The sequence below is a fragment of the Virgibacillus siamensis genome (assembly GCF_039522605.1).
Taxonomy (GTDB): domain Bacteria; phylum Bacillota; class Bacilli; order Bacillales; family Amphibacillaceae; genus Lentibacillus; species Lentibacillus siamensis.
This window is the reverse complement of sequence record NZ_BAAADS010000018.1, coordinates 57,672-109,027: the sequence shown is the minus strand read 5'-3', so window position 1 is coordinate 109,027 and position 51,356 is coordinate 57,672. Positions and strand designations below refer to the sequence as shown.

The window sequence follows — 51,356 nt, the reverse complement described above, 5'->3', positions numbered from 1 at the left end:
TGTTTCCTTTATCTCATTTAAGGAAGATCGGCTAAAACCGCCGCTTTGCGCGGCAACGCCGACCTACCCGCGATGCGCGGGCACAGTTTGTACGTCGCTAAACGGGCGCTTCCGCTTTTGTTCTTTTCCATTGACCTCCAAAATGAGGGTGTTTTTAAGCGTCAGCTCTTTAAAAGTTGTCAGCATGTTAGATGAATCACCTGCATAAGCTTTATTAACCGCATCCTAGTTGGAGGGAAGTTAATGGATATACTCAATAAAGTGAGGGGCCACAGAGAAGAAGAAAATCGTTTAAAATGGGAAGGCACCTTTGCGGAATATCTGGAGATTGTGAAGGAACGTCCGGAAGTTGCCCAGACGGCTCATTCGCGGGTTTATAATATGATTAAAAACTCTGGTATTACCGAAAGAGACGGCCAAAAAATGTATGACTTCTTTGGGGAAGGTATTTTTGGACTGGAAGATTCAATTGAACGGCTCGTGGAAGAATATTTTCATCCCGCTGCCAAGCGGCTTGATGTACGAAAACGGATCCTGCTTTTGATGGGCCCGGTCAGCGGCGGGAAATCAACCATTGTAACAATGCTTAAGCGCGGACTCGAAAAGTATTCCAGAACAGACGAAGGGGCAGTTTATGCGATCAAGGATTGTCCGATGCATGAGGACCCCCTGCATCTGATTCCCAAACATCTTCGGGAAGATTTTTATAAGGAATACGGCATTCGCATCGAAGGAAGTCTTTCCCCGTTAAATTCTATGAAACTGGAAAAAGAATATGGCGGCCGGATTGAGGATGTTAAGGTTGAGCGCATCTTTCTGTCCGAGGATAAACGGACAGGTATTGGCACCTTCAGTCCGTCCGATCCGAAGTCACAGGATATTGCTGATTTAACCGGGAGTATTGATTTTTCAACGATTGCTGAATATGGTTCTGAGTCTGATCCTCGTGCATATCGCTTTGACGGCGAATTAAACAAGGCAAACCGCGGCATGATGGAGTTCCAGGAGATGCTGAAATGTGACGAGAAGTTTTTATGGCATCTGTTATCCCTGACCCAGGAAGGAAATTTCAAAGCAGGCAGATTTGCGCTTATTTCAGCAGATGAATTAATTGTCGCACATACGAACGAGGCAGAATATCGGTCATTCATTTCCAATAAAAAGAATGAAGCACTCCATTCCCGGATTATTGTAATGCCAATTCCATATAACTTGCGTGTGAGCCAAGAGGAACGGATTTATCAAAAAATGATTAAGGAAAGTGACATGTCACATGTCCATATCGCGCCGCATGCACTGCGAGTTGCTGCGATATTCTCTGTTTTAACACGGCTGGAGGACTCCGGTAAGCAGGGTGTTGATGTGGTCAAAAAAATGCGTCTGTACGACGGTGACAGTGTGGAAGGCTATGACCAGCTTGATGTTGATGAGTTGCGCAAGGAGTTTCCGGAAGAGGGGATGAATGGAATCGACCCGCGTTACGTCATCAATCGGATTTCTTCCACGATTATTCGCAAGGAAGTTCCATCGATCAATGCACTCGATGTGCTTCGCTCCCTGAAAGATGGTCTGGATCAGCATCCGTCCATTTCCGATGAGGATCGGGAAGACTACATGAACTATATTGCTGTTGCCAGAAAAGAGTATGACGAAATTGCCAAGAAGGAAGTACAGAAGGCGTTTGTCTATTCGTATGAAGAATCAGCTAAAACACTGATGGATAACTATCTTGATAATGTGGAAGCATTCTGTAATAAAACCAAGCTGCAGGACCCGCTTACAGGGGAAGAAATGCAGCCGGATGAAAAATTGATGCGTTCGATTGAAGAGCAGATTGGCATCTCGGAAAATGCCAAAAAAGCATTCCGCGAAGAGATTCTTATCCGTATTTCTGCATATGCCCGAAAAGGAAAGCGTTTTGACTATAATTCACATGAACGGCTGAGAGAAGCAATTCAGAAAAAGCTGTTTGCGGATCTGAAGGATGTTGTGAAAATAACCACTACCTCCCAGACACCGGATGAATCACAACTGAAGAAAATAAATGAAGTGATTGCCAGGCTGATCGACGAATATGGCTACAATTCAACGTCCGCCAATGAATTGCTGCGTTACGTCGGCAGTCTGCTGAATCGCTGATTAATGATCTTAAAAGCATCGAATAACAAGACTGATGAAATATCCGGTCTTGTTATTTTTTTACTCGACAGGTGACAGGCATCACCCGAACTTTGTCGAATTCTATTTAATGTGCATGCGCGCATATACACGTTTGCTGCCGGCTGCATATGCTATGTATTAAAATAATAGAGGAGGGGAAGACATGCGGGAAGAGAAGGAAAATTTTGTTGTCTCTAAGGAAGATTGGTCCCTCCATCGCAAGGGGTTTCAAGATCAGAAACGCCATATGGATAAAGTAAAAGACGCCATTCGCGATAATTTGCCTGATTTGGTCAGTGAGGAAAATATCATTATGTCCAATGGACGGGATATTATTAAAATCCCTATCCGTTCATTGGATGAATATAAAATCCGCTATAATTACAATAAATCAAAGCATGTTGGCCAGGGGGATGGAGACAGTGAAGTAGGCGATGTGATCGCACGGGACCCAAATGGTGATGAGCAGGGGAAAAGTGGATCCGGGAAAGGAAAAAAGGCAGGAGATCAGCCGGGCCAGGATTATTATGAGGCAGAGGTTTCACTGGCTGAACTGGAGGAAGTATTGTTCAGGCAAATGGAACTGCCGGATTTACGTGAAAAAGAACAGGACGAAATTACGACAGATGAAGTGGAGTTCAACGATGTCCGAAAAAAAGGGCTGATGGGCAATATTGATAAAAAACGCACGATCCTTACCGCGCTCAAACGGAACGCGACGGAAGGAGATCCGGGAATTACGCCGATCCGTAACGATGATTTGCGTTTTAAGACATGGAATGATGTAGTTAAGCCGGAGTCTAAAGCAGTTGTTCTCGCAATGATGGATACCAGTGCATCAATGGGCACGTTTGAGAAATATCTGGCGAGGAGTTTCTTTTTCTGGATGACGAAGTTTCTGCGGACGAAATATGAAATGGTGGATATTGCTTATATTGCACACCATACAGAGGCAAAAGTGGTTCCTGAAGAATCATTTTTTTCAAAAGGAGAAAGCGGTGGAACGATGTGTTCATCAGCATATCGAAAGGCATTGGAGCTGATTGACGAAAAGTACCATCCAGTGCGTTATAATATTTATCCTTTTCATTTTTCCGACGGCGAAAATATCACCTCCGACAATCCGCAATGCATGACACTCGTGAACGAATTGATGGATGTGTCCAACATGTTCGGATATGCCGAAGTGAATTCATATAATCGCCAATCAACACTGATGCGCGCCTACAAGGATTTTGACAATCCAAAGTTCCAGCATTTTATTCTTAAGGAAAAAGAGGACGTCTATCATGCACTGAAACACTTTTTCCAGAAAAAAGAAGCAGCTGGTGTGTGATCAGGCGCTGGGAATATCATAACGAACAATAAGGAAATTAGCGGAGGAAATACACGAAGACTCCTGGGGGAGCTAAGGCATAGGTGAGACTCGTAGTGCGTTAGCAATCTTTTCTGCGAGGAGTGCTGCTTCACTGAGATCACTTGCAACACGACGAGCACGGAGAGGCTCTCCAGCCGCCCCCGGAAAGCGAAGTGTATTTCCGGAGCGGCGTTATATAACACCAATTTCTTTTTTACTTCACCAATTCAATCTTATACACGCCGCGTGATGTGCTGATTAAAAACCGTGTTCCGTCAAATTCATAAAGGGAATCATCTTCAATCGGAATTTCATACAGTGATGACGGCAGGACTTGGCTGGCATCGGTGGTATCGGTTTGGATACTGCCGGTGCCATTTAATTGCAGGGCATGCAGTGGTTCATAGTCATCAAGTCGTCTTGTGTTGGCAGCATATGAAATATGATCAAGGGCAACAATCGTTTCGTCCAGATCATCCAGTTCCAGTTTAGAAATTTTAATTGTTTGCCCATTCCATTGAGTCAGCATTTCATTAAATTCTTCAATTGATAAAAACGGTTGCATGGAAATCATTCCTCCTGAAGTTAGTGTTGCCGGGGAACTGGTGGCCAATGCTGGTAAAAATTGAAAAGTCCCTGATAGACCGTAAAAGTTCCCTATAGAAGACAGACTGGTACCAATTTGTGATTGGTGGTCAAGTTTCATGCTGTAAGAACATAAACTATACCATGTTCATCGGAAACATGGCCGCGAACAATAGGGAGGGGTTATATTGGCAGATACAAAAGCACTTGACCGGGCAATTGCAGAGATAACGGAAATTGCCTCAGGGTTTGGACTTGATTTTTATCCAATGCGTTATGAAGTTTGTCCCGCTGATATTATATACACGTTTGGGGCATATGGCATGCCGACACGGTTCAGTCACTGGAGCTTCGGAAAGCAGTTTCATAAGATGAAGCTGCATTATGACCTTGGCTTAAGTCAGATTTACGAACTGGTCATCAATTCAAATCCGTGCTATGCATTTTTGCTGGATACGAACAGTCTGATCCAAAACAAACTGATCATTGCGCATGTACTGGCACATTGCGATTTTTTCAAAAATAATGTCCGGTTTGCCAACACACGGCGGGACATGGTGGAGAGCATGACTGCAACCGCTGAACGGATTTCCTATTATGAAATGACATATGGAAAGGATGAAGTGGAACAGTTTTTGGATGCTGTTTTGTCCGTTCAGGAACATATCGATCCTTCATTGGTCAAACCGAAATATGGAAACGATGAAGTCAATAACAACGTGGAAGCAGAATCAGCACCGGTCAAAACACCGTATGACGATTTATGGAACTTGGATAAGAAGCCGGAGAGCAAGCAGAAAGTAAAACGGCTGGCGAATAAAAAGTTCCCGGTTCAGCCGGAAAAAGATCTGCTTTTATTTATTGAGGAGCATAGCCGGGACCTTGAGGACTGGCAGCGTGATATTTTGACAATGATGCGTGAGGAAATGCTTTATTTCTGGCCGCAGCTCGAAACGAAAATTTTGAACGAAGGCTGGGCATCCTACTGGCATCAGCATATTTTGAGAGAAATGGACCTGACCACAGATGAGGTCGTGGAATTCTCAGCATTAAATGCAAGTGTTGTGCAGCCATCCAGACAGCAAATCAATCCATACTATCTTGGGGTCAAAATGTATGAAAATATTGAGGAGCGATACAACAATCCGACAGAAAGAATGCGGGAACTTGGCGTTGAGCCTGGATCGGGCAGAGAGAAAATTTTTGAGGCAAGGGAAATTGAATCCGATATTTCCTTTATCCGCAACTATTTAACGAAAGAAATGGTTCAGGAAGAAGATATGTATTTATTTGAAAAGCAGGGAAGAGATTACCGGATTACCGATAAGGATTACGAAAATGTCCGTGACCAGCTCATCTCGATGCGGCTTAACGGAGGATTTCCATATATTTATGTGGAAGATGGCGACTATCTCCGGAGCGGCGAATTATATTTGAAACATGGTTATGAAGGCATGGAACTTGATTTGCATTATTTGGAGCATGTGCTTCCGTATATTTATCAGTTGTGGGGACGAAACGTTCATATGGAAACGGTCGTGGAAGAAAAGCAGATTGTATATACGTATAATGGGAGCAAGGTGACGAGAAGGTATATTTAGAGTTACTGAAAAACGAAGAGGTTGGGACAAATCAGAAAGTGAAAATTAAAAGACGAACGGTTCAAAGGACTAGCGGAGGAAATATACGTAGACTCCTGCGGGAGGAAAGGCCTAGATGAGACCCCTCAGTGCGTAAGCACGAGGAGGGCTCAACAGCCGCCCGCGGAAAGCGAAGTATATTTCCGGAGCGGCTGAGCCTATCACGTTAATTCGTCTTTTCTTTTGATAAAACACTTTTTGTCCCATCCTCTTCATTTTTGTCTCAAGTATGTTAGGAATTAAATTTTTTAATAGCTGTTTTTTTAAAGTGAAGTGAAAAACGTGTATAGTCCTGAATCGTGCGAAGTTCCGCTCAAATGTGCGAAGTCCCCGTCCAAACGAGCGAACTCCGGCTAAAACGTGCGAATTCCTCATCCAAACGTACAAACTCCCTATTAAAATGCCTGTAATCACCACAATAATTCGCTCAGGAAACTGGTCTGGAGAAAATTTAGGCTGTAACCAACATCATATAAGAATGGAATAATTTCTGTAATTAATATAGAATTAATAGTAAAGACACTATCGGATCGATTATGAATCCAAGCCTAAACATAATAAGGGAGGAAATCGACATGACAAAGGAAATGAAAATTGTCTATAACGAGAAGTTGTCATCAGAACAGCGTGAGGAATTACTGCAAACATTAAAAGACCGTTTCGAAAAAAACATGAATCGTCATGAAGGTATGGAATGGGCTGATGTTCAGGCAAAGCTGGAAGCAAATGACCAAAAATTATGGTCGCTCAATGAAATGGAAGAAACCAGCGGAGAGCCGGATGTTGTCAGACATGATGAAGAGAAGGACGAGTATATTTTTTATGATTGTTCAGCGGAAAGTCCCAAAGGCAGAAGGAGTATCTGTTACGACCGTGAAGCGCTGGAATCAAGAAAAAAACATAAACCGAAAAACAGCGCCATCGATATGGCAACTGCCATGGGCATTGAGATGTTAACCGAAGAACAATACCGCGAGCTGCAGCAACTCGGAGATTTCGATAAGAAAACGTCAAGCTGGGTGAAAACACCTTCTGATATCAGAGATCGTGGTGGTGCTATCTTTTGCGATTTTCGTTTCGGTCACGTTTTCGTGTATCACAATGGGGCAGAGTCCTACTACGGTGGAAGAGGGTTCCGCGCATCGTTAAGAGTATAAGTTGTATCCAGTTTCGCTGAAGGAGCGACTTCCCGCAACGGTATAAATTTTATGCTTTCACTACTAAAGCGTTTCTGTATAAGCAGGAACGCTTTTTCCATTAATCATGCTGATGGTTCAATGTCCCGTATTTTCATTTGTTGCATAGGATAATACCGTAATCTGCTAAGGGGACGTGAAACCATATGGGATTATTCATGAATAAGGCGGAACATCCGGATGTCTTCAGAAATAATCAGTCAATTGAGGAGCCTAATCAGAGCTATTTTAAATTGGATTATTTTGATGAACTGTTAAAGGAACAGAACCGTGTGAACAGTACACTGTTTAGCTCGTTCCATAACCTTGAAAAGCTGTATGAGCAACAAAAACATACGCAGGCTGACCAGTGGAAAGAAATAAACGATCAACTGCTTTCTTTAATGGAGCGCAGTTTTCAGCATGAACAATTCGAAAGTGAAACAATGGAGTGGTTAACCGTGTTGGACCGGAATCATGCAGAGATGAAACAGCTGATGGAAAATGAGAATGTATTTAAAGCGGATGTTACGGAGCGGATTGAGCATCTCCGGCAATCCAATCAGGAGATCGTGGATAAATTAAATCATTACGGATCTTCCAATCAGGAATTAGTTGAGGAAATGGGCGAACTGGTAAATCTTCATAAAAAAATGTCAGCGGAGCTTTCCAAGCAGGACGATCATCAGCATCATGTAATGGATAAATTGGAAAATCAGGAAGCATTGATGGAGAAAACATTGAGGCAAGTCAGTCATTTTCGGTCCATTCTTTTCGAGCGAACCAATTATATTGCGGAACGGATCGAAAACAGCTATAACCTGACATCTTCCTACGTATATAAGCTTATGACCGGTTCTGATCAGCCTTTGACACTCTATCTGGAAGAGCGGAAAAAAGCTGAAAGTAATAATAAGGGCGAATAAACCAATGGCGATACACTATTCGTATCGCCATTGTGTTCATTCCATTAAAGTGAAAACCAGGAACAATTATCACGCATTTTCCTGGCTGTCGGCCATCTGATGTTTTTTCTCCGATTTGTTGATAATCGTTGTTCCGACAAGGTCTCCGGTTACATTTAACCCAGTACAGCCCATGCCGACCAGCACATCGATTGCAGTTAATAATCCAACTGCTTCCATTGGCAGACCCAACTGGGCAAATACCGTCGCAATCATGATGATACCTGCTCCCGGTACTCCTGCCGTACCTACTGATGCCAGGGTTCCAATAATAACTACTTGCAGCATGTCAGTAAAGCTGAGCGGATCTCCGATAATATTGGCTGCAAATACCGCAGAAACAGCGATACGGATAGCCGCACCATCCATATTGATGGTTGCACCTAGTGGCAGGCTGAATCCATAAAGACTGTTCGACAGCTTCATATTTTTGGCAGCCTGGAGCGTAATGGGCAGTGTGCCTGAGCTGCTTTGTGTTACGAATGCTGTAATCATTGGTGTGCGAGCTTCACGGAAAAAGTTTTTCAGATTTATTTTGGTAACCAGTAAAAACACAATATAAAATCCTATTTGTACGATAAGTGCTGCATATAAGACCAATACCATGCTGCCGAGTTCAATCAGTGTATCTGCACCTTGATTCCCGACAACTTCAGCAATGATGGCAAACACGCCAATTGGAATATAATGAATGATTATTTTCATGATGTTCATCGTAGCTTCGTTTAAGCCGTTAACGACATTAAAGACACTTTCGCCAAGCTGTGCGTGCTCGGTTGACGAGCGTAATGCCGATATGGCCATTCCGAATACAATGGCAGTGAAAATAATGCCGAGCAAATTAAGCTCACTGAATGCGGTTATAATGTTTTCCGGAACAATGTTCAGAAGCACACTTGTTACCCCGGGATTCTCGGGCGTTTTAAATTCCTCATCTGTATTTAGTGTCATCCCGGTTCCCGGATCAAACATGCTTGCCACAGTAATTCCAGTGATGATTGCCAAAGCAGATGTCAGAACATAATAGATAAAAACTTTTCCGCCCATTCGTCCGAGGCTGCTTAAATTAGTCTGGTTAATACCGACGATTAATGTGAATAATACAAGCGGGACAATCAGAAACTTCAGAAGCCGGATCAGCAAGTCTCCAAAAGGTGCCAGCACAGCCGCATCCTTGCCGAAGATCAGTCCGACTGCCACCCCAAGGATTAAAGCTATTGTTATTTTTACGATAAGTGATGATTCGATATATCCACGCCAGATTGCCTTCAATTTAGTGCCGCCTCCATTCTGTTTAGTTCGTATTCCGATATTATTAATAGGAATTATGTATAATAAACATACAGTACCATATCACGAACTGTCAAAAACAATGCAATGCAAGGGAAAGAAGGGGAATTGACCTAAAAAAATCTGCCCCAGCATTTGCTGAAGGCAGATCAAAGTGTGTTACTTATAAATTAATACGTTACTTACCGTGTTGTCCTGGCTTTGTCCAATCACACGGAAGTTCAGTCCGTATTCCGGAACATTGCGTCCCGCGTCAATCTGTCCGGAGTTGCTCCAGTCAGCATCGTCACTGAACACCGGTGTACGTTTGGTAAAGTTATCTTTCAACGTTACACCAAGCAGGTCTCTGTAATCGAGGAACATTTTATCTGTTTTGTCCAGGGTGAATGCAGCATCATGTATCTGGTAATCGGATGCCGCTGCACTTTTATCGCTCCAATACAATGTATGCTGATCAGCGTCAACTACACCAAGGAATCCCTCACCTGGGTGGATGCCTGTCCAGTTGTTGTCATAGGATTTGTCCACATACCAGACAACAAGACCCGGATCATAACTCATCAGGCTGTCGCCGCGGGCAATGTGTGCCAGTCCCTCGTCCACACCATTATGAGTTCTCCACTCAAGCAGATAATAGTGTTCTGTATAGTACTTACCATCATGTTTTTCAAAACCATTCAATTCGAATTTCGGTTCACCTTCTGCGCCGTCAGAGAAAACCTCATTTCCGTCAGCGGTTACGGATACGTTATCAGCAAAGAAACCATCAAGATTTGTAGCCCAGTCTGTCATAGAACGGAATTGAAGCTTTATTTCCTGACCGGCATATTCGCTGATATCGATGGATTCGTGCACCCAGCCGTCACTTGAGCCGGTATAACCAGGCAGGTTTTCCTTAATTGCCGGGTATCCATCCGGACTTACTTCTGAGGTAGTTCGTTCGCTTGATAACGAATTCCATGTTTCTCCACCATCAGTGGAAACTTGTACCATCGCAAAGTCCCAATTTGATTCAATGTTATACCATGCATCAAAATCAAGTGTTGCATTCATTGCATTTGTTAAGTCGATTGTTGTGACCATCTTGTGATCTGCTTCATCACCTTTGCCGCCGTAGTATTCGTATTGCCCTTCAGCAGGCTTGTTTAGTACGTTCAACTTGTCCGGCAAGTCAACACGGACAGCATCATTATTTGTACCTTTTGTTACACCTTCATCCAGAAGTACAGATACGCCATCATCTGTTACGTCATCTGCATGGATGGTTGTTCCGCTTAACCAGTTGCCGCCATGCAATGTTTGCAGCATTTCTTTCGCATATGGGCTCATTCCAGGTGGTTCTGTTCCGGGTACTTTACCGGCCCAGCTGCCGCCTGACATCAATGACCAATATCCAATTGCCTCACCGGCACCGCTGTATTGGGTGTCGTACTCATCAGGCAACCCAAGATCATGTCCGTATTCATGGGCAAAGACACCTGCTGCTCCATCTTCCGGTTCAATGGTGTAATCGTAGGCACCTAATTTCCCGTTGAAACGGTCACTGTCTGATTCTGCACCGGGAATAGCCGTCAATGCCCCAAGATTCCAGCGGTGTGACCAGATAGCGTCCCCTCCAAGTGCGCCGCCACCGGCTTCCTCACCGACACCTGCATGGATTATCATCAAGTGGTCAATAATTCCGTCCGATTCATCTTTCACACCATCACCATCATAGTCATTGCGATCCCAAACGTCATATTCGCTTAAATCAATCGACGGATCTTGTGCAGCTTTTTTCAGTGCTTCAAATACAAGTTCACGTGGACGTGCATCGCTGCCATCCGGAGCAGGGACATTATTACCGTAGTATGCAGCCGGGTGGTCAGCCGTATACCAGCCCGCAACATGTCCGCCAACTGTGTAGCTTCCGCCTGATTGTTTCTCATAGTACTGTTTCATGGAAATCAGGTTTTCACCGTTCGGGCCTTCGTAACCGCTTTCACCAAAGATCATATTCTGAAAATGGCTGAGCGGGTAATTTTCATACCACATATCGGTTTCTTCCTGTGTAATCGAACTGTGCTGATAATCAGGATATTCAATCGCAAGAACCAATACTTTGTCTTTGCGGACGTCCCCGTTATATTCTTCTCTTACAACGGAAGTAACATTGTTTTTCTTGGCAAGTCCCAATTTATTTCCTTTACCGTTTGTCAAAGGATTATTTTTCTTGTCAGGTGATGACTTCATATTTTGATTCAAATCTTTAGGAGTATTGACCTTCATTTCTTTGCTGGTTTTTGTTTTACCTTTTAAGTACTTTTTCAGCGCTTTTTGTGCTTCCTTATGTGTGGCATTCTTATCAATCGTGCCGTTTTCTTTCAGCATCTTGATTAGTTTTTCATCGTTTGCAATACCCACGTCCGTTGGTGACCCTTGTGCCGGAGTTACTTCAGATGATAGATGATTGCCTGGGTCATGCGACTGTAAAGTTTCAGCATTCACTGTACCAAGTCCCAGTGAAAGAACTGCTGCCGTGGAAATGAGTAAACTTTTCTTCAAAACCATCAAACTCCCCCTATTTTTCTAAGTTATGATCTTCAGAATTCCCGCTGTCCCTCCCCCTTTGCAAAATCTATTAATCTCACAATACTAATGATATAGCTGTGAATGAATATTGTAAATATTTTCAAAGGAATATTGCTAAAATAGTAAAAAATATCTATATATGGAATAGGCCTATAGTAGTGTCGCGTGTTTAGCTGCATAACGGAGGGGTATACGTGTGAAAATATGTATATCTGAATACTGGAAACAGATGAAACCATGACAACTGTCATACCCACTCCTTGACGTTTATGTCTACAACAGTGTTTATAACTTCTTTAAAATAAGTTATGAGATGGTATTTCGTACGTTTTGGGAGGAAATGATGAGTAAACAAAAACAGGCACAATTAAAAAAGAGTGTTGCTTCGTTTGCAACACCGGATATGAAAGCCAGTATTAAACAACTATTGAACACACTACTGCCGTTCTTTTTACTTTGGTTTCTTGCGTATCAGAGTCTATCGGTTTCGGTATGGCTGACACTGGGACTTGCCGTTGTGGCATCAGGGTTTGTCATTCGTATTTTTATTATTTTCCACGACTGTACCCACCAATCCTTTTTCAAGAATAAGAAGGCAAACAGGATTGTTGGAACGTTAACGGGGATTATTACATTGTTCGCTTTTGAAAAATGGAAACGGAGTCATGCCATTCACCACGCAACAAGCAGCAACCTGGATAAACGGGGAACCGGTGATGTGTGGGTGATGACTGTGGATGAATATGCTGAAGCATCCTTTTGGGGAAGATTGGCATACCGGCTGTACCGAAATCCGCTTGTTATGTTCGGCTTGGGTCCGCTTTACCTTTTCTTATTGTCGAATCGTTTCAATCGAAAAGGAGCAAAACCGAAAGAACGATGGAATACGTATTTGATTAACGCATCGATTGCTGTTATTTATGCAGCGCTGATTTGGGCCATCGGCTGGCAGGCTTTTTTAATCATACAGCTGCCAATCCTATTTCTGTCAGGATCACTGGGTATTTGGTTGTTTTATGTCCAGCATCAGTTTGAGGATTCCTATTTTGAGAATGAAAGTGAATGGGATTTTGTGAAAGCTGCAGTTGATGGAAGTTCCTATTATAAGCTTCCAAAGGTAATGCAATGGATGACCGGAAGTATCGGCTTTCATCATGTACACCATTTAAGCCCGCGAGTTCCTAACTATAAATTGGAAGAGGCACATGAATCAACACCACCGCTGCAAAAGGCGACAACCATCACATTGGTGTCCAGCCTGCAATCGATTCGGTTCCGATTGTACGATGAGGCAAGCAAATCATTTGTCAGCTTCAGGGAAGTAAAAGAAATTTTGCGTAAACGAAAAAACGGAATACAAATGGGAACTGGAAGAAAAGCTGTCCAGGAAAAATAAATAAAGTTTGGTAACCTGCCCTTCCATATTGTATGGGAGGGCTATCTGTTTGGTATACTTTAAGGAAGCAGAAAGGGTGGACCGCTATGCAGAACTGGTATCATATTATTCCCAAGAACACCGGCCTCAGTATTTATGCGTGGATTATCTTTTGTGTACTGCCTTTTTACTTTGTGTTCCGGTCGTCCTCCACGTTTGCCATTATTTTCGGTATTCTGATGATCGTGCTTTTTTTCACTGCATACCGGGTTTCCTTTTTATCAGAGGGATGGACGGCTTACATTTCAGTGAGTATAGAAATGGCGATCAGTGTTGTGATGACTGTACTTCTTGGCTATGTTTACTTCGGCTTGTTTTTGGCCTTTTATATCGGAAATTTACAGAATAAAACCGTGTTTATTTCACTTTATGCTGTTCATCTGGCCACCACTTTAGCAGCAGTCAGTATTGGTTTTTTTACACAAAATGATGATTTTATGTCACAACTGCCATTCATTATTATTAGTGTGATCGGAGTTATTCTTCTGCCGATAACTATCTACAACCGCAACAAGCGTGAGCGGCTGGAAAATCAGCTGAAAGATGCTAATCAACGGTTATCCCAGTTAGTGGTACTTGAGGAGCGTCAGCGCATTGCCCGTGATTTGCATGACACACTGGGTCAAAAACTTTCACTGATCGGGTTAAAAAGTGACCTGGCAAATAAAGTGATGGATGTAAAACCTGAAAAGGCAAGGAGTGAAATTACTGACATTCACCATACCGCACGAACGGCTTTAAAAGAAGTCCGTGAGCTTGTTTCCGATATGAAAGGTGCTAGTCTGCGTGATGAAACAGTTCGGGTTCAGCAAGTGTTGGACGCTGCACAGATGGATTTTCAGCTGGAGGGGAGTCCGGAATTGACGGCTGCCCCGCCATTGGTAGAAAACGTTCTGAGTATGTGTCTGAAAGAAGCTGTTACCAATGTGGTCAAACATAGCCAGGCATCGGTATGTAACGTTACGATAGTGCAATCGTCTGATGAATTGATGATGAAGGTGGAGGATAATGGAATCGGTATTTCCGAAAAGGCGGGTTCCTCGGGAGAAAATGGGCTGCAAGGGATGCGTGAGCGGCTGGAGTTTATGAATGGGACCCTTGAAATTGTTGTGAAAAACGGTACACGAATCATCATTCGCGTGCCTAATGTGATTCAGCAGACGGGACAGGAGGAGCGTTTGTGATACGAATTGTAATAGCTGAAGATCAGCGCATGCTGCTGGGAGCGCTTGGTTCACTGCTTGACTTGGAAGACGATATGGAAGTTGTAGGTACGGCGGTAAATGGTGAGGAAGCGCTGACCCTGGTGAGACGGCACCAACCGGATATTTGTATGATGGATATTGAAATGCCCCTTAAGTCAGGTCTTGATGCAGCGGAGGAATTGAAAGATGATCCATGTCATGTAATTGTTTTAACCACGTTTGCGCGGACGGGTTATTTTGCACGTGCCAGAAAAGCGAGAGTCAGCGGTTATTTGCTTAAAGACAGTCCTAGTGAGGAATTGGCAAGTTCGATTCGGACAATCATGAATGGCAGACGGATTTATGCTCCGGAACTTGTTGACATGGCATATGACAATGAAAATCCGCTGACAGATCGTGAAGAACAGGTGCTGAAGCTGATTGCTGGGGGTAAAAACACGAAAGAAATAGCAGCAGAGCTTTTTATTACAACCGGGACTGTCCGCAACTATGTTTCCGTGATTTTGGAGAAACTGGAGGTCAGTAATCGGATTGAAGCCATCTCCCGTTTTAAGGAAAAGGGCTGGATGAAGTGAATAATCGGATTTTGATTGTCAAAAGCTAGGTGTGAACCTGCAGAAAGGGGTGCACGATGGCTGAGAAAAACAATCAATTTAAAGAAAACAAAAACCACGGGGAACACCGTAATGGCAGAAAGAGCCAGTATAAAAACAGCAACTCCCGTGGCGGTGACGAACCGAATCAATTTGTCAGCAGGAAAGAAGAATAACGGATGCGAATGTGGTGTGATAAGATATAATCACACCACATTTTTGTAGGGGAACGTATATGTTTGACGGGCAGCACTATGATACAGTTGTCTTTTCATTGGCAGATAAGTATAAAACTTTCTTACTGCATAAGTGCAACGAAGGCTGTCACCTAAAGGCATGATGACAACCAAGTTTTCTAATTAAAACCGGAGTATGATGCATGCAAACATTTTAAAAAGGAGCGTATAGGGGATGAACCGAAAAATTATGATTGATTGTGATCCCGGCCAAGATGACGCGATGGCCCTGATGCTCGCCGCATCAAGCATTAGCAATTTGCGGATTGAAGCGATTACGACTGTTGCAGGGAATGTCGATGTGGACAAAAATACACGGAATGCTCTCCGGCTTTGTGATTTGCTGGAATTAAAAGATGTTCCAGTCGCAAAAGGGGCTTCGAGGCCACTTGTGCGCGAGATGCTGATTGCTGCGGATATTCACGGAAAAAGCGGGCTGGATGGCACGGCTATGCCGGAGCAGCCGGTGAAACAAACGGTCAGGGTACATGGCGCTGACCTGATTATCGAAAAACTGCTTGCATCAGAGGAAGCTATTACACTTGTACCTACGGGGCCGTTGACAAATATTGCGATGGCAATCAGAAAAGAGCCGGGGATTATTCCGAAAATCAGGGAGATTGTGCTGATGGGCGGCGGTACATATGGCAACAGAACTCCGGCAGCTGAGTTTAACATATTTGCCGATGCAGAAGCAGCTAAAATTGTCTTTGAAAGTGGTGCACCAATTGCCATGTTCGGACTCGATGTGACCCATCAGGCACGGGCAAATGCAGAAACAATCGAGGAAATCAGGGCAATTGGAAACCCGGTAGCAACGGCGGTCAGCGATATGTTGACCTTTTATTTGAATGCTTATCAGGGATTGCTTGGACGTACCAGTGCAGCTATCCATGACCCGTGCCCTGTGGCTTATCTGATCGATCCATCCATTTTTCAATTGGAGCCGGTTCATGTTGATGTGGAAACAAAAGGTGAATTTACGTATGGGATGACATGTGTGCACAAAGGGGTCGCTTCGGATCATGTAAATGCCAAATTCGCCGGCAAACTGGACCCGAAAAAATTCTGGGATCTGTTTTACCGTGCTTTAACGACGTACAGCAGCTAAGGGGGAATTGAGATGAAGCCTGTCATTACAGTGATTGGCAGTATCAATATGGATCTGATTACGATAACGGATGATTTTCCGCAGCAAGGTGAAACCGTCATCGGAAAATCGTTCGAGACAAAACCCGGCGGCAAAGGAGCGAATCAGGCAGTATCCGCTGCAAGGCTTGGGGCACAGATTCAGATGGTTGGGAAAGTCGGGATGGACGCATTTGGAACGGAAATGATGGCCATGTTTGAACGTGAGGGCATTCAGGCAGATGGCGTAGGGCAAAATCCCGATACCAGCACCGGCATTGCCTCGATTACCATCTCCAACAATGATAATCGTATTATCGTTGCTCCAGGTGCCAACCATACTGTTGATGCGGCATATATAACTGAATTTAATGAGGTGATTCGCACAAGCGATGTGGTGCTCATTCAGTTTGAACTGCCGCTTTCCGCCATCATGGATGCAATCGATCTGTGTGCTGCAGTCGGCACGCCACTTATTATAAACCCGGCACCAGCTGCTGAACTGCCGGATGAATATTGGCTTAAAGCTGCCTATATCACGCCGAATGAGACAGAAGCAACCAAATTATTTACGGATGTTGATGTTTCGGTTCTTGAACGGCTGCAATCCAAGCTGATTGTTACGAAAGGGAGTTCAGGTGTTTCTTACCAAGAACAACTCATCCCAGCTTATCCGGTGGAAACACTTGATACGACTGGTGCAGGGGACGCATTTAACGGGGCGCTTGCCGTCGCCCTGGCTGAAGGAAAGGACGTTTATGAAGCGATCCGATTCGCGAATGGAGCGGCTGCACTTGCGGTTCAAAAAGTTGGTGCACAGGAAGGAATGCCAACACGGAAAGAACTGGACGCTTTTTTGACCGGGACCTGACGCAAAATCGGAAATACTGATGCTATAGGGCAGCTGAAGTTGCTGATAGAAAGTGATTTTTCGCTGATAGAACTTTCCGCCCGAGAGTGAACAACCGCAATAGTAAAAGCAGGTATCATCCTTTCTCTGGACGATACCTGCTTTTTGCTATCTTATTTCCTTATTCAATGCGCGGAATAACGCAATTACCATTAATATCATTACAAATGAAAATGGCAGTGCGGCTATGATGATGGTATTTTGAATAGCCGCCAAACCGCCGACATACAGCAAAATCAGCGCTACCGCCGATTGTGCGATACCCCACACTACTTTAACCGTGTTTGGCGGTTCCAAGGAGCCATTCGTTGACTGCATGCCGAGTACAAATGTTGCCGAGTCGGCTGAAGTGATAAAAAAGGACCCAATCAGCAGAATGGCTACAATCGATAACACAATGGATAATGGCAGCTGATCGAACATATTGAATAAAACAAGCTCTGTTGCATATTGTGTCAGATCAACCCCGCTGTTTTGCACATTGCCGGCAGTTGTCCCGAATGCGGCAAACCAGATGGAAACGATCAGTGTCGGTAAAATCAGTACACCGGTAATAAATTGCCGAATGGTCCGGCCGCGGGAAATACGAGCGATGAACATTCCGACAAATGGTGCCCAGGAAATCCACCATGCCCAATAGAAGATGGTCCAGCTGTCGAGCCATCCCCGGTTGTCTCCTTCCAATGGAGCGGTACGGAAGCTCATCTGAATAATATGTTGAAAATAAAGGCCGAACGTTTCCGTGAACATGTTCAGAATCAGCAATGTTGGACCGACAACCAGAACGACAATCAGCAGGATTACTGCCAGCACCATGTTCGCGTTCGACAAGTACTTTATTCCTTTGCTTAAGCCGGACCATGCCGATATTAAAAACAGGATGGTCACGATGGATATAATGATAAATTGTGATGTAAAGCCAACGTCAAAACCAAATAAATGGGATAGGCCGCCATTGATTTGCACGGCACCAAAGCCAAGTGATGTTGCAACTCCGAATACCGTTGCAAAAACTGCCAGTACATCAATCAGAACACCCAGCGGTCCGTTCATCTTGTCACCAAACAACGGTTTCAATGTCGATGAAATTAATCCGGGTTCATCTTTTCGGAATTGGAAGAAAGCTAATGAAAGTGCCGTAACGCCGTACATTGCCCAAACATGGAGCCCCCAGTGGAAATATGCGTACGACAGCCCCTGTTTAAATGCCTTATTTGATCCTTCTTCTGCCAGTGGCGCATTGGACATGTAATGGAAGAGAGGTTCAGCAGCACCATAAAAAACAAGTCCGATTCCCATGCCGGCAGAAAACAGCATGGCGACCCATGACGCTGTGGAGAAATCAGGCCTTTCGTGATCTTTTCCCAATCGGATTCTGCCATATGGACTGACTGCAAAAAAGATTGCCAGTATAACCAAGGCGGATAATAAAAGCATGTAATACCACCCAAAAGAAGTTGCCACAAAAGATTTGATATTTCCGGTAATCGTTTCAAACTTTTCTGGGAATGCTACCCCCAGTGCAACCGCAATTACGACTAGAAATAATGTAATAAAAAATACTTTCGAGATTTTTTTCATGGTGCCCCCAATAAAATATTAGACATAATTACGATATTTAACATTACCAAATTTCCCATGGCAATGCAATTTTGTTCCATATTTCTTCATTCACAAAAGATTCATGAATTCAAGCGCTATTTAATTGAAAATCATTCTCATTCCAACGTATAATATAGATGTAATCATGACACAGGGGAGATGTATGCTGATGGCAAAAATTTTAGTGATATATGCAAGTATGACCGGCAGTACGGAGATGATGGCAGAAGCGATGTGTGACCATATCCGTGAACTTGGGCATGAAGCGGATCAGAGGTCATTTGATTTTGAACCGCTCGACAGTGCTCAGAACATGCTTGAATATGATGGAATTCTGATAGGCTCTTACACGTGGGACGATGACCTGCCGTTTGAGGTAGAAGATTTTTATGATGAGCTGGATAACGTTGATCTGGCAGGAAAATTGATTGGTGTTTTCGGATCCTGTGATTCGTTCTACCCCGTTTATGGTGCTGCGCTTGACACGTTAGCAACGAAGGTTTCAGAACGCGGTGCAGAATTATATGGCGAAAAGCTGAAAATTGAGCTGGAGCCGGATAAAAAAGATATTGAGACGTGCAAGCAGTATGCGGAAGGCTTACTGCAAAAATTGGCATAATGCACAAAAAGGGTCAGTTGAGCGGACTGACCCTTTTTCTGAAAAGAATGTGCTAGGGGAATACGGTCCTTCACAGGGAAAACAGTCCTTTCAACAGCCTCAGCGGACTTGCGAGTCATTACTCCCTCTTACAAATAATCCAGCAAAAAAGAGCGCCATTTATAATGGCACTCTTAATTTCGGGGTTGAATATTATTCCGCCTCCCGGAAACCTGTATTCGCCTTCACTTTTACCTTTGCGTAACGTTTTGCGTTTGCTTCTTTGGATAGAACGGTACCAAGATATCCGCCCAGGAATCCTAATGGTACTGATACCAATGCCGGATTTGACAGCGGGAAGATTGGATCACCGGTAAACAGTGCTGCCCCTTCAACCGGGGAAAAAACACTCGGGCTTAGCGAAACAAGAATCAATGCCGAGAATAAACCGGTCAGCATCGCGGTGACAGCTCCGGATGTATTGAACTTTTTCCAGTACACGGTATACAGGATAACGGGCAGGTTAGCACTTGCTGCGATACAGAAAGCCAGTGATACCAGGAAGGCGACGTTCAAATATTGTGCGAACAGTGCCAGGATGATGGCCAACACAGATACAGCAAGTGCGGCATATTTTGCAGCCATCATTTGTTCTTTATCGGTTGCCTGGCCTTTTTTGATAATCTGGCCGTACAGATCATGGGCGAATGCTGACGCTCCGGACAATACGAGTCCTGCTACAACCGCCAATATGGTCGCAAAGGCTACCGCTGATATGAACGCGAACAAAATGTCGCCGCCAAGTGCTTCCGCAAGCAGTGGTGCTGCCATGTTGCCGCCCGGGTTTGCTGCAAGAATGTTTGACTCCCCGACAAATGCTGCCGCTCCAAAGCCGAGAAATAATGTAAGAATATAGAAAATACCAATGACCCATGTTGCGGTAATAACAGAACTTCTTGCCGTTTTCGCATCTTTAACGGTGAAAAAGCGCATCAGAATATGCGGCAAACCGGCAGTTCCGAGTACAAGGGCAATCATCAGGGAAATGGTTCCCATTGGATCGGTATATTTTAATCCGGGTTTCAAGTAATCAGCGCCATGACTTGTAACTGTTTTCACTTCACTGAACATAGATCCGATATTGAAGTTGAATTTCATTAATACGAGGAACGAAATAATAACCATTCCTGCCATGAGCAGAACTGCTTTGACAATCTGTACCCAGCTTGTCGCAATCATCCCGCCGAACAGAACGTAAATGGTCATCATGACACCAACGATCAGAACAGCAATCCAATATGGTATGTCGAATAGCAGCTGAATCAGTGCGCCTGCCCCGACAAGCTGGGCAATCATGTAGAAGATGGATATCGTGATGGTGCTTAATGCGGCAGTTCCGCGGACTTTTTTAGCATCAAACCGAGCCTTCAGCATATCAGCAAGCGTATATTTTCCAAGGTTTCGCAGTGGTTCTGCAACCAGGAACAACACGACCAGATAGGCTATCAGGAACCCAATGCTGTAAAAGAATCCATCAAAGCCGTAAAGTGCAATTGCACCTGCAATACCTAGAAATGAGGCGGCCGATAAATAGTCTCCGGCGATTGCTATTCCGTTTTGCCATCCTTTCAGTCCACCGCCGGCCGTATAGAAGTCAGTTGTTGTCTGTGTTTGTTTTGCAGCCCAATACGTAATAATAAGCGTCAGTACAACAATTGCGAGAAACAGGACGACTACTGTTGTATTCATGAAGCACGCCCCTTCCGCTTAAGCTGTTCCTCAATAATATCATCCGCCTGTTTATCAAACATTGCCGCTTTTTTAACATAAAGTGTGCACAGTACCCATGTCATCACAAATTGTGCAATGGCAAACAGCCATACCCATGAAATATCACCAATCACCGGTGTGTTCAGGAATGTTGTGTAGGACGTTAAAATCGGCAGTAAAAAGTAAAAGACAAGAAAAAAGACGGTCATGGGCAAGATAAATTTCTTTCTGTCCTGCATGAGCTTTTTGAATTTGCTGCTTTGCTCCACCTTTTCAAAATCTATCTGTTCACTCGGGATGACATGCTGTTTTTCATGTGTTTCATTACTCAAGATAACCCTCTCCCTTATATGAATATGATTGCGCTTTTTCATCTGCCCAACAAAAACCCCAAATTTACATTCATTTCCCGCATAGATCACCACCTAATGAAAACGCTTTCTATTAGTATACGGGATGAATTGAACAGGCAGTGTGTTTTCGGGTAAATGGCAGTAAAATGTGTTTGAATTGTACAAATTGATGGATTAATGGTTACCTTTTAAATATTTCAAGCAAAACTTTTCTGGCAGCGCGACTGACTGGCAGGCTTGTGTGGTCCTGATCTGTAAGTGTTACGTTGCTTGTACCGTTAAACCAAGGGGTGATCTCCCGGATATAATCCAGGTTAACCAGATAGCTGCGGTGTGTTCGGAAAAAAGATCCGCCTTTAAGCTTGTTCTCCAGTTCATTTAACGTCATTTTGCTTTCGATAACCTCACCCTTGGTATGAATTTCAAGGACACGTTTTGACGGGACGGCATAATAAATGGAATCCGGGGAAAGCACAACCATGCGCTCACCATCATCAATGAGCAGTTTCTCACCTGGTGACGGTTCTTTTTCCTCCATGTCTTGCTGAACGGTTCCGTCCATTTGTGTCATCAGTTTTCGAATGCGCCTCATTGTTTTCCGGAAACGGGATTCATCATATGGCTTCAACAAGTAATCCACCGCCTCGACCTCGAAGGCATCCATGGCATACGTATCAAAAGCAGTTGTGAAAATAAATAACGGCTTCTGGATATAAGCAAGGTCAGCTATCCTTTTGGCAGCTTCAACCCCGGATATCCCGGGCATTTGTACGTCGAGGAAAATAATATCCGGTTCATGCTTCACGTACAGGTCAATTAATTGTTCACCCGTCTCTGCACTTGGACAGGTAATCACGTCCGGTTCTTTGTCCAGTAAATAGACAAGTTCTTCCCGTGCCAGTTGTTCATCCTCAGCAATCATGACATGCAAATTTTTCATTATATAATCAACCTTTCCTTAGATCCTCATTTGGAATGGTAAATGCAACTTCACTGCCGCCGCTTTTCAGATTTCGGATACGGAGTTTTGCCTGTTCGCCGAGCAGACTGATGAGCCGCTGGTTGACATTATACAAGCCCGCACCTTTATTTTTTCGGCTCTTCAATGCGGTCTGTCCGGCCAACTGCAAAATTTCTTCTGGAAAACCGCTTCCATTGTCCATGACGTTTATGTGAAGCGAATTTTCGGCTTTTTCGATGGATACCGTCACCTTTCCGCCCGCAGTAATGTTCCGGAGTCCGTGCTGAACACTATTCTCAACCAGCGGCTGAATGGTCGATGGCGGTATGTGAACGTGGGAAATGCCTTCTGCCGCCGAAAAGGAAATTTCCATTTGTTTGGAAAATCGTGTCTGGATGATGGCAATATATGCGTTGACATGCTCACATTCTTTTTCCATCGTGACGAGCGATTCGGATACGAGACCGATGTTGAAACGCATAAATTGCGCCAATTGAATCGTTATGTGCCGGGCTTTGACCGGATCTTTCCTAAATAGTGCTGCAATCAGGTGCAAGGTATTAAACAGGAAGTGCGGGTTAATTTGCGCCTGCAGGTTCCGGAGTTCGGTATCCCGCATACTCGTTCTCAGTTTTTCGGTGGCAAGTGTATTCAGCTGGTTAGAGATAAGTTGTCCAAGCCCCTGTGCCAGCATAATTTCCACCGGGCGTATATGTTGAGATTTTTTAAAGTAAAATTTGATCAATCCGGTTGCAGTATTTGCGTCCATGATTGGAATGATAATTGCAGCCTGCAATGGACAATTGTCATTTTTACACCCTACGTCTGCTTGGGAATAGGCAATCTGCATCTGCTTGGAAGTAAGCGCCTGATGGGACAGGGAGGTAATCAGCCGGTCGCCTGCACGATGGTGATCCGCTCCAAGTCCATTGTGTGCCAGCACCTCTTTTTCATTCGTTACGGAAACAGCAGCCAGTTTCAACCGGTTATAGAGCAGTTCAGTAATCCCGGCTGCCATTTCCTGCTGTGAATCTTTTTTTAGAAAGGGGAGTGCCTCTTCGGCAATTGTCAGCGCTTGTTTGGTCGCCAGGGCAGCTTCATTTTCCTGTTCACGCAATGCGATGCCAATCATTGCTGTGAAAATAGCGATCGCAATCGCATTTGACAGCACAAGCGGAAGGCCGACCGCGTTCACAATCGCAATCATATTTTCCTGGTCCGGTTCAACGATTAACAGTAGCTGCATGTGTAATACGGGAGGGAAGACACCAATAAACAAGGCCTTCAGTGGTGAGATAACCCGCTCCTGTGAAAAAAATCGTGCTGTCCATCCTGCCAAAAGGCCTGTCAGTGGATTGACGAGTGCATTTGCAATCACACCAATACCTCCAAGATAAAAAAGATGGGCACCTGCAATGATTCCTGCACCAAGCCCGACAACAGGACCTCCGAGCAGCCCGGCAATGACAATGGCAACCAGGCTCAAACTGACAACCATCTGCCCTTCCTCAACCGACCAGACGAAATCACGAATGACAGTAGAATCACCGATGATTACCACACCGGTAATTGTGCCGGTAATGCCGAATAGGCCGAACACACACATATGCACAAGTGACATCATTTTGCCGTATTCTCTGTATAATAGTGAACGAAAACCGGGAATGCGCGTCAATACAAATGCGATGACAAGCAACAGTCCAAGCCGCTCAAATAATACAATCGTCAAATATTTCATGATGCCTCATCCTTTGTGTTGATTCCGGTTTGCGCTTTGATATAAAAGCGCCGGAATTCCCGGTTGCTTTGCTCCGTATTTTTGCTGAAAAAAGATCCGAGTACTGCACCAAGAAAGCCGATTGGAATCGCAATGATGCCCGGGTTTTGCAGTGGGAAAAGCGGTTCACGAGCAATCCAGCCGCTATCCGGGTTCATAATATGCGGGCCAAACATAAGTAATATAAGGGATGCAGTCATTCCGGCAGCCATCCCGATGATCGCTCCTGTTTCGTTAAACCGCTTCCAATAAATCGTAAACAGCAGTACCGGCAGATTACTTGATGCTGCCACCGTAAACGTTAACGAAACAAGAAATGTAACATTGATATTTTTCAGCCCCAGTGCAAACAAGGTGGAGACCAGTCCAACGAAAAAAGCTGTCCATTTTGCTGCGCGCACCTGATTTTTTTCGCTCGTCTGCTTTTTTTTAATAATATGGTAGTAGAGATCATGTGAGAAGGCAGTTGTGGCTGAAATGACCAAACCAGCAACGACAGCAACAATTGTCGTGAACGATATAGCGGCAATAAACGCCATTAAGAAGTCACCACCGAGTGTTTCCGCCAGCAGAGGAGCAGCCAGGTTCCCGGTCGGATCAACTGCAATAAGTTCGTGATATCCTATTAGTGCAACCGTCCCAAGCCCGAGAATAAGTGTAATCAGGTAGAAAACGCCGATAATCCAACTCGCGGTCAATAACGACTTGCGCACTTCTTTTGTATTCCGGACAGTGAAGAAACGAATCAAAATATGCGGCAAGCCCGCGGTCCCAAGAATAAGCGCGAGCTGCAGGGAAATTACCTCCAGCGGCTTCTCCAGTAAATTGCCCGGGAGAAAAAAGCTTTCTTTGAGCGGTGTTCCTTGTTTGACCTGTTCTGTCAGTTGTGTGATATCCCAGTCAAATTGGGCGAATACCATCAGTGAGAGGAGAAACGTTCCAGATAATAGCACTACTGTTTTGACAATTTGCACCCATGACGTCGCGAACATTCCGCCAAATACAACGTAAACCGTCATCAGACTCCCAATAACAAGCACTGACGTGGAATATTCAATATCCAGCAGCAACCGAATCAGCAACCCGGCTGCCACCAGCTGCGGAATGATATACAGAATAGATATAATAAATGCTCCAACCGCCATCATCCACCGCATCCGATAACTCGGAAAACGCGAGCAGATGACATCCCCAAGTGAATAGTTGCCAAGGTGATGGATCGGCTCTGCAATGAAAAACAAAACAATCAGATAAGAAACGAGAAATCCGGCCGCATACAGCAAGCCATCAAACCCAGTGATCGCAATTGTCCCGACTATTCCCAAAAACGATGCGGCGCTGATATAGTCACCGGCAATCGCCATCCCGTTCTGAATCCCGCTCAGACTCCCCGCCGCAATATAAAACTGATTGGCCGTATTGCTCTGTTTTGCCGCCCAATAGGTAATAATCAGCGTACATACGATAATACAAAGGAAAAACAGAAAATATGTAAGATTCATCATCTCACCTTCTTCCGCTCCACTAGTCGCAATAGTGAAAATTTTATTACATAAATAGTACGCTAAACTGTGCTGTAAGTAAAGATTTGATGTGGAAAGAATGGAAAGAGTCCTGGCAAATTCACAACAGCGGGCAAATTTTGTCCGCATAAATACTTTGCTGCACAGTATTCCTATTGTGACATACCTGCCGAAGAACGAGTCGCACCCGCTGATGAAAGAGGGGATCCCGCCGATAAAAAGCCGGAACTCGCCGATGAAAGCGCCAAATCCGCCGATAAAAAGCCGAAACCCGCCGAAGAACGAGTCACCCCCCCCCCTGAATGCTGCTGGATGGCGGCCTGTTCACACGAGCGTACATACACGCTTTATGTGCGGGTTATGTTGTTTGAAAATTTTACCTTGCAATCCCGCTGAAAACCACAATAATTCCACTTTTTCAAAGAAGTATAGTATTATAGTAAAAAACATAGAAAGGTAGTGGTAGTTTTGATATTGAAACCACTGGTAAAATCTCGATATATTTTTCAGCTTGAAGCGCTGGATAGACGAGTCAGCGAGCTTCATCCACAAAAAGAAAGGATTGGAAACAAACTCAGAAACGAACTGACTGGTTTCAGGGGGGAGCAGGCGTTAACGTTTCCACTGAGTTTACTTCCCGAAGCAGATTACGGTATCATTCACAACCCGAGATTGGGAGATTCCAATGATAAGTTCTTTGAAATAGATGTATTACTCCTCGCGCAATCCAATATCCTTTTACTTGAATCCAAAAATTGGTATGGCACACTGTTGTTTGATGAAGACAAACAGGTAATCCGCATAGGTGATACAGGGGTGGAAGAAGGACTCCCAAACCCGATACCTCAAGTTAAACTGCAAGCTTACCGCCTGAGGAAATGGCTGAATAAGCATGGTTTCCCACAAATTCCAATTCTTCATTTCGTTGTCATCAGTTATCCCACCACAATTATCAAACCGATGTTTCCACACCAGTCCATCCCGGAAGAAGTAATACACAGTAACCTTCTGCACCAAAACATCCAAAGATTAAACAAACAATATCAAACTTCTATTCTAGATAAAGGCGTCATAAACAAGTTGACATCACTTATCATGGAAAAGCATACTGATCCTGAAATCGATGTATTACACAAATTCCATGTAGCGGAAAATGAGCTGATACATGGGGTGTTCTGTCCAAATTGCCATGCTGTTCCAATGGTTCTGGAAAACGGAAACTGGCATTGTGGCAGCTGCAACCATTCATCCAAAGATGCGCATCTTTCTTCGTTAACCGATCGTAAGCTGTTGATTGGAAATAGTATTACAAATCGTGAAGCTAGAGAATTTTTACTGGTAAATTCCCCGTATCAAATGAAAAGATTACTGATACGGGGACAATATCGTTTTACCGGGGATAAAAACAAGCGGATTTATATTTTATAAGTGTAACTGTACCACAGGTCAACGCTCCGTATGTAGTAGCAAAAGAACCCACCCAAAAAAAGCCAACGCGCCGTACTTTTGGTGAAACCCGCCGTACTTTCAGCAAAACCCGCCGTACTTTGGTCCGGAACCGCCGTACTTTAGTGTGCAGCCGCCGTATAAAAGCCCAAACCCGCCGTACTAAACCAAAAAACCATCAGCCGGCATCAGATCGAAACTGGAAAACTTACCGCATGACAATTATTTTTATTAAAATGCAAAATATATATTGCAAAATGCTACGGCCTGACATATAATAAACTCACACATCACGAATGGAGGATGCGATATGGGTTTTTTTCGTAAAAACAACATGAAAGATGAGCGGGTCATCAATCTTCAGAATAAAATTTACAGGGAACTGTACATTCTTGTTCTGGTCATCTGTATGATATCAGCAATCATTAAGATTTTTTTGTATGGAATGGGAACGGATGCCATTTATACAGAGATGATCATTCTTTTAGCACAGGGAGTTTATTACGCGTTTCGTTCCGCGGGCATGGGGATTTTTTCCGATGAAGTGGAAATGCACGACCGCACCAGCAAAATGCCCATGGAAAAGAAAATGCTGATAAAGGGCTTGATTTTTGGGGTTGCTATTGCACTCTTTTTCGGAACGCGCAGTGCCATTTTATATGGTGAAAACACCGGTAACCCGATTTACACCTTTTTTCTGGTCATGTTTGTTTCCCTGATCATCTATGTGCCGTTCTTCGTTTTGGTACTTGTAATCAGTCACACTGCCATGAAGAAAAAAAGTGACAAAGCAGTGGAAAAGCAGCTGGATGACATGGATGAAGACGGTGATTCCGATGAAAAACATTAAACTGAAAATGGCCCGGGCGGAGCATGATCTATCACAGCAGGAACTTGCCGAACGGACAGGGGTTTCCAGACAGACTATCGGGTTGATTGAATTGGGAAAATATAATCCGACCCTGAGTTTGTGTCTGTCGATTTGCAAGGCACTGGGCAAAACACTTGATGATCTGTTCTGGGATGAAAAATAAATGAGGGAGTGGTTGTATAGTGGAACCGGTATTATCGCTTAAAAATGTTCACAAAAAAATAGGAAGGCAACAAATTATTGATGATGTTTCATTTGATGTTTATCCGGGTGAGATATTTGGCTTTCTCGGACCGAATGGGGCCGGGAAAACAACAACAATTCGCATGATTGTCGGGCTGACGAACGTTACGAAAGGTGACATTACCATTAGCGGGCAAAGCGTTGTACATGATTTTAAAAAGGCGATTGGGCATGTTGGCACAATTGTTGAGAACCCGGAAATGTATAAATATCTGACGGCTGAAAAGAACCTGATCCACTTTGGACGCATGAGCAGCAATGTTACAAAAGAGGACATCCAAAAGCGATTGGAACTTGTCAGGTTATCTCATGTAAAAAAACAGAAGGTACGCAAGTTTTCACTGGGGATGAAGCAGCGGCTTGGAATTGCACAGGCGATGCTGCACGGTCCGGATGTCCTGATTTTGGATGAGCCGACAAATGGACTTGATCCTGCCGGGGTTAAGGAAATGCGGGATTATCTCAGAAGGGTGGCGAAAGAAGAGAATGTCGCTATTTTAATCTCCAGTCACCTGTTGTCAGAAATTGAACTGATCTGTGACCGGTTTGCCATCATTCAGGAAGGTAAAATTGCCAAGGTGGAAAACGTAAAAGGAGAATCAGAACAACCAGCTAGAACCAGCTTTTTTACACTGGAGGTCGATGAACGAGACAAGGCACAAGAACTGATCGCTGATAGATTTCCATCCATCGACGTTCAGTTTCTGGAGGGTCGGCTCCGTCTTCAGGCAACAAAAGACCAAATGGGAGAAATAATCACATACTTGGTTGGAAATGAAATTATCGTCTATCAATCTATTTTGGAAAAACAGTCACTCGAAGATCGCTTTTTTGAAGTGACGAGTGGAGGTGTATCATAATGTTTTTTAAATTGATCGGTAATGAATGGATGAAATTGTTCAACAAAATCAGCACATATGTGATGTGCGGGCTGGTAATCCTGGGGATCGCCGCCACGGCAATATTTACATTTTACAATCAGCAGGATGAAAAACTTCCGGGTGAGGAACAGTGGCGTACCGAGTTGACACAGGAGAACAAGGAATTGGCCAAGGAGGAAAAAGAAGCAAATAACCCTTACCTGGAAAGTTACGCGATTAATCAGCAGGCGATTAACGATTACCGGCTGGAGCATGGTATTTCCCCGTATGAGAAGGAAAATGCCTGGACGTATATGGACACCAACATGAGTCTCGTACAACTTATCGGTGCATTCGTCATCATCGTCGGAGCAGCTATTATTTCACAGGAATTTAAAACGGGCACAATCAAATTGTTGCTTGTCCGATCAGCATCGAGGATTCAAATACTCGCAGCCAAATTTGTGACCGCTATTCTCTTCGGGCTGTTCCTGCTGCTGCTGCTTTTCGTGGTTTCGTTTGCGGTTGGAGGCCTTCTGTTTGGCTTTGATGGAGCAGCAACACATTTATCAGCAAGCGGCGGCGAAGTTTACGAGTGGTCGCGCACACTATACTTGGGCGTAAGTTATTTGTCCAGCAGTGTAACATTGCTGATGCTCACTGCGCTGGCCTTCATGATATCAAGCATTTTCAGAAGCGAAGCCATTGCGATTGCAGTTTCTATCGTACTGTTGTTTATCGGATCGATGGCAACGAACATGCTCGCTATTGTCACTGACTGGGCAAAATATTCCCTGTTTGCCAACACCAATCTGAATTTGTATTTCGAAGGTGGTCCAATTGTGGAGGGGATGACGCTGCAATTTTCAATCATCATGCTCGTTATCTACCTGGCTCTGTTTTTATCCCTGTCCTTTATTATCTTTAAAAAGCGCGATGTGAGTATATGAGGTGGTTTTGAATGGAAACGAAAATTGTAATCGGCGCCGGGGAATATAACAACAATCCCGGTTGGAGCCATACCAATGAAGATGAACTGGACCTGCTGCAGGAACATACCTGGCAAAACCGGTTTGCGGAAAATTCCATTACAGCGATTCTTGCTGAACATGTCTGGGAGCACCTTACCTATGACGAAGGACTGGAAGCAGCCAGGCGCTGTTACCGGTATCTGCAGCCGGCAGGTTATATCCGTTGCGCAGTGCCGGATGGTTATTTTCCGGATGAGTCCTATCAACAAATCGTTCAAGTAGGCGGACCGGGGCCGGCGGATCATCCTGCCGCCAGCCATAAAATCGTCTACAATCATCGAACATTAACAAAACTGTTTGAAGATGCAGGGTTTGAGGTGAACCTGCTTGAATACTGTGATGAATATGGCCAATTTCATGAAACGGATTGGGATATAAATGACGGGGCGATCTTCCGTTCCAAAAAAATTGATCCGAGAAATCAGGGTGGCATCATCAGGGTCCCATCCTTGATTTTGGATGCGGTTAAACGGTAATGTATGAATAAAACGATTGGGGAGCGGATGTCATGCAAAACATTTTTCGCCTGCAGGAGGAATCCATATGAAACTCGTCTTGTTGTTCGGACCACAGGCAGTGGGTAAAATGACAGTGGGACAGCAGTTGGAAAAAATAACCGGATTAAAACTCCTCCATAACCACATGACGATTGATTTGCTTGAACCATTTTTCGGATTCGGCGAGGAGATGTGGCGGCTTTCAGACATGTTTCGGATGGAAATTTTTAAGGCAGTTGCCAAAAGTGATCTCGATGGCCTGATTTTCACCTTCGTCTGGGCATTAAACCGGCAAGAGGATTGGGATGCGGTTAGGGAAATGTGCGACATTTTTTCGGATGCCGGGGCTGACATTTATTTTGTTGAATTGGAAGCGGATGTTGATGAACGGCTCAAGCGGAATAATACCCCAAACAGGCTGGAACACAAGCCGACCAAAAGGAATACGGCGTTTTCCGAAAAAGAACTGCTCCAATCCATGGAAAAAGAACGGTTTAATTCATTTGATGGTGAAATGAAGCATAAGAATTATATCCGAATCCATAATACCAATCTGAGTGCTGCAAAAACGGCGGGCATGATACAGGAAAAGTTTGGTTTATAAGAACCGATAATTAAAGGGGACTCGATATGTCTGATTTTATCGTACATATATTTCAGCATAGGGGAAACGCAGGAGAGATTGGGTTTGAATTGGGGAACAAGATTGCCGGAACCCCGATCATGAAGATGTTTGACGGAATTACGAGGCAGGAAATTGATACGAAAGAAATGGAACAAATCTATCAATCAATTGCACCCCATTTATTGGAAGAATTGTATGGGGTTGCGGAAGGTGCAAAGCTGTCCAGGTTAAAAGCTGCAGCGTTATTCAGCGGATATGATGTGCCCAGACCACAGGCACTTGGGTGTACAGCGATGATGACGAACACTTTTTACGTTCGGAATTATGATTTTTCGCCTGACTTGTATGATGGGTACTTTAGTTTGATACAGCCTGATGAAGCGTTTGCCACAGCAGGATATAATCTCCAGGTGCTCGGCCGGCATGATGGCGTCAATCAGCATGGGCTGGTGATCGGACTTCATTTTGTCAGCAATACCGGTTATACAACAGGGATTTCCGCATGGATGGCAGTGCGGATGGTGCTTGACACATGTACGACCGCGGACGAAGCTATCAATCTTTTGCGTGAAATCCCACATGCAGCTTGCTATAATTTTTCCATGTCTGATACATTCGGAAACATTGTTGTTGTGGAAGCTAGCCCTGAAAAGGTGATTGTTCGGCGTCATGAAGAATTTCTGACGTGTGTAAATCATTTTCAGGATGAGTCCATGCAAAAACAGAACAGACTTGAAATCGATAATTCATTGCATCGGCAGGCACACCTGGGAGGAATGGAACGCGAATTGTTATCGCAGAGGGGAGCGTTTAATTATTTTCGAGACCAGAATTCCCCTCTGTTCTATGAAGATTATGCCGGGTTATTTGGAACGCTGCACACGTTTTCTTATGAACGAGAGAACTCCAGGATTTTGACCGCCATCGCCAAAAGTGAGCACGTACTTGATTTCCATTTTGACCGATGGATATCCGGTGAAAATATCAACAAACATAGATTGGAAGGCATCATCGAAAATGGGTAGAAAGGAACATCAACATGACTCTGGAAGGAAATAATTCAGCACTATTTTTTTATATATTCTTTATTATTATGTCATTGGCTGCCAGTTATTTTTCCGGGTACAAAATGATTAGAATGACTGGTTATTTTGGCTCGCAGGTGTTTCTGGCATGCGTAATCAATTTATTCCTCACAGCATGTGCGGTTTTTGGCTGGTTCCTGGGTGTTTGGGGAACGAGCGAGGCATTGTTTTACGGTGGCCTTGTACTGGGTGGATGCCTGTTCATTGTCAGTGAGGCAGCACTTATCACGACAATGTATCTCAGGCGGGATAAACTTGAAGGAACAGAAGAGAGGGCGGAAGAAGGGTAGTGAACAGGTTATAATGCCTGTTTTTGTGGATAATTGTTCAGCTGAGAAAAGGAGGTTACGTATGCTGACAGAAATCAACGGCAATGAATTGGAACTGATTACCGGTGACATTACCAGGCAAACGACAGAAGCCATTGTAAATGCAGCAAATGGCTCATTGATGGGCGGCGGTGGTGTGGATGGCGCTATTCACCGGGCGGCCGGAAGTGAACTGTTACAGGAATGCAAGGCGGTCCGGAATGAACAGCTTTGTAGACGCCAATTGCCTGCTGGTGAAGTGGTGATTACCGGCGGATATCATCTTCCGGCAGATTATGTGATCCATACGGTCGGTCCAATCTGGAATAATCACAATGGAAAAGAAAACGAGCTGCTTGCAAACTGCTACCGAAATTCTCTTGAACTGGCCAGAGAAAAAGGACTGCGCAGTATTTCGTTTCCTTCGATTTCAACCGGAGTCTATCGGTTTCCACTCGAGCAGGCTGCCGGGACAGCTGTCCGAACGATAAAGGAATTTCTTTCAGACTACTCATTTGGAAAAGTGGTTATGACACTGTTTTCTGATCAGGACTATGATGTGTACAAACGTGAATTGGAAAAACTTTAAAATCCATGTTAATCGGGTTCTAACCGTGCACATGTAATGGTATAATGATTCAGAATAAACAATTTTGAAGAAGAAAGGGAGTCACTGATGTTTAAAAAGTTTGCTTCAGACGCATTGGGGTTGTCCGATATCGGGAAAATTATTGACCCGCAGGATTACGATAAAACTGATGCCGATGATTATGTGAGACATGAAGATGATGAACAGATTTACTTTTTGATTAAGACAAAAATGGATGAGTATTGCTTCACCAATGTGGCACTTATTCATGTTGACGGTGAGAAAGCAACTTCTTCCAAACGCACACTAAGACGCTATCCGTATTCCCAGTATACAATTTCAGATGTTTTGCTGGAAACAGCTGGAACAATTGATATGGATATCGAGATAAAATTCACATTAGGAAATATCCCCATCACTATCGATGTGCAGAAAGACCAGATTGACAGATTGAAAGACTTGTATAAAGCCCTGCTGTTTATTTCTGAACAAACACATGAAAACAGTATTATTCTGAATAAAGCAGAGCAAAGTTTGGATAAGGCTGCAACGATTCTGCACAATTCCCGTACATCGGAAGCCAATACAGCGGATCAATACAAAGCATTGACTGAATTCAGCTTTGAATGGTTTAAAAATGCCCGTGAACAATACCATGAAAAAGACTTCGGAGCAATTTTCGAGAAATATATAAATAACTAAAAAAGCTACTTATGCCGGATGGTGCTGCTGCGCTGTCCGGTTTTTTGTTTGGCAGTTAAGAAAGTATAAAATGCTTTCTTACTGCATAAGTGCAACTAAGGCTGTCACCTAAAGGCTTGGTGACAACCAAGTTTTCTAATCCTTTTTGAAGAGGATGAGGGATAAGAATTGTGCAGTAAAAATAATCTGAATTGGGAAGGGGATTCGGCTGATTTTGTCGAAATAAATCTCATCGGCAAAAGAAAAAAGGGGGGGTAGCATCGATTACTATGGCCCGGACGCTGGGTTTTGGATAAAGCTGTTCGGAATGCTTGGCTGGCTGGTGCTGGTAATCTTCGTATTTAATACGGTAATGCGAAAGGTGCTTCATGTAGAACGGAAAAAATTCTTTTCTTCCGGTCATATCAATGAAACACATAAAAAAGCGGATTGGTCATTACGGATAGTGTACATCATTCTTGTCCTGGTTTCGATCATTGTTTTCAGCAGCAACTATCAGCTTATGAAATATTCTGCACAGGTATCAATGATTTTAACGGTAATTTTTCTTAATTTAGGAGAGGTTCTACGGGCAATTATGGAGTTTAAGTATAAAAAAGGAAAAAACGATTACCTTTTGACGATTAACCAACTTATCTTTGGGCTTGTTGTCATGTATTATACGTTGAGTTCAGATGCTTTTGGATTATTTAATCTATGGTAGAAGGATAACGGAGGAGATAATAGATGGTCCAAACAAAAGTAGGTATTGATGCTGGCGGGACACTTACTAAAATTGCGTATCAAACTAATGGATCCATACGTTATCAATCGGTGCCGTCAGCCGATATGGAATATACTGTCGAGTGGCTGTCGAGTCAACTTGATAATCCTGATGTATGTGTCACTGGGGGAAAAAGTGAGCTGCTGACGAAAAAATGGCAGGCGCCTGCTAAAACGATGGTCGAGTTTGATGCAACAACAAAAGGCATCGAGTTTCTCGCAAATCACCAGGACCAGGCGCTTGTTGAGCCATTTCTGTTCGTAAATGTCGGCACAGGCACATCGATTCATGTGGTAAATGACGGCAAACAGGAACGGACAGGCGGATCAGGCATTGGCGGCGGAACATTGATGGGTCTTGCTCAATTAACAACGGGCATCCATGACTATAAACAAATCGTGCAGCTTGCCGGGAATGGTAACAGGGGAAACGTTGATCTCAAAGTGAAGGATATCTTTGAAGGAACACTTTCGCCAATTTCAGGTGATTTGACTGCAAGTAACTTTGGTAAAACAGAAAAAATGGCGGCATACGCCCCTGAAAATGCAGATATCCTGGCTTCGATCACCGGAATGATTGGGGAAGTAATCGTGTCTATCACCATCCCGACGGCAATGCAATATAACGTGGATCAAATGGTGTATATAGGTTCATCATTCCGCATGAATCGGCTTTTGCGGGAGACTGTCAGCAAGTATACCATCATGCTGGAGAAGACCCCGATTTTTTTGGAAAAGGGTGAATACAGTGGTGCAGTCGGTGCAATGCTGTCAATTGACTGAGCGAATTTGGTCATTTCACCAAAGAATATGTGCTGATACATAACTGACAAGTACATTTTCTTCATGACCAGTAGTTAGTGAAGGCGCAATTGTGAACTTCAGTACTTTAACAAAATATGGGACAAAAGCAGTTAGATTCACTCAAGAGATTAATTGTACAGATATATTGTACACTTTCTAATTTTAAAAGCACCTTTCCAAATTAGAAAGGTGCTTCCATTCAATACCTATCTGCGTCATGTCCTTTTTCAATGGCCTGATCTGGTGCTTTTTCACTGTCTTTATTTCCGAGCGGATTTTTGCTGGAACCGGACTTTTCCGCGTGTGCCAGTCCTTCTCTAAGCCGCTTGCCATACTCATCATCTGCTTCTTCCGCAAGGGCAACCATTTTATCCTGAATTCGCTTGTCACATTCGGCAAGATCACCGATTAGATTGGATATCAGCTCATCTTTTTCCCAATCGTCAAACTGTCGGTACGTTTCTCCTGCCTGTTTTGTATTGCTTTGGCGGTCGATCTTTTCACGAACAAGGTTCCCTTCCACTTTTGGCGTATATTCCTTGCCGGTTTGTTCTGCTTCTTTCAATCCGCCAATTGTTGATGGTTCATAATTAATATGCGGGTTTTGCTTAGAAGACTGGTCTGTTTCATAACGCATCTGTCCGCCATCCTGATTGGTTGCTACCCGTTTTTTAGCCGCATTGATCGGAAGCTGTAAGTGGTTTGCTCCAACACGATATCGTTGTGTATCTGAATAGGAAAATGTTCTTCCCTGCAGCATCTTATCATCGGAGAAATCGAGCCCGTCAACCAGTACACCTGTACCGAATGTTGCCTGCTCGACTTCGTTAAAGAAGTTTTCCGGATTTTTGTTCAGCACCATTTTTCCCACCGGCAGCCATGGGAACTTATCTTCCGGCCATAGTTTTGTGTCATCCAGTGGATCAAAGTCCAGTTCCGGGTGTTCCCCATCGCTCATTATTTGAACAAACAACTCCCATTCCGGATAGTCGCCCTTCTCAATCGCATCGTACAAATCCTGTGTTGCATGATTAAAGTTGGTGGCCTGAATCTCATTGGCTTCTTTTACCGTTAAATTTTTTATTCCCTGTTTTGGTTCCCAGTGGTATTTCACCAGGACGGCTTCACCATCGCTGTTCACCCATTTATATGTGTTCACGCCGGAACCCTGCATCATCCGGTAATTTGCGGGAATTCCCCATGGTGAATACATAAATGTCACCATATGAAATGATTCAGGCGAGCTTGAGCAAAAGTCAAAAAAGCGCTGACTGTCCTGAATATTGGTAACCGGATCCGGTCTGAATGCATGAATCATGTCCGGAAATTTCATGGCATCGCGGATAAAAAAGATTTTTATGTTGTTTCCAACCAGGTCCCAATTACCATCTTCGGTATAAAATTTAATGGCGAATCCACGTGGGTCACGGACTGTTTCCGGGGAATGCCGTCCATGCACAACCGTCGAAAAACGAACAAAGAGCGGCGTTTGTTTTCCATTATCCTGAAATACTTTTGCTCTGGTATATTTGGATGCCGGGTCTTCGCCGACTGTTCCGTACGACTCAAAATAACCATGTGCGCCTGCACCGCGGGCATGTACAATTCGTTCAGGCACTTTTTCGCGGTCGAAGTGACTTATCTTTTCAATATAATCATAATTTTCCAGTGTTGCAGGGCCGCGGTTTCCTACTGTCCTTATGCTTTGATTGTTGGTGACCGGATGGCCCTGTCTGGTCGTTAACGTGTCATCCTTTTCCAAATTTGTTTCTCTCTTATCAGCCATTTTGTTTCCTCCATTTCAAATAGTAAGTTGAACATAAAAAGCATTCTAAAAAATAGTCTTGCCAGAAATGACTAGGATAATCACGGTAATTGGATTTTCATGTGTTTGTCATTGCTTGAATCGGGAAATATATGGGTATTAAATATAGGGAGAAACATTTTTTATTAAATCATAGCTGAGCCGCTTTCACAGAATGGGAGTTTTTATGTTTGAAACAGATATCAGTCGGACTGATTCCTGCGCCTGAGCTGCCCGAGGATATAGTCAATAAGCTGGCTGGCAGTCTTGCATCTGCATTTTCAAGGCAAATTGACAGTACGATTTCCTGGAATGTTGAAGTTGTTCGTGATCAGCTTACGGGTGCTTCAGGAAGAGGCGATGAGATTATACAACGGGCGGTAACATTAAAAAAGGAGAACAGCTGGCATTATGCGATATGTCTGACGGACATGCCTATCTTCTCTGATAAAAAAGTTGTGCTGGCAGAGGATGATGACCGGTATGGTGTTGCACAGATTTCCTTGCCGGCGTGTGGTGCGTTCCCCTTAAAGACCCGTGTCAAAAAAGCGATTATACAAATGGTTGGTGAATTATATTTCCGTATGGACGGGGATAGTGGCCATTCGATACAAAATAATAAAAAGCTGTTAAGAAGCGGACTTGTTTTATCCCCAGTCAAAATGGTTTTGCCAAGCGAGCGAAATACCGGAGTCCGGTTTATTGTGGTACCAAGGATACAAGGGATTTTTCGACTTCTGGCAGGGATGACGTATGCCAATCGGCCATGGAGAATAATTCCGGCTTTTAAAAGTGTCGTTGCAATCGCCTTTGCCTCCGGTGCGTACGGGTTGGTTTTCACGACATTGTGGAGCATCAGTGCAGCATACGGTTATTTGCGGTTCATTGTACTCATGATAGTTGCAATGGCGGCGATGGTTACCTGGATCATTTTCGCGCATAATTTATGGGAAAAGAACTCCGTAAGAACCAACCGGAAGCTAACATTGCTCTACAATATGATAACAGTGGGAACGTTAACGACTGCAGTATTAGCCTATTACATCGTCATGTATGTTTTGTTCCTGCTGGCGGTTGTCTTTTTCGTTCCGCCTGATCTGTTTGAAAGCACAGTTGGACTTGGAGAAGAAGTTACTTCCGGCCATTTCTTTCAGCTTGCGTGGCTCGTCACATCCGTTGCAACTATTGCAGGAGCTATCGGGTCGGGTCTTGAAGATAACGAAGCAGTTCGGAAAATTATGTACGGGCATCGTCAACGGCAGCGCTATAAAGAGACAGAACATAATGAGGGTTTTTTGGAAGAATGAAGGCAGGGTGGTTTATGGACATCCCGCTTTCATAAAGTAATCACAATCATCCTGATTTCATAATATAGAAAGGATGGAAGCAATGGCGGAAAAATCCATCAGCATTTCTATAATCGTGGTATTAATGATTTTTTTACCCGGTTGCGGATCAACAGTAAAGGAGGACAGCTCAATGTCTGACAAACTTGCATTTCAAAAAACCAAAGTGGATGCTGCACCTGATAATGTTCAGGAATGGATCCGGCAAAACCGTTCAAAGCAACAGAATAAAGTGTTTCGTGAAAACGGGAAAACGTATGTTGTAATCCTGCTCGGTCAAAAGACAACAGGCGGTTACAACGTGGAAATGGAACAAATCCGTCGGGCCAAAACAGAAAATGGCAACAGCATTAATCTGGTGAGCTACAGTGTGACAGAGCCCGAGCAAGGTTCCATTAATATTCAGGTGCTGACATATCCTATGGCAATTGCAGTATTGGACGGTGAGGTGAAAGGAGAATTTCAATTTAAACGGAAGAAAAATGGGGAAAAATAAAGGGTTTTGGCACCTTTTCGCCGAATATATACACAGTGAAACGATGTTTATATCCAGGAGGTAAGATTAATGTCCAAGAAGGTATTGATTATTGCTGGTGATGCGGTCGAGGCACTGGAAATCTACTATCCGTATTTCCGCTGTCTGGAAGAAGGCTATGATACGGTGATTGCAGCAAGTTCCGCCAAGAAGCTGCATACGGTTGTCCATGATTTTGTCGGCTGGGAGACATATACGGAAAAAGAAGGCTATCAAATTGAGGCAACAGCAGGGTTCGATGAAATAAATCCGGAAGAATATGATGGACTGATTATTCCGGGAGGCCGGGCGCCGGAACATATTCGTCTGAATGAGCATATTCCGGCTATCGTCAGTCACTTTTTTGAAACCAATAAGCCAATTGCTGCCGTCTGTCATGCAAGTCAGGTGTTAACGACGGTTAAAGATCACCTCATAGGAAGGGAAATGACGGCCTATATTGCCTGCAAACCGGAAGTAGAAGCAGCAGGATCAACGTATATTGAAGAATCAAACCATACTGACGGAAATCTTGTAACCGGGCACGCATGGCCGGATGTGCCCGGATTGATGAAAGAGTTTATTCGACAGGTTAATAGTCGGTGATATTCCAGGCGGCCTTAACTTATGTTAGGCTGCCATATTTTTAGTGATGAAAAAGTAGTATGTGTTCCAATACATTATTGAATCTATATCGATTTTTGATAATATGAAATAAACAGCAGTTTACTGAAAATTCTACTTGATAGGGGATATGGAGATGACTGAAAAGGTAGTGCATGCAATTCAGGATGAATATCCGGATGATTTTTCTCATTGTTATGGATGCGGCAGGCTGAATGATGAAGGGTATCATCTCAGAACGGGATGGGACGGCAAACAGACGGTGACCGTTTATTCACCGAGACCTGAGCATACGGCAATTCCCGGATTTGTTTATGGGGGACTGATTGCATCGTTGATTGATTGCCATGGGACAGGATCTGCTTCACTCGCGCTGCACCGGAAAAATGGCCATGAGCCAGGTGATGGTGTGGAACCGCCGCGATTTGTAACAGCATCATTGGAAGTAAAGTTTGTAAAACCGACACCTAAAGAAGTACCGCTGAAAGCAATCGGCACCGTGGAAGAAGTACATCCGAAAAAATTTAAGGTACATACGGAAGTTTTTGCCGGTGATGAATGCTGTGCGAAGGGTGAAGTTGTTGCAGCAGTAATGCCTGCAACATTTGCACAAAAATAAAAAAACCATGCAGCCATCTGTTTTGCAGGTGGCTGTAACTGTGTATGCAAGATGAGACAGGGGGGAGATTTGTGGCCGATTATCATGTCAGGCAGCGTGTTGTAGCAAATGAACTGTATAAGCTCGAGAAAGGCAACTATATCGATAACCGTACATATAAACAAATACTAAGTGCACACAAACGCTATTATGAGCATCTGGAAGAAGCAAAGGGGCAGCCAAAAGAGGATCAAGGCAGGCAATCCGTAAAGCAGGAGCAATACACTGGGCAGGAGGAAACATCAATACCATCCAATTCAGTGCAGGAGACTTCGGCGCGGCCGGAATCAGAACGTGTTCAGCCACAGCCAAAAAAGGTGAAAAAATCTTTGTCATCAAAAGAAATCCGCGAACGTAATATTACATGGTCATTGATTCTTGGGGTAATCCTGTTACTTATTGGCGGCACGGTTCTTGCAACAAGTACATGGGATATGATGGGTCCCCTGGCGAAAACCGGGATGATTGCACTTGTTTCATTACTGTTTTTTGGTTTGGCTTATTTCACGAGAGTTGTCTTGAAGATTGAGAAAACAGCTTTTGCGTTCCATGTGCTTGGCGCCCTGTTTCTGCCGATTGTGATTATATCAGCGGGTTATTTTGAATTATTTGGCCGCTATTTTTCTTTTTCCGGTGAAGGACGCTTTCTGTTCGGTGCAGCCGGTAGTCTTGTCATATTGCCGGTTTATCTGCTCCTGGCAATCCGATTGGCTTCCAGGTTGTTTGTATGGTTTTCCTATGTCGTGTTAACCCTTTTTGCAGGCTTTGCTATTGCTTCCCTTAAACTGCCTGTTGACGGGTACTACTTGGGTATTATGCTGTTCAATGGCGCATTAATTTTTGGCTGCCATTACTTGAATAAATATGAGCGCTTTAAACTTTTCACAAAGGAATTTGTTGTTTATATCCAGGCAAATTTGATTTTGTCCACCGTGCTGATGCTCACTCTTTATGATCATGAACTGGTCCATGGATACAATTTGATGCTCACAGCCGTTTTGTATTTTTTCATGATATTTGTAACCAGTCACAAGGGCTATCATTTTGTATTCAGTGCTATGCTCGTATATGGTGCCTATCAGTTAATTGAGTTCTCTGCACTTGATGAGGGTGGAGCGGTTATTTATGCATTGCTCGGCTTTGTATTTTTGGCATTGCCAAAATATCTGGAAGGTGCGGGGGCCTTGCAAAAGGCATTCCGGGTGACAAGTGCGGTCGTTTCTGTGCTGGCATTTTTGTATATCAGCTTTGAAGGTATTTTGCTTCGGATGAACGAACCGTCTATGGTGCTGTTGATTGCTTATATCATTATTACAGCAAATTTTGTATTTTTAACCAATCAGGCTAAACGTCCGCTGTTTGCGTATTTGAGCGCGTCGTTTATGATGTCCGCTTTATATGAGGCTGTGCTGATCTGCAGGGATATGTTTGGATTTGAATCGATGGTTCTTCCGGTATTTATCGCGGGGTTGTTCCTGTATATTGTGTTCGGCTGCCGAATGAACGCGGGCTTTCTGGACCGTGTTAAACCAGCTGCACGTGATGTAGGCGGCGTCGTAATGTTCTTTTGTGTAATATCGGGTTATGTTGTGGTTTCCCCGTGGCAACTCGGCGTTATGTTTCTTTTATTGGCGGTGGCTGCGTTGGAAATGGACCGGTTTGAAAACCGCAAAAGTCTTATCGGTGCTGATGTTGCTGCATGGATTCATGCGGTAGCACTTGGATTTGCGGCAATAGCATTTTTATCTGACAGCAAAGTGCCATATCTTGATGCAATGGATGCTGCCAACTATGTGTTTGCCGGTCTCGTGATGTTGGTTGTGTCCATGGTTTGGAAGAAAACCAAGCGAAATGATTTTCATCGAAGTACTTTTTTTGCAGCACAGGGTTTTTATTTTTACGGTTTAGTGATGACATTTGGCTTTGCATTTGATGATGTCTTGCGAACGCTCGTTGTACTGGGCGGAGTTGGTATGGCTTATTTGGTTTACCGAAAAACAAATTGGCCGGCAATACCTTATGTGATCAGCACACTTTCACTGCTAGTTTATTTTACGGCGCTGTATGCGATTTATATCGAGGCTGATGTGACATCAGACTTGTTTCGATCACTGCAGTTCATTTTTGGGGCGCTGCTGCTTTTAGGAACAGGTGTTATTATCGGAAAGCGTGATCGTTGGCTGATGAAAAGTTTTCTGCTGATTGGTCATCTGTATTTGCCGCTGTCCGTATTGTTCACGTTCTTGTTCTCCGGCGAGCAGGCAGTTTGGGCCTTTCTGATCGCAACAGCTGTATACGCAATGAGTGTCTGGAAGGCGAAACCGGATGCAGTGGGAACGGTGTTTCTGTATTTCTGTGTTACAAGTTTCTGGGCTGCGGTATCGCTCGGATTTATCCTGCTGGAATTCGACGCGCTGGTACATTATGCCTTTTTCATAACAAGTGGTGTGGCAGGGGCAGCCTGGGTTCTTTCCGGAAGTTCATGGGACCGGAAAATTGCTTATTACGCTGTTCCGTTTTCGACAATCGGCATGATTGCGTTCCTGTCTGTTCAGCCATTTGCATTGCTGCCATTTGTGGTGTTGATTGGCTACACAATTGGACTGCTGTATATGATGCATATGGAGAAATGGGATTTTTTCAATCTTGCCCCATTAATCCTTCTTTACATCGGCGTTATCCAATTTTGTACAGAAAAGCTAACGTTTGAGAATGCGGAACAACTTGGTATAACTGTTTTTGCTGTCATGCTGACCATTGCGGGCTTTCTGTTATACCGGATAATTTTCCGCAACCCCTCAGTTAAGCAGGGGTTGCCGGTTATGGACTGGTATACGATTGTCGGGGTGCTGGCAATGATCAGCCTGTATATAGCTGCATCTGAAGTATTATGGACACAATTGCTTCCGGGTCTTCTCCTGTTCGGAAACTTATTGCTGCAGCGAAAACGTATTCCGCTGGCAGCACCGAAATGGGTTGTTTTTGCCGCTTGTGTATTCCTTTTGCAGCCATATTATACGGTGCTGGGCAATATATCATTACCGGATCTCCTCGAACGGGAGCTATATGTATTGCCCTGGGTTGTTCTGGGAGTCTTATTCAGAAAGATAGACCGCAACATGCATAAATCAGCTGTAACGTACACAGAATGGTCGGTTCTCGTTATCGTTGCATTACTGCTTGTGCAGGACGGTATGGCCAGTTCGACCATATATGATGCCCTGATTATCGGGGTGCTGTCACTCGCCTCGATGCTCGCCGGGACAGCATTTCAGCTAAAGTCGTACTTTTTTGTCGGTGCAGGGGTATTGCTGTTAAACGTTTTCCTGCAAACAAGACCATATTGGGGCAATCTGCCGTGGTGGGGGTACCTCCTGATTGCCGGATCAATCCTGATTACTGTGGCAAGCTATAATGAATGGCATAAGCAAAAAACAGCAAATGGAAAACAGACATTGCTTAGCGTATTCAGAAAAAAAGTGGTACAGAAGATTAAAAAGTGGGATTGATAACTGCAGGGGAGCTTTCATTAAGGACTAACGGCAGGATTTATAGGGAAACGGGTCGAATGATTTAAGACAGGAGGTAGTCGGGTGATGTCAACGGAAATTATGTATGATTATTATGTTGAAAAAATGGGGGAAGGTGACCCTGTTATCTTTTTGCCGGCAGCCGGATACCCAGGAAATGAAGGGCTGAATATAGCCGAGTATCTGGCAGAAGGCTTTGAAACACACATGGTGGATTTGCCTGGTATAGGGAAAAGCATGGGGATTCAAGCTCATCAGATTCATTCGTTAGAAATGGCGAAATGGGTGAAAGAATATCTGGACCAGCAGAAGTTTGATAAGGTGTCAGTTATTGGACACTCATTGGGCGGTGCCCTGGCATTGGCATTTGCTGTTCATTTTCCTGCCAGGGTGAAAAAACTGGTCTTGCTCGATCAAGGTCATAAACCGTTTCCGCGTATTCCAAGACGTGAATTTGGCATGTTCGCATATGCAGTTCCTCTATTAAACATTGCAGCAGCATTGTTTGGAAAGCCGATTTTAAGATTGCTGGAACCAATATTTTCAGACAACGACGATGCCGATTCGAATGAGAGAGTCAAACGGTTTTGTGAAATTTTTGCCATTGAAGAAAATAAATACATACGAAAGGCGCATGAACGAAATATCGGTTTTTCGGTGGATATGCTAAATTTATATTTTGGTTTTTATCGGTTACAGATGCCGAAGCTGCTTTCTCAGGTTAAGGTGCCGACATATCTGGCGTATGCAACATTTAAAGGGGTAGATAAACAGGAATACGAAAATACATTGGAACACGTGGAAAAAATGAAACGGCATACCCAGCCGCCAATCACCTACAGACCAGTTGACAGCGGGCATTATGTGCATTGGAGCGATCCGGCTTTATTACCTGATATGAAGTTATTTTTAGAGCAGCAGTGAAAATTATCCAGACAGAGGAGGGATATGTCGTAAAGGAGGTTGGTGTGGACATATTAATGGGAGTTCGCACGTTTGAGGGGGAGGTTTGCAGCCAACACACACATATACTGCTGCAGAAGATGAGCGGATTTCGTATGCTGTATTGCGTTTGCTCCGACGTGACGTGATTGAAATACAGGTTTTGAGAAAATGGCTGCAGCAGTTTGCCAGCAACAATGGAGAGGAATGGCTATCCTGCTTGTCCTCGGCACACATGGCCAGTACATATGTCAATGTAAAGGGTTTTTTGCGCAGTTTGTATTTTCAATTGCTGCTTGCTGGAAATCCGCCTCCAGGTACTGAAAAATTTAATCTGATGCTGGTTGATACATTGAAAGAAATGAACTTTTGGATTTAGCAGATAATAAAGTATAAAACTTTCTTACTGCATAAGTGCAACTAAGGCTGTCACCTAAAGGCTTGGTGACAACCAAGTTTTCTAATGAATGAATCGATTCGCAAAAATTACTAAGGCGTGGAAAGAAAGGGGGATGTTCTTATGAGTGCCACAAATCTTCATGAACCCATTCATCGTTCCAATCAAACTACTGAGCAGCTAAAGGGTTGCTTAGCCTTTTTTAAGTGGTTGTTTCTGCTGGTTGCAATCGTATTGTTGGCAATCATGATTTTTAAAATAGATGATACGGATTCATCCGGTTTGCGAATCTTATGTATTATTGTTGCGGCTATTTTTGGAGTCCTTGCTCTATTTGTACATTGGTTTTCCAAAGATGGGGAAGTGGAAACACACTTTGAGCTAAACGAGACTGGAATACATGAATACGCAATTAATCATAAAACGAGAAAGGAATCGGAATATCATCTTTTGTTTGAGGATATTGATAAAGTATTAATCGGCAATTATGTGAATCACATCAATTTCCCTACCGGACAGGGAGTTGATTTCAACAGATTCGGAGCATTAATTATTTTGATAAATGGAGCGGAGTCGTATTTTGAAAAAGCGGAGAATATGGATGAGTTTAACGATTGGGTAACACGTCTGGAGGATAAACAATGTCCCATATATTTTACAGATTATAATTTGGCTCCGGCACTCAGGGACAGGTCAACACATTATGTCGATTTCACAAAGATTAAAGGTGTGCCGTGGAGCGACATAACGGAACCCCCTCCAGTAGGCCAGGAAAGCAGGCGGAATCCTTTTCTCACTTGGGAACATGAAGGCGAATTAAAAGATCCAGGGGAAAAAGAAAGAAAAGAGGTCACAAGGAAAGCAGAGAAACTAAGTGTGATTGCACTGTTTGTTTACGCGCTCTTTGCAGGTGCGGTGATTTTACCGGGTTTGCCCCTGGACGGGGAAGGGGCATATGAAACGAGTAGTACCATATTATTTGGTATAACGATGGTCAATATATTGATACCGAGTGTTCTGGTGTATTGGAGAAACTATACAAAATGGCGCTTGCCGCTGCAATATCTGGTAGTGGCCATAATCGGCAACAGTATTGCTTTGCTCATTATTTCGCTGGTGACGCATGCCGACTTTGTGTTTTGGCCAATTCTGGTAATGAATGTAACCAATTTGTTGTTGGGGTGGTTTCCGGCACTGATTGCGGTGAAAATGATTAAGGTTATCTTTGAATTTTTGACCAATCGGAGCAGGTAGGATAACAGCGGCAATCAGTTTTTCTCAATTGTCCACACACGGTCATGATTCGAATTTTGCGGGAATTTTTCACCTGACTCCAGTTTAACGATTTTTGGATCGCTGACACTTGTTCCAGTTTCACCGATTTCTTTATACACACCGTTTTTTGGCGCTTTTTGCCCGAAACGAAAATGACTGTATTCACCCATTAATAAACACTCCTTGTAAATTGTTTTACTTTTAGTATGGCTTTCAAATGGTGTATTATTCGTTAAAATGAAGGATAATGATGCTTCCCGCCTAAAAAAGGAGGGTGACGCGCTGCAACCTGGTTAGGTTTTAGAAAAAAGTAGTTTGATGGGCAATAAGAAATGAAACTTTTTGGCTGTTAAACAGTATTACATAATAGGACTCATTTTGGAGGTTAAAAGATGCTTACTATTCCAGAGGAACTTTTGCTGCTTGCGCTTAATGATGATAAGGGAACGGTTGTCTTTTCAGCCGGGAGTTCGTTGAATTATGGCCTGGCTGGTGCAGCTCTTGCTGAACTGACCATAGAGGAACGAATTGGTTTAGAAGACAAAAAAGTTGTGGTAATTGATGAAACGCCAACGGGTAATAAGGTGAATGATGCAGTTTTACAACAAGTAATCGAGGCAAGGAAGCCAAAAAGTGTCAAACGCTGGGTACAGAGTATGAACTATCGAATGGGACAATGGAGAAAAGATATGCTGCGTGATTTGGTGGATAAAGGTGTGTTGGAGGAGAAAGAGCAAAAAATTCTGTGGGTATTTAGCCGAAATACTTATCCCACGGAAAGAGATGTGCCGGAACAGCAAATACGCCAACGGGTGCATGCAAGTATTTTCGGTGATCAGAAACCTGATGCAAGAACCGCTATGCTGCTCAGCTTAATTAAGGCTTGTAACCTTATCAATGAGGTGTTTTCTACAAGGGAAAAGAAAGAAGCCAAAAAGCGGATTGATCAAATTAGTAAGAATAATGATTATGGTGATGCGGTGAAGGTTTCAATAGATGCAATGCAGACTGCCGTAATCGCTGCCTGTGCTGCAGCTGCGGCCAGTTCAGGTGGCAACGGTGGAGGAGGCGGAGCATAGAAATATCTAAAAGAGTCACCCCCGGCAGATTAGCTGGAAGTCGCGCGAGCACACTGCCATTTCGAGCGACCCACTGTCTGAATCGAGCGAGCGCATCTTGTTTTCGAACGAACCTGTGGTCAAATCGTGCGAGCTGTACTTGAACTCGAGCAAGAACCGACTAAACCAGGTAAGTATTATTTAAATCACTCGCCAAACTAAAACCGCGCAACCTTAAAAGTGTTACGCGGTTTTTACTGTTATTCTATTCTGCTTTACCAACGACAGTCAGTGTCGCTTATTAAGCCATAACACACCGGATTTAGCAAGGCGCGGGAGATACCCGGTAACCGATCGGGTCATCATTTCCCCGAATCCTTCTGAGCTTCCAAGCGAACCGAGTGTTCCCTTTAATTTTATCTCTTTCGGCTTGTCTGGTTGGTTTCCGTTTAAAACAGCCGTAATAACTGCTGCAACCCGCTCTCCTTGTTCACCCGCTAGCTGTCCGCTCGGGGAATGTTCGGATGATGCACAATCGCCGACGACATAGATGTTCGGTGACTCAGGAATTTGAAAAAACTCATTGACGACGAGCTTTTCCTGTCTGTCCTTTTCAAATGGTAATGCACTTGCAATATGGTTCGGTTTGACTCCGGCAGTCCATACCGTCACATCATTCACGTAACAGATACCATTGTTGCAAACGCCATCTTTCTCGACATATTCGACGTTGGCATGGTGAACAACTTCCACGTCCCTTTTCAAAAACCAGTTTTCCACATAGTTTTGAATTTTTGTGTCAAAAGCTTTTAACACGGAAGCACCGCGATCAAGCAGGCGAATATTCAAATCCGGTCTGCTTTCTCTGATTTCGGAAGCTACTTCAATACCACTCAGTCCTGCACCAACAATTGTTGCCTTTCCGTACGCTTTCAGGTTGCCGATTGCCATCCCGGCACGACGGGCTGCGCCAAACGATTGAACGCTCTCCGTAAATTTGGATGCGCCTTCGATCCCATGGTAGTCGTCTTCACAGCCGAGTCCAATAACAAGATAGTCAAATGGTACCGGCTCACTACGGTCATGAAAATTAATCTGCTGTTGTTCATTATCGATTTCCTTGATTTCGGCATAGATATAGCTGACTTTTTCATGTTCCGGAAACTCCATACGGACATCTTTATCAGCAGATGTCCCGGCAGCAATCGTGTAAAATTCCGTTTTTATAGAATGATACGGGTTCCGGTCGATGACGGTGATATGAACATCCTCAGGAAGGTTTTGTTCAATAAGTGAAACAACAATTCGAAGTCCGCCATAGCCACCGCCTAAGATGACTAAATTTTTCATAGCAAAAACCCCTTATGTACATATAAATGCTCTCACTGTTAAGATTACCAAAAGTTACTCCAGAAGACTAGGAAAAGCATGGAATTGTTGTTTTTTGTCGGATAATACCAAATTAGAACAAGGCAAACATGTAGAATGGAGTGGAAAAGTTAACGTTATGACCACTATTGATTATGGTGCAGCAATCTTTTGAACAGTTAGGTGATTGTAAGTGGGGCAATTAACTTACAGAGGGAAGAAATGAATCTTCCCTCTGTATAAAATTATTACTTTATTGATTTTTAATGACCTTTTCCATCGAATGAATTCTTCCAAGGTGGTTTGCTTCATGGAATGCTGCCATTACAGCCAACTCCCCAACTGTCTCATTACCGAGAAAAGGCTGTGGTAATTTTTCATCGAATTTCTTTGCAGGAATTGAATTTAATCGTTCCAGCTGTTCCTTCAACTGCTGCTCCAACTTTTCCACAGATGGCACATTATCCGGCCAATCAGCAGGTTTTGACCCGGGTCCGAACAGGTTTTTATATTCTTCGGGTATGTTATCTGAGTTGTCCGGAAAGCCAAATAAAAATTGCTCTGTTACCGTCAGAATATGACCGATATGCCAATGGATGGTGTTGTTGAAACCAATCGGCTGGACATCAATACTTTGCGGGTCCAGACCGCTTATTTTTTTCAACAGCATATTTCTTGTTGTGTTGAACTGTGTGTACATTAATTCACTCATCGTAATTCCTCCCTTTCTGTCTACCATACTAATTTCCTTTCTCAGATTAAAATAAAACATCTTGACTAAAAAATGAAGAAAGCATATAATACAAACAAATGTTTAATTTCTAAACAAGTGTTTTAACCAAGGAGGCCGGTTTCGTGAATGAACGGGAAAAAAAGCTGCTGACGCTAATCAGAAAAAATCCATACGTTTCCCAGCAGGAGCTGGCTGATACGCTGCAAATGTCGCGTCCCTCTGTTGCCAATCTCATATCGGGGCTTGTTAAAAAAGGGTATATTCGCGGTAAAGCGTATATTTTAAATGACAGTAAGCCTGTCATTTGTATAGGCGGCGCAAATGTAGATCGGAAGTTTTACGTAAAAGATTACTTGCAGATGGGCACTTCCAATCCAATTCATGCAAATCAGACAGTCGGAGGGGTTGCACGCAATATTGCGGAGAACTTTGGGCGGCTTGGTATGGAAACAACCTTGCTTACGACTGCGGGTAGAGATGCTGAGTGGGATTTGATTGAGGAGGTATCATCTCCGTATATGACACTTGATCACGTGAATCATTTTTCCAATCAAAACAGCGGGTCATATACTGCTATTTTGGACAAACAGGGTGAATTGGCAGTCGGATTTGCGGATATGGACATTTTTGACCGGATGAATCCGGAGTGGCTGCAGAACAGTGCTTCAATATTGAATCAGGCAAAATGTGCAGTTGCTGATTTGAATTGCCCGAAAGATACATTGCAACTGCTGACACAGTTAACGGCTGCACAGGAAATTCCGCTTGTTTTAGTAACTGTGTCGGCACCAAAAATGCAAAATATGCCGGAAAAATTGGAAGGCGTGACATGGGTTATAACAAATCGCACGGAGTCTGAAGCATATTTTGACTGCAAGCTGACAAGCGAAGAATCGGTTCAAAAATGGCTTGACGCCGGCGTGGCAAATGTTGTGGTAACAGAAGGAAGTGAAGGAGCGGCAGTCGGTAATCGTTCTGAGGGTATTCACCTTGTCCCTGCATTGAAAATCGATGATGTATCAGATGTAACTGGTGCAGGGGACGCATTTTCTGCGGCAGTCACTTATTCATGGCTGGAAGGGGAGGACATTTTCAGTTCTGTGAAGGCTGGAATCGTCAATGCCAGCAGAACGTTGCAATCCTCATTTACTGTTAGACAGGATTTATCAGCGAAAAAATTACGCGAAGATATGGAGGAAGTATTATGAAGGAATATGTATCTTTATCAGAAGAAGTGATGGCTGCAAAAGATCAGGGAAAACCGGTTGTTGCATTGGAATCAACGATCATTTCGCATGGCATGCCATACCCGCAAAATGTACAAACAGCACGGGAAGTTGAGCAGATTATTCGCGACCGCGGCGCAGTTCCGGCAACGATTGCAATCTTTGAAGGGAAAATAAAGATTGGCCTGAGTGATGCGGAACTGGAGGATTTCGGCAAAAGTGAA

General features: G+C 43.8%; 50 protein-coding genes (1 of these 50 only partly in view). 37 read left to right on the top strand and 13 right to left on the bottom strand.

What is annotated here, in order from left to right; genetic code table 11:
* The 3 genes from ABD010_RS12945 to yhbH form a co-directional block, all read left to right on the top strand.
* The coding region (locus tag ABD010_RS12945) for a hypothetical protein (RefSeq protein ID WP_343813785.1) at positions 1-208 on the top strand (208 nt) is incomplete at its 5' end.
* Positions 209-243: 35 nt separating this feature from the next.
* Positions 244-2,139 carry a PrkA family serine protein kinase gene (locus ABD010_RS12940; RefSeq protein ID WP_343813783.1) on the top strand — a complete coding sequence of 632 codons (1,896 nt, stop codon included), beginning with the start codon at positions 244-246 and terminating at the stop codon, positions 2,137-2,139.
* Between the two features lie 184 nt (positions 2,140-2,323).
* Positions 2,324-3,496: a sporulation protein YhbH gene (yhbH, locus tag ABD010_RS12935; protein ID WP_343813780.1), complete on the top strand. Its 1,173-nt coding sequence runs from the start codon at positions 2,324-2,326 to the stop codon at positions 3,494-3,496.
* Between the two features lie 235 nt (positions 3,497-3,731).
* Here the strand turns inward: yhbH and ymzB are convergent, their stop codons facing one another.
* Positions 3,732-4,082, bottom strand: a complete 351-nt coding sequence (gene ymzB / locus ABD010_RS12930) for a protein YmzB (protein ID WP_343813777.1) — start codon at positions 4,080-4,082, stop codon at positions 3,732-3,734.
* 208 nt (positions 4,083-4,290) lie between these two features.
* Between ymzB and ABD010_RS12925 the strand changes: the two genes are divergently transcribed.
* The 3 genes from ABD010_RS12925 (at position 4,291) to ABD010_RS12915 (ending at position 7,843) form a co-directional block, all read left to right on the top strand.
* On the top strand, positions 4,291-5,703 hold the full coding sequence (locus tag ABD010_RS12925) for a SpoVR family protein (RefSeq protein WP_343813775.1): 1,413 nt from the start codon (positions 4,291-4,293) through the stop codon (positions 5,701-5,703).
* 614 nt (positions 5,704-6,317) lie between these two features.
* The gene (locus ABD010_RS12920) at positions 6,318-6,899 is read left to right on the top strand and encodes a DUF4256 domain-containing protein (protein WP_343813772.1); all 582 of its coding nucleotides are present in this window, start codon (positions 6,318-6,320) and stop codon (positions 6,897-6,899) included.
* A gap of 185 nt (positions 6,900-7,084) precedes the next feature.
* Complete coding sequence (locus tag ABD010_RS12915; RefSeq protein ID WP_343813769.1) at positions 7,085-7,843, top strand: hypothetical protein; 759 nt, start codon at positions 7,085-7,087, stop codon at positions 7,841-7,843.
* Between the two features lie 69 nt (positions 7,844-7,912).
* Here ABD010_RS12915 and ABD010_RS12910 read toward each other — a convergent pair whose 3' ends face one another.
* Together ABD010_RS12910 and ABD010_RS12905 are read right to left on the bottom strand one after the other, a co-directional pair.
* Positions 7,913-9,154 carry a dicarboxylate/amino acid:cation symporter gene (locus ABD010_RS12910; RefSeq protein WP_343813766.1) on the bottom strand — a complete coding sequence of 414 codons (1,242 nt, stop codon included), beginning with the start codon at positions 9,152-9,154 and terminating at the stop codon, positions 7,913-7,915.
* Positions 9,155-9,331: 177 nt separating this feature from the next.
* A complete protein-coding gene (locus ABD010_RS12905; RefSeq protein ID WP_343813764.1) occupies positions 9,332-11,722 on the bottom strand; it encodes an immune inhibitor A domain-containing protein in 2,391 nt (796 codons plus the stop codon).
* A gap of 364 nt (positions 11,723-12,086) precedes the next feature.
* Between ABD010_RS12905 and desA the strand changes: the two genes are divergently transcribed.
* The 6 genes from desA to rbsK all read left to right on the top strand — a co-directional run bounded on the left by desA (position 12,087) and on the right by rbsK (position 17,211).
* The gene (desA, locus tag ABD010_RS12900) at positions 12,087-13,139 is read left to right on the top strand and encodes a Delta(5) desaturase DesA (protein WP_343814494.1); all 1,053 of its coding nucleotides are present in this window, start codon (positions 12,087-12,089) and stop codon (positions 13,137-13,139) included.
* 86 nt (positions 13,140-13,225) lie between these two features.
* Positions 13,226-14,362 carry a sensor histidine kinase gene (locus tag ABD010_RS12895; protein ID WP_343813761.1) on the top strand — a complete coding sequence of 379 codons (1,137 nt, stop codon included), beginning with the start codon at positions 13,226-13,228 and terminating at the stop codon, positions 14,360-14,362.
* Positions 14,359-14,958, top strand: coding sequence for a response regulator transcription factor (locus tag ABD010_RS12890; RefSeq protein ID WP_343813759.1), 600 nt, complete (start codon positions 14,359-14,361; stop codon positions 14,956-14,958). The genes ABD010_RS12895 and ABD010_RS12890 overlap by 4 nt, the downstream gene beginning before the upstream one ends.
* 56 nt (positions 14,959-15,014) lie before the next feature.
* A complete protein-coding gene (locus ABD010_RS12885; protein WP_343813757.1) occupies positions 15,015-15,152 on the top strand; it encodes a hypothetical protein in 138 nt (45 codons plus the stop codon).
* 235 nt (positions 15,153-15,387) lie between these two features.
* Positions 15,388-16,323 carry a nucleoside hydrolase gene (locus ABD010_RS12880; RefSeq protein ID WP_343813754.1) on the top strand — a complete coding sequence of 312 codons (936 nt, stop codon included), beginning with the start codon at positions 15,388-15,390 and terminating at the stop codon, positions 16,321-16,323.
* Between the two features lie 12 nt (positions 16,324-16,335).
* Complete coding sequence (rbsK, locus tag ABD010_RS12875; RefSeq protein WP_343813752.1) at positions 16,336-17,211, top strand: ribokinase; 876 nt, start codon at positions 16,336-16,338, stop codon at positions 17,209-17,211.
* A gap of 147 nt (positions 17,212-17,358) precedes the next feature.
* On the opposite strand, the gene ABD010_RS12870 is transcribed toward rbsK, so the two are convergent.
* Positions 17,359-18,831, bottom strand: a complete 1,473-nt coding sequence (locus ABD010_RS12870) for a glycine betaine uptake BCCT transporter (RefSeq protein ID WP_343813748.1) — start codon at positions 18,829-18,831, stop codon at positions 17,359-17,361.
* Positions 18,832-19,021: 190 nt separating this feature from the next.
* On the opposite strand from ABD010_RS12870, the gene ABD010_RS12865 reads away from it, so the two are divergent.
* A complete protein-coding gene (locus ABD010_RS12865) occupies positions 19,022-19,471 on the top strand; it encodes a flavodoxin domain-containing protein (protein ID WP_343813745.1) in 450 nt (149 codons plus the stop codon).
* A 192-nt stretch (positions 19,472-19,663) separates the two neighbouring features.
* On the opposite strand, the gene ABD010_RS12860 is transcribed toward ABD010_RS12865, so the two are convergent.
* The 5 genes from ABD010_RS12860 to ABD010_RS12840 form a co-directional block, all read right to left on the bottom strand.
* Positions 19,664-21,199 (bottom strand): solute symporter family protein, encoded by a 1,536-nt coding sequence (locus tag ABD010_RS12860; RefSeq protein ID WP_343813741.1) that lies wholly within the window; start codon positions 21,197-21,199, stop codon positions 19,664-19,666.
* Positions 21,196-21,552: a DUF485 domain-containing protein gene (locus ABD010_RS12855; RefSeq protein WP_343813738.1), complete on the bottom strand. Its 357-nt coding sequence runs from the start codon at positions 21,550-21,552 to the stop codon at positions 21,196-21,198. The genes ABD010_RS12860 and ABD010_RS12855 overlap by 4 nt, the downstream gene beginning before the upstream one ends.
* 202 nt (positions 21,553-21,754) lie before the next feature.
* Positions 21,755-22,513: a LytR/AlgR family response regulator transcription factor gene (locus ABD010_RS12850; protein WP_343813736.1), complete on the bottom strand. Its 759-nt coding sequence runs from the start codon at positions 22,511-22,513 to the stop codon at positions 21,755-21,757.
* Positions 22,514-22,520: 7 nt separating this feature from the next.
* Positions 22,521-24,272: a LytS/YhcK type 5TM receptor domain-containing protein gene (locus tag ABD010_RS12845; protein WP_343813733.1), complete on the bottom strand. Its 1,752-nt coding sequence runs from the start codon at positions 24,270-24,272 to the stop codon at positions 22,521-22,523.
* Positions 24,269-25,813 carry a solute symporter family protein gene (locus tag ABD010_RS12840; RefSeq protein ID WP_343814491.1) on the bottom strand — a complete coding sequence of 515 codons (1,545 nt, stop codon included), beginning with the start codon at positions 25,811-25,813 and terminating at the stop codon, positions 24,269-24,271. The genes ABD010_RS12845 and ABD010_RS12840 overlap by 4 nt, the downstream gene beginning before the upstream one ends.
* A gap of 489 nt (positions 25,814-26,302) precedes the next feature.
* On the opposite strand from ABD010_RS12840, the gene ABD010_RS12835 reads away from it, so the two are divergent.
* The 13 genes from ABD010_RS12835 (at position 26,303) to coaW (ending at position 35,636) form a co-directional block, all read left to right on the top strand.
* On the top strand, positions 26,303-27,262 hold the full coding sequence (locus ABD010_RS12835; RefSeq protein WP_343813730.1) for a nuclease-related domain-containing protein: 960 nt from the start codon (positions 26,303-26,305) through the stop codon (positions 27,260-27,262).
* Between the two features lie 328 nt (positions 27,263-27,590).
* Positions 27,591-28,130 (top strand): DUF6773 family protein, encoded by a 540-nt coding sequence (locus ABD010_RS12830; protein WP_343813728.1) that lies wholly within the window; start codon positions 27,591-27,593, stop codon positions 28,128-28,130.
* Positions 28,117-28,314, top strand: a complete 198-nt coding sequence (locus ABD010_RS12825; RefSeq protein WP_343814488.1) for a helix-turn-helix transcriptional regulator — start codon at positions 28,117-28,119, stop codon at positions 28,312-28,314. The genes ABD010_RS12830 and ABD010_RS12825 overlap by 14 nt, the downstream gene beginning before the upstream one ends.
* Before the next feature lie 19 nt (positions 28,315-28,333).
* Positions 28,334-29,254 (top strand): ABC transporter ATP-binding protein, encoded by a 921-nt coding sequence (locus ABD010_RS12820; RefSeq protein ID WP_343813725.1) that lies wholly within the window; start codon positions 28,334-28,336, stop codon positions 29,252-29,254.
* Positions 29,254-30,204 (top strand): ABC transporter permease, encoded by a 951-nt coding sequence (locus ABD010_RS12815; RefSeq protein ID WP_343813722.1) that lies wholly within the window; start codon positions 29,254-29,256, stop codon positions 30,202-30,204. The genes ABD010_RS12820 and ABD010_RS12815 overlap by 1 nt, the downstream gene beginning before the upstream one ends.
* A gap of 11 nt (positions 30,205-30,215) precedes the next feature.
* Positions 30,216-30,761: a class I SAM-dependent methyltransferase gene (locus ABD010_RS12810; RefSeq protein ID WP_343813719.1), complete on the top strand. Its 546-nt coding sequence runs from the start codon at positions 30,216-30,218 to the stop codon at positions 30,759-30,761.
* 67 nt (positions 30,762-30,828) lie between these two features.
* Complete coding sequence (locus ABD010_RS12805; protein WP_343813716.1) at positions 30,829-31,386, top strand: AAA family ATPase; 558 nt, start codon at positions 30,829-30,831, stop codon at positions 31,384-31,386.
* 26 nt (positions 31,387-31,412) lie between these two features.
* Positions 31,413-32,432, top strand: a complete 1,020-nt coding sequence (locus ABD010_RS12800; protein WP_343813711.1) for a C45 family autoproteolytic acyltransferase/hydrolase — start codon at positions 31,413-31,415, stop codon at positions 32,430-32,432.
* 14 nt (positions 32,433-32,446) lie between these two features.
* Positions 32,447-32,782 (top strand): hypothetical protein, encoded by a 336-nt coding sequence (locus ABD010_RS12795; RefSeq protein ID WP_343813708.1) that lies wholly within the window; start codon positions 32,447-32,449, stop codon positions 32,780-32,782.
* 61 nt (positions 32,783-32,843) lie between these two features.
* Complete coding sequence (locus tag ABD010_RS12790) at positions 32,844-33,389, top strand: O-acetyl-ADP-ribose deacetylase (RefSeq protein ID WP_343813706.1); 546 nt, start codon at positions 32,844-32,846, stop codon at positions 33,387-33,389.
* An 87-nt stretch (positions 33,390-33,476) separates the two neighbouring features.
* Complete coding sequence (locus ABD010_RS12785; RefSeq protein WP_343813704.1) at positions 33,477-34,091, top strand: PH domain-containing protein; 615 nt, start codon at positions 33,477-33,479, stop codon at positions 34,089-34,091.
* A gap of 307 nt (positions 34,092-34,398) precedes the next feature.
* Positions 34,399-34,794, top strand: a complete 396-nt coding sequence (locus tag ABD010_RS12780; protein ID WP_343813702.1) for a DUF4181 domain-containing protein — start codon at positions 34,399-34,401, stop codon at positions 34,792-34,794.
* A gap of 23 nt (positions 34,795-34,817) precedes the next feature.
* The gene (gene coaW, locus ABD010_RS12775; protein ID WP_343813699.1) at positions 34,818-35,636 is read left to right on the top strand and encodes a type II pantothenate kinase; all 819 of its coding nucleotides are present in this window, start codon (positions 34,818-34,820) and stop codon (positions 35,634-35,636) included.
* A gap of 220 nt (positions 35,637-35,856) precedes the next feature.
* Here coaW and ABD010_RS12770 read toward each other — a convergent pair whose 3' ends face one another.
* Positions 35,857-37,443 (bottom strand): catalase, encoded by a 1,587-nt coding sequence (locus ABD010_RS12770; RefSeq protein WP_343813696.1) that lies wholly within the window; start codon positions 37,441-37,443, stop codon positions 35,857-35,859.
* A gap of 209 nt (positions 37,444-37,652) precedes the next feature.
* Between ABD010_RS12770 and ABD010_RS12765 the strand changes: the two genes are divergently transcribed.
* The 8 genes from ABD010_RS12765 to ABD010_RS12730 all read left to right on the top strand — a co-directional run bounded on the left by ABD010_RS12765 (position 37,653) and on the right by ABD010_RS12730 (position 46,726).
* On the top strand, positions 37,653-38,768 hold the full coding sequence (locus ABD010_RS12765; protein ID WP_343813694.1) for a hypothetical protein: 1,116 nt from the start codon (positions 37,653-37,655) through the stop codon (positions 38,766-38,768).
* 172 nt (positions 38,769-38,940) lie between these two features.
* A complete protein-coding gene (locus ABD010_RS12760) occupies positions 38,941-39,303 on the top strand; it encodes a protease complex subunit PrcB family protein (protein WP_343813690.1) in 363 nt (120 codons plus the stop codon).
* Positions 39,304-39,372: 69 nt separating this feature from the next.
* The gene (locus ABD010_RS12755; protein WP_343813687.1) at positions 39,373-39,927 is read left to right on the top strand and encodes a DJ-1/PfpI family protein; all 555 of its coding nucleotides are present in this window, start codon (positions 39,373-39,375) and stop codon (positions 39,925-39,927) included.
* A gap of 154 nt (positions 39,928-40,081) precedes the next feature.
* Positions 40,082-40,564 (top strand): PaaI family thioesterase, encoded by a 483-nt coding sequence (locus ABD010_RS12750; RefSeq protein ID WP_343813684.1) that lies wholly within the window; start codon positions 40,082-40,084, stop codon positions 40,562-40,564.
* Between the two features lie 71 nt (positions 40,565-40,635).
* A complete protein-coding gene (locus ABD010_RS12745; protein ID WP_343813682.1) occupies positions 40,636-44,112 on the top strand; it encodes a hypothetical protein in 3,477 nt (1,158 codons plus the stop codon).
* Between the two features lie 87 nt (positions 44,113-44,199).
* Complete coding sequence (locus ABD010_RS12740; RefSeq protein WP_343813680.1) at positions 44,200-45,057, top strand: alpha/beta fold hydrolase; 858 nt, start codon at positions 44,200-44,202, stop codon at positions 45,055-45,057.
* Between the two features lie 85 nt (positions 45,058-45,142).
* Positions 45,143-45,454: a DUF2785 domain-containing protein gene (locus ABD010_RS12735; RefSeq protein WP_343813678.1), complete on the top strand. Its 312-nt coding sequence runs from the start codon at positions 45,143-45,145 to the stop codon at positions 45,452-45,454.
* 141 nt (positions 45,455-45,595) lie between these two features.
* A complete protein-coding gene (locus ABD010_RS12730; protein WP_343813676.1) occupies positions 45,596-46,726 on the top strand; it encodes a hypothetical protein in 1,131 nt (376 codons plus the stop codon).
* Between the two features lie 14 nt (positions 46,727-46,740).
* On the opposite strand, the gene ABD010_RS12725 is transcribed toward ABD010_RS12730, so the two are convergent.
* Positions 46,741-46,917: a YjzC family protein gene (locus tag ABD010_RS12725; RefSeq protein ID WP_174615085.1), complete on the bottom strand. Its 177-nt coding sequence runs from the start codon at positions 46,915-46,917 to the stop codon at positions 46,741-46,743.
* Between the two features lie 222 nt (positions 46,918-47,139).
* On the opposite strand from ABD010_RS12725, the gene ABD010_RS12720 reads away from it, so the two are divergent.
* Positions 47,140-47,826, top strand: a complete 687-nt coding sequence (locus ABD010_RS12720; protein ID WP_343813673.1) for a GOLPH3/VPS74 family protein — start codon at positions 47,140-47,142, stop codon at positions 47,824-47,826.
* Between the two features lie 267 nt (positions 47,827-48,093).
* Here ABD010_RS12720 and ABD010_RS12715 read toward each other — a convergent pair whose 3' ends face one another.
* The gene (locus tag ABD010_RS12715; protein WP_343813670.1) at positions 48,094-49,155 is read right to left on the bottom strand and encodes an NAD(P)/FAD-dependent oxidoreductase; all 1,062 of its coding nucleotides are present in this window, start codon (positions 49,153-49,155) and stop codon (positions 48,094-48,096) included.
* Between the two features lie 271 nt (positions 49,156-49,426).
* Positions 49,427-49,885: a DinB family protein gene (locus tag ABD010_RS12710; protein WP_343813667.1), complete on the bottom strand. Its 459-nt coding sequence runs from the start codon at positions 49,883-49,885 to the stop codon at positions 49,427-49,429.
* Positions 49,886-50,028: 143 nt separating this feature from the next.
* Here ABD010_RS12710 and ABD010_RS12705 point away from each other — a divergent pair, with 143 nt between their 5' ends.
* Positions 50,029-51,114: a PfkB family carbohydrate kinase gene (locus ABD010_RS12705; RefSeq protein WP_343813664.1), complete on the top strand. Its 1,086-nt coding sequence runs from the start codon at positions 50,029-50,031 to the stop codon at positions 51,112-51,114.
* Positions 51,111-51,356, top strand: the 5' portion of a protein-coding gene (locus ABD010_RS12700; protein WP_343813661.1) for a pseudouridine-5'-phosphate glycosidase. It continues 663 nt past the right edge of the window; 246 of the gene's 909 nt are visible here — the first part of the coding sequence; its start codon is at positions 51,111-51,113; its stop codon lies beyond the right edge, outside the window. Before ABD010_RS12705 ends, ABD010_RS12700 begins: the two co-directional genes overlap by 4 nt.

What these genes read in the sequence shown, in the direction of transcription:
- ABD010_RS12940 (WP_343813783.1), top strand. Translation starts at nt 244, where the DNA reads ATGGATATACTCAATAAAGTGAGGGGCCACAGAGAAGAAGAAAATCGT.
- yhbH (WP_343813780.1), top strand. Translation starts at nt 2,324, where the DNA reads ATGCGGGAAGAGAAGGAAAATTTTGTTGTCTCTAAGGAAGATTGGTCC.
- ymzB (WP_343813777.1), bottom strand. Translation starts at nt 4,082, where the DNA reads ATGCAACCGTTTTTATCAATTGAAGAATTTAATGAAATGCTGACTCAA.
- ABD010_RS12920 (WP_343813772.1), top strand. Translation starts at nt 6,318, where the DNA reads ATGACAAAGGAAATGAAAATTGTCTATAACGAGAAGTTGTCATCAGAA.
- ABD010_RS12915 (WP_343813769.1), top strand. Translation starts at nt 7,085, where the DNA reads ATGGGATTATTCATGAATAAGGCGGAACATCCGGATGTCTTCAGAAAT.
- ABD010_RS12905 (WP_343813764.1), bottom strand. Translation starts at nt 11,722, where the DNA reads ATGGTTTTGAAGAAAAGTTTACTCATTTCCACGGCAGCAGTTCTTTCA.
- desA (WP_343814494.1), top strand. Translation starts at nt 12,087, where the DNA reads ATGAGTAAACAAAAACAGGCACAATTAAAAAAGAGTGTTGCTTCGTTT.
- ABD010_RS12895 (WP_343813761.1), top strand. Translation starts at nt 13,226, where the DNA reads ATGCAGAACTGGTATCATATTATTCCCAAGAACACCGGCCTCAGTATT.
- ABD010_RS12885 (WP_343813757.1), top strand. Translation starts at nt 15,015, where the DNA reads ATGGCTGAGAAAAACAATCAATTTAAAGAAAACAAAAACCACGGGGAA.
- ABD010_RS12880 (WP_343813754.1), top strand. Translation starts at nt 15,388, where the DNA reads ATGAACCGAAAAATTATGATTGATTGTGATCCCGGCCAAGATGACGCG.
- rbsK (WP_343813752.1), top strand. Translation starts at nt 16,336, where the DNA reads ATGAAGCCTGTCATTACAGTGATTGGCAGTATCAATATGGATCTGATT.
- ABD010_RS12870 (WP_343813748.1), bottom strand. Translation starts at nt 18,831, where the DNA reads ATGAAAAAAATCTCGAAAGTATTTTTTATTACATTATTTCTAGTCGTA.
- ABD010_RS12865 (WP_343813745.1), top strand. Translation starts at nt 19,022, where the DNA reads ATGGCAAAAATTTTAGTGATATATGCAAGTATGACCGGCAGTACGGAG.
- ABD010_RS12860 (WP_343813741.1), bottom strand. Translation starts at nt 21,199, where the DNA reads ATGAATACAACAGTAGTCGTCCTGTTTCTCGCAATTGTTGTACTGACG.
- ABD010_RS12850 (WP_343813736.1), bottom strand. Translation starts at nt 22,513, where the DNA reads ATGAAAAATTTGCATGTCATGATTGCTGAGGATGAACAACTGGCACGG.
- ABD010_RS12845 (WP_343813733.1), bottom strand. Translation starts at nt 24,272, where the DNA reads ATGAAATATTTGACGATTGTATTATTTGAGCGGCTTGGACTGTTGCTT.
- ABD010_RS12840 (WP_343814491.1), bottom strand. Translation starts at nt 25,813, where the DNA reads ATGAATCTTACATATTTTCTGTTTTTCCTTTGTATTATCGTATGTACG.
- ABD010_RS12830 (WP_343813728.1), top strand. Translation starts at nt 27,591, where the DNA reads ATGGGTTTTTTTCGTAAAAACAACATGAAAGATGAGCGGGTCATCAAT.
- ABD010_RS12825 (WP_343814488.1), top strand. Translation starts at nt 28,117, where the DNA reads ATGAAAAACATTAAACTGAAAATGGCCCGGGCGGAGCATGATCTATCA.
- ABD010_RS12815 (WP_343813722.1), top strand. Translation starts at nt 29,254, where the DNA reads ATGTTTTTTAAATTGATCGGTAATGAATGGATGAAATTGTTCAACAAA.
- ABD010_RS12810 (WP_343813719.1), top strand. Translation starts at nt 30,216, where the DNA reads ATGGAAACGAAAATTGTAATCGGCGCCGGGGAATATAACAACAATCCC.
- ABD010_RS12805 (WP_343813716.1), top strand. Translation starts at nt 30,829, where the DNA reads ATGAAACTCGTCTTGTTGTTCGGACCACAGGCAGTGGGTAAAATGACA.
- ABD010_RS12800 (WP_343813711.1), top strand. Translation starts at nt 31,413, where the DNA reads ATGTCTGATTTTATCGTACATATATTTCAGCATAGGGGAAACGCAGGA.
- ABD010_RS12795 (WP_343813708.1), top strand. Translation starts at nt 32,447, where the DNA reads ATGACTCTGGAAGGAAATAATTCAGCACTATTTTTTTATATATTCTTT.
- ABD010_RS12790 (WP_343813706.1), top strand. Translation starts at nt 32,844, where the DNA reads ATGCTGACAGAAATCAACGGCAATGAATTGGAACTGATTACCGGTGAC.
- ABD010_RS12785 (WP_343813704.1), top strand. Translation starts at nt 33,477, where the DNA reads ATGTTTAAAAAGTTTGCTTCAGACGCATTGGGGTTGTCCGATATCGGG.
- ABD010_RS12780 (WP_343813702.1), top strand. Translation starts at nt 34,399, where the DNA reads ATGCTTGGCTGGCTGGTGCTGGTAATCTTCGTATTTAATACGGTAATG.
- coaW (WP_343813699.1), top strand. Translation starts at nt 34,818, where the DNA reads ATGGTCCAAACAAAAGTAGGTATTGATGCTGGCGGGACACTTACTAAA.
- ABD010_RS12770 (WP_343813696.1), bottom strand. Translation starts at nt 37,443, where the DNA reads ATGGCTGATAAGAGAGAAACAAATTTGGAAAAGGATGACACGTTAACG.
- ABD010_RS12760 (WP_343813690.1), top strand. Translation starts at nt 38,941, where the DNA reads ATGTCTGACAAACTTGCATTTCAAAAAACCAAAGTGGATGCTGCACCT.
- ABD010_RS12755 (WP_343813687.1), top strand. Translation starts at nt 39,373, where the DNA reads ATGTCCAAGAAGGTATTGATTATTGCTGGTGATGCGGTCGAGGCACTG.
- ABD010_RS12750 (WP_343813684.1), top strand. Translation starts at nt 40,082, where the DNA reads ATGACTGAAAAGGTAGTGCATGCAATTCAGGATGAATATCCGGATGAT.
- ABD010_RS12740 (WP_343813680.1), top strand. Translation starts at nt 44,200, where the DNA reads ATGTCAACGGAAATTATGTATGATTATTATGTTGAAAAAATGGGGGAA.
- ABD010_RS12730 (WP_343813676.1), top strand. Translation starts at nt 45,596, where the DNA reads ATGAGTGCCACAAATCTTCATGAACCCATTCATCGTTCCAATCAAACT.
- ABD010_RS12725 (WP_174615085.1), bottom strand. Translation starts at nt 46,917, where the DNA reads ATGGGTGAATACAGTCATTTTCGTTTCGGGCAAAAAGCGCCAAAAAAC.
- ABD010_RS12720 (WP_343813673.1), top strand. Translation starts at nt 47,140, where the DNA reads ATGCTTACTATTCCAGAGGAACTTTTGCTGCTTGCGCTTAATGATGAT.
- ABD010_RS12715 (WP_343813670.1), bottom strand. Translation starts at nt 49,155, where the DNA reads ATGAAAAATTTAGTCATCTTAGGCGGTGGCTATGGCGGACTTCGAATT.
- ABD010_RS12710 (WP_343813667.1), bottom strand. Translation starts at nt 49,885, where the DNA reads ATGAGTGAATTAATGTACACACAGTTCAACACAACAAGAAATATGCTG.